The sequence below is a fragment of the Gemmobacter denitrificans genome (genome assembly GCF_036964905.1).
Classification (GTDB): domain Bacteria; phylum Pseudomonadota; class Alphaproteobacteria; order Rhodobacterales; family Rhodobacteraceae; genus Gemmobacter; species Gemmobacter denitrificans.
Genome location: NZ_JBALHR010000003.1, coordinates 229,159 through 286,156, shown reverse-complemented (window position 1 = coordinate 286,156; position 56,998 = coordinate 229,159). Strand labels below are relative to the sequence as shown.

General features: G+C 63.7%; 50 protein-coding genes and 1 tRNA gene (1 of these 51 cut by a window edge). 23 read left to right on the top strand and 28 right to left on the bottom strand.

The genetic code is table 11. From position 1 onward, the window contains the following. Positions 1-208 precede the first annotated feature (208 nt). The 4 genes from V6590_RS07090 (at position 209) to V6590_RS07075 (ending at position 3,539) form a co-directional block, all read left to right on the top strand. Complete coding sequence (locus tag V6590_RS07090; protein ID WP_335421329.1) at positions 209-670, top strand: MarR family winged helix-turn-helix transcriptional regulator; 462 nt, start codon at positions 209-211, stop codon at positions 668-670. Further along, a complete protein-coding gene (locus V6590_RS07085) occupies positions 667-1,287 on the top strand; it encodes a cysteine hydrolase family protein (protein ID WP_335421326.1) in 621 nt (206 codons plus the stop codon). The genes V6590_RS07090 and V6590_RS07085 overlap by 4 nt, the downstream gene beginning before the upstream one ends. Before the next feature lie 316 nt (positions 1,288-1,603). Further along, positions 1,604-2,473: a DUF2167 domain-containing protein gene (locus tag V6590_RS07080; RefSeq protein WP_335421324.1), complete on the top strand. Its 870-nt coding sequence runs from the start codon at positions 1,604-1,606 to the stop codon at positions 2,471-2,473. A gap of 145 nt (positions 2,474-2,618) precedes the next feature. Then, complete coding sequence (locus V6590_RS07075) at positions 2,619-3,539, top strand: DMT family transporter (protein WP_335421322.1); 921 nt, start codon at positions 2,619-2,621, stop codon at positions 3,537-3,539. A gap of 47 nt (positions 3,540-3,586) precedes the next feature. On the opposite strand, the gene V6590_RS07070 is transcribed toward V6590_RS07075, so the two are convergent. The 7 genes from V6590_RS07070 to paaG form a co-directional block, all read right to left on the bottom strand. Further along, on the bottom strand, positions 3,587-4,039 hold the full coding sequence (locus V6590_RS07070) for a YaiI/YqxD family protein (protein ID WP_335421320.1): 453 nt from the start codon (positions 4,037-4,039) through the stop codon (positions 3,587-3,589). Continuing rightward, positions 4,032-4,862 carry an S-formylglutathione hydrolase gene (gene fghA / locus V6590_RS07065; RefSeq protein ID WP_335421319.1) on the bottom strand — a complete coding sequence of 277 codons (831 nt, stop codon included), beginning with the start codon at positions 4,860-4,862 and terminating at the stop codon, positions 4,032-4,034. Before fghA ends, V6590_RS07070 begins: the two co-directional genes overlap by 8 nt. A gap of 13 nt (positions 4,863-4,875) precedes the next feature. Beyond that, a complete protein-coding gene (locus tag V6590_RS07060) occupies positions 4,876-5,802 on the bottom strand; it encodes an AEC family transporter (RefSeq protein ID WP_335421317.1) in 927 nt (308 codons plus the stop codon). Between the two features lie 110 nt (positions 5,803-5,912). Further along, positions 5,913-6,512: a TetR/AcrR family transcriptional regulator gene (locus V6590_RS07055; RefSeq protein WP_335421315.1), complete on the bottom strand. Its 600-nt coding sequence runs from the start codon at positions 6,510-6,512 to the stop codon at positions 5,913-5,915. A 97-nt stretch (positions 6,513-6,609) separates the two neighbouring features. Then, on the bottom strand, positions 6,610-7,920 hold the full coding sequence (gene paaK / locus V6590_RS07050; protein ID WP_335421314.1) for a phenylacetate--CoA ligase PaaK: 1,311 nt from the start codon (positions 7,918-7,920) through the stop codon (positions 6,610-6,612). 33 nt (positions 7,921-7,953) lie between these two features. Beyond that, complete coding sequence (gene paaI, locus V6590_RS07045; RefSeq protein WP_335421719.1) at positions 7,954-8,379, bottom strand: hydroxyphenylacetyl-CoA thioesterase PaaI; 426 nt, start codon at positions 8,377-8,379, stop codon at positions 7,954-7,956. A gap of 14 nt (positions 8,380-8,393) precedes the next feature. After that, positions 8,394-9,188: a 2-(1,2-epoxy-1,2-dihydrophenyl)acetyl-CoA isomerase PaaG gene (paaG, locus tag V6590_RS07040; protein WP_335421312.1), complete on the bottom strand. Its 795-nt coding sequence runs from the start codon at positions 9,186-9,188 to the stop codon at positions 8,394-8,396. A gap of 118 nt (positions 9,189-9,306) precedes the next feature. Between paaG and paaN the strand changes: the two genes are divergently transcribed. The 7 genes from paaN (at position 9,307) to V6590_RS07005 (ending at position 17,448) form a co-directional block, all read left to right on the top strand. Continuing rightward, positions 9,307-10,953: a phenylacetic acid degradation protein PaaN gene (paaN, locus tag V6590_RS07035; RefSeq protein WP_335421310.1), complete on the top strand. Its 1,647-nt coding sequence runs from the start codon at positions 9,307-9,309 to the stop codon at positions 10,951-10,953. Positions 10,954-10,988: 35 nt separating this feature from the next. After that, the gene (locus V6590_RS07030; RefSeq protein WP_335421308.1) at positions 10,989-12,125 is read left to right on the top strand and encodes an ABC transporter substrate-binding protein; all 1,137 of its coding nucleotides are present in this window, start codon (positions 10,989-10,991) and stop codon (positions 12,123-12,125) included. An 87-nt stretch (positions 12,126-12,212) separates the two neighbouring features. Beyond that, the gene (locus V6590_RS07025) at positions 12,213-13,085 is read left to right on the top strand and encodes a branched-chain amino acid ABC transporter permease (protein WP_335421306.1); all 873 of its coding nucleotides are present in this window, start codon (positions 12,213-12,215) and stop codon (positions 13,083-13,085) included. 3 nt (positions 13,086-13,088) lie between these two features. Further along, on the top strand, positions 13,089-14,045 hold the full coding sequence (locus V6590_RS07020; RefSeq protein ID WP_335421304.1) for a branched-chain amino acid ABC transporter permease: 957 nt from the start codon (positions 13,089-13,091) through the stop codon (positions 14,043-14,045). Beyond that, positions 14,042-14,821 (top strand): ABC transporter ATP-binding protein, encoded by a 780-nt coding sequence (locus V6590_RS07015; RefSeq protein ID WP_335421302.1) that lies wholly within the window; start codon positions 14,042-14,044, stop codon positions 14,819-14,821. The genes V6590_RS07020 and V6590_RS07015 overlap by 4 nt, the downstream gene beginning before the upstream one ends. After that, positions 14,808-15,509 (top strand): ABC transporter ATP-binding protein, encoded by a 702-nt coding sequence (locus tag V6590_RS07010; RefSeq protein WP_335421299.1) that lies wholly within the window; start codon positions 14,808-14,810, stop codon positions 15,507-15,509. The genes V6590_RS07015 and V6590_RS07010 overlap by 14 nt, the downstream gene beginning before the upstream one ends. A 1-nt stretch (position 15,510) precedes the next feature. Next, positions 15,511-17,448 carry a 3-hydroxyacyl-CoA dehydrogenase NAD-binding domain-containing protein gene (locus tag V6590_RS07005; protein WP_335421297.1) on the top strand — a complete coding sequence of 646 codons (1,938 nt, stop codon included), beginning with the start codon at positions 15,511-15,513 and terminating at the stop codon, positions 17,446-17,448. A gap of 21 nt (positions 17,449-17,469) precedes the next feature. Here the strand turns inward: V6590_RS07005 and V6590_RS07000 are convergent, their stop codons facing one another. Next, positions 17,470-18,573 (bottom strand): calcium-binding protein, encoded by a 1,104-nt coding sequence (locus tag V6590_RS07000; RefSeq protein WP_335421295.1) that lies wholly within the window; start codon positions 18,571-18,573, stop codon positions 17,470-17,472. 311 nt (positions 18,574-18,884) lie between these two features. Here V6590_RS07000 and rpsO point away from each other — a divergent pair, with 311 nt between their 5' ends. The 3 genes from rpsO (at position 18,885) to pnp (ending at position 22,409) form a co-directional block, all read left to right on the top strand. Beyond that, positions 18,885-19,154, top strand: coding sequence for a 30S ribosomal protein S15 (gene rpsO / locus V6590_RS06995; protein WP_335421293.1), 270 nt, complete (start codon positions 18,885-18,887; stop codon positions 19,152-19,154). Positions 19,155-19,306: 152 nt separating this feature from the next. Continuing rightward, positions 19,307-20,035: a sterol desaturase family protein gene (locus tag V6590_RS06990; protein WP_335421291.1), complete on the top strand. Its 729-nt coding sequence runs from the start codon at positions 19,307-19,309 to the stop codon at positions 20,033-20,035. A gap of 223 nt (positions 20,036-20,258) precedes the next feature. Further along, on the top strand, positions 20,259-22,409 hold the full coding sequence (pnp, locus tag V6590_RS06985; protein WP_335421289.1) for a polyribonucleotide nucleotidyltransferase: 2,151 nt from the start codon (positions 20,259-20,261) through the stop codon (positions 22,407-22,409). A gap of 116 nt (positions 22,410-22,525) precedes the next feature. On the opposite strand, the gene V6590_RS06980 is transcribed toward pnp, so the two are convergent. From V6590_RS06980 to cydD, 9 genes are all read right to left on the bottom strand, one after another. Further along, a complete protein-coding gene (locus tag V6590_RS06980) occupies positions 22,526-22,876 on the bottom strand; it encodes a DUF5368 domain-containing protein (RefSeq protein ID WP_335421287.1) in 351 nt (116 codons plus the stop codon). Positions 22,877-22,886: 10 nt separating this feature from the next. Then, positions 22,887-24,230: an NAD(P)/FAD-dependent oxidoreductase gene (locus tag V6590_RS06975; protein WP_335421286.1), complete on the bottom strand. Its 1,344-nt coding sequence runs from the start codon at positions 24,228-24,230 to the stop codon at positions 22,887-22,889. 167 nt (positions 24,231-24,397) lie between these two features. Then, complete coding sequence (locus tag V6590_RS06970) at positions 24,398-24,835, bottom strand: hypothetical protein (RefSeq protein WP_335421284.1); 438 nt, start codon at positions 24,833-24,835, stop codon at positions 24,398-24,400. A 26-nt stretch (positions 24,836-24,861) separates the two neighbouring features. After that, a complete protein-coding gene (locus V6590_RS06965; RefSeq protein WP_335421282.1) occupies positions 24,862-25,839 on the bottom strand; it encodes an SLAC1 anion channel family protein in 978 nt (325 codons plus the stop codon). Between the two features lie 83 nt (positions 25,840-25,922). Next, entirely contained in the window at positions 25,923-26,063 is a 141-nt protein-coding gene (gene cydX / locus V6590_RS06960; RefSeq protein WP_335421280.1) for a cytochrome bd-I oxidase subunit CydX, read from the bottom strand. Positions 26,064-26,077: 14 nt separating this feature from the next. Continuing rightward, complete coding sequence (gene cydB, locus V6590_RS06955; RefSeq protein WP_335421279.1) at positions 26,078-27,241, bottom strand: cytochrome d ubiquinol oxidase subunit II; 1,164 nt, start codon at positions 27,239-27,241, stop codon at positions 26,078-26,080. A gap of 5 nt (positions 27,242-27,246) precedes the next feature. Continuing rightward, complete coding sequence (locus V6590_RS06950) at positions 27,247-28,857, bottom strand: cytochrome ubiquinol oxidase subunit I (RefSeq protein WP_335421276.1); 1,611 nt, start codon at positions 28,855-28,857, stop codon at positions 27,247-27,249. A gap of 123 nt (positions 28,858-28,980) precedes the next feature. Then, a complete protein-coding gene (locus tag V6590_RS06945) occupies positions 28,981-30,615 on the bottom strand; it encodes an amino acid ABC transporter ATP-binding/permease protein (RefSeq protein ID WP_335421274.1) in 1,635 nt (544 codons plus the stop codon). After that, positions 30,612-32,252 carry a thiol reductant ABC exporter subunit CydD gene (gene cydD / locus V6590_RS06940; RefSeq protein WP_335421273.1) on the bottom strand — a complete coding sequence of 547 codons (1,641 nt, stop codon included), beginning with the start codon at positions 32,250-32,252 and terminating at the stop codon, positions 30,612-30,614. The genes V6590_RS06945 and cydD overlap by 4 nt, the downstream gene beginning before the upstream one ends. Before the next feature lie 128 nt (positions 32,253-32,380). On the opposite strand from cydD, the gene V6590_RS06935 reads away from it, so the two are divergent. Next, complete coding sequence (locus V6590_RS06935; RefSeq protein ID WP_335421271.1) at positions 32,381-32,857, top strand: RrF2 family transcriptional regulator; 477 nt, start codon at positions 32,381-32,383, stop codon at positions 32,855-32,857. An 11-nt stretch (positions 32,858-32,868) separates the two neighbouring features. Here V6590_RS06935 and V6590_RS06930 read toward each other — a convergent pair. The 4 genes from V6590_RS06930 to V6590_RS06915 all read right to left on the bottom strand — a co-directional run bounded on the left by V6590_RS06930 (position 32,869) and on the right by V6590_RS06915 (position 36,913). Further along, positions 32,869-32,945 (bottom strand) — tRNA-Arg (locus V6590_RS06930). Between the two features lie 87 nt (positions 32,946-33,032). Continuing rightward, positions 33,033-34,325, bottom strand: a complete 1,293-nt coding sequence (locus tag V6590_RS06925) for a S8 family serine peptidase (RefSeq protein WP_335421269.1) — start codon at positions 34,323-34,325, stop codon at positions 33,033-33,035. A 17-nt stretch (positions 34,326-34,342) separates the two neighbouring features. Beyond that, positions 34,343-35,326, bottom strand: a complete 984-nt coding sequence (locus V6590_RS06920) for a phosphatase PAP2 family protein (RefSeq protein ID WP_335421267.1) — start codon at positions 35,324-35,326, stop codon at positions 34,343-34,345. Between the two features lie 60 nt (positions 35,327-35,386). After that, positions 35,387-36,913 carry a tetratricopeptide repeat protein gene (locus V6590_RS06915; RefSeq protein WP_335421264.1) on the bottom strand — a complete coding sequence of 509 codons (1,527 nt, stop codon included), beginning with the start codon at positions 36,911-36,913 and terminating at the stop codon, positions 35,387-35,389. A gap of 475 nt (positions 36,914-37,388) precedes the next feature. On the opposite strand from V6590_RS06915, the gene V6590_RS06910 reads away from it, so the two are divergent. Beyond that, on the top strand, positions 37,389-41,012 hold the full coding sequence (locus tag V6590_RS06910; RefSeq protein WP_335421262.1) for a PAS domain S-box protein: 3,624 nt from the start codon (positions 37,389-37,391) through the stop codon (positions 41,010-41,012). A 9-nt stretch (positions 41,013-41,021) separates the two neighbouring features. Here V6590_RS06910 and V6590_RS06905 read toward each other — a convergent pair whose 3' ends face one another. The 3 genes from V6590_RS06905 to V6590_RS06895 form a co-directional block, all read right to left on the bottom strand. Continuing rightward, positions 41,022-42,164: a CaiB/BaiF CoA transferase family protein gene (locus tag V6590_RS06905; protein WP_335421717.1), complete on the bottom strand. Its 1,143-nt coding sequence runs from the start codon at positions 42,162-42,164 to the stop codon at positions 41,022-41,024. A gap of 50 nt (positions 42,165-42,214) precedes the next feature. After that, the gene (gene aspA / locus V6590_RS06900) at positions 42,215-43,621 is read right to left on the bottom strand and encodes an aspartate ammonia-lyase (RefSeq protein ID WP_335421260.1); all 1,407 of its coding nucleotides are present in this window, start codon (positions 43,619-43,621) and stop codon (positions 42,215-42,217) included. A 157-nt stretch (positions 43,622-43,778) separates the two neighbouring features. Continuing rightward, the gene (locus V6590_RS06895; RefSeq protein ID WP_335421258.1) at positions 43,779-44,675 is read right to left on the bottom strand and encodes a LysR family transcriptional regulator; all 897 of its coding nucleotides are present in this window, start codon (positions 44,673-44,675) and stop codon (positions 43,779-43,781) included. Between the two features lie 109 nt (positions 44,676-44,784). Between V6590_RS06895 and V6590_RS06890 the strand changes: the two genes are divergently transcribed. The 3 genes from V6590_RS06890 to V6590_RS06880 are packed head-to-tail and all read left to right on the top strand — an operon-like array spanning position 44,785 to position 48,822. After that, entirely contained in the window at positions 44,785-45,546 is a 762-nt protein-coding gene (locus V6590_RS06890; RefSeq protein ID WP_335421255.1) for a LamB/YcsF family protein, read from the top strand. Between the two features lies 1 nt (position 45,547). Continuing rightward, complete coding sequence (locus V6590_RS06885) at positions 45,548-47,101, top strand: 5-oxoprolinase subunit B/C family protein (protein ID WP_335421253.1); 1,554 nt, start codon at positions 45,548-45,550, stop codon at positions 47,099-47,101. Further along, the gene (locus V6590_RS06880) at positions 47,101-48,822 is read left to right on the top strand and encodes an acetyl/propionyl/methylcrotonyl-CoA carboxylase subunit alpha (protein WP_335421251.1); all 1,722 of its coding nucleotides are present in this window, start codon (positions 47,101-47,103) and stop codon (positions 48,820-48,822) included. Before V6590_RS06885 ends, V6590_RS06880 begins: the two co-directional genes overlap by 1 nt. On the opposite strand, the gene V6590_RS06875 is transcribed toward V6590_RS06880, so the two are convergent. After that, entirely contained in the window at positions 48,823-49,872 is a 1,050-nt protein-coding gene (locus V6590_RS06875; protein ID WP_335421249.1) for a Glu/Leu/Phe/Val dehydrogenase dimerization domain-containing protein, read from the bottom strand. A gap of 155 nt (positions 49,873-50,027) precedes the next feature. Between V6590_RS06875 and V6590_RS06870 the strand changes: the two genes are divergently transcribed. Together V6590_RS06870 and V6590_RS06865 are read left to right on the top strand one after the other, a co-directional pair. Beyond that, positions 50,028-50,480 (top strand): Lrp/AsnC family transcriptional regulator, encoded by a 453-nt coding sequence (locus tag V6590_RS06870; protein WP_335421247.1) that lies wholly within the window; start codon positions 50,028-50,030, stop codon positions 50,478-50,480. A 60-nt stretch (positions 50,481-50,540) separates the two neighbouring features. After that, positions 50,541-51,140 carry a FecR domain-containing protein gene (locus V6590_RS06865; protein WP_335421245.1) on the top strand — a complete coding sequence of 200 codons (600 nt, stop codon included), beginning with the start codon at positions 50,541-50,543 and terminating at the stop codon, positions 51,138-51,140. A gap of 15 nt (positions 51,141-51,155) precedes the next feature. Here the strand turns inward: V6590_RS06865 and V6590_RS06860 are convergent, their stop codons facing one another. Together V6590_RS06860 and V6590_RS06855 are read right to left on the bottom strand one after the other, a co-directional pair. Next, the gene (locus tag V6590_RS06860) at positions 51,156-52,913 is read right to left on the bottom strand and encodes a CHASE2 domain-containing protein (RefSeq protein WP_335421243.1); all 1,758 of its coding nucleotides are present in this window, start codon (positions 52,911-52,913) and stop codon (positions 51,156-51,158) included. After that, positions 52,910-53,611 carry a Crp/Fnr family transcriptional regulator gene (locus V6590_RS06855; RefSeq protein WP_335421242.1) on the bottom strand — a complete coding sequence of 234 codons (702 nt, stop codon included), beginning with the start codon at positions 53,609-53,611 and terminating at the stop codon, positions 52,910-52,912. Before V6590_RS06855 ends, V6590_RS06860 begins: the two co-directional genes overlap by 4 nt. A gap of 152 nt (positions 53,612-53,763) precedes the next feature. Here V6590_RS06855 and V6590_RS06850 point away from each other — a divergent pair, with 152 nt between their 5' ends. Then, on the top strand, positions 53,764-55,656 hold the full coding sequence (locus V6590_RS06850; RefSeq protein WP_335421240.1) for a calcium-binding protein: 1,893 nt from the start codon (positions 53,764-53,766) through the stop codon (positions 55,654-55,656). A 59-nt stretch (positions 55,657-55,715) separates the two neighbouring features. On the opposite strand, the gene V6590_RS06845 is transcribed toward V6590_RS06850, so the two are convergent. Then, positions 55,716-56,702 (bottom strand): AraC family transcriptional regulator, encoded by a 987-nt coding sequence (locus V6590_RS06845; RefSeq protein ID WP_335421238.1) that lies wholly within the window; start codon positions 56,700-56,702, stop codon positions 55,716-55,718. A 181-nt stretch (positions 56,703-56,883) separates the two neighbouring features. Between V6590_RS06845 and V6590_RS06840 the strand changes: the two genes are divergently transcribed. Next, positions 56,884-56,998, top strand: the beginning of a protein-coding gene (locus tag V6590_RS06840) for an SDR family oxidoreductase (protein ID WP_335421237.1). It continues 659 nt past the right edge of the window; the window shows 115 of its 774 coding nt (coding positions 1-115); the start codon lies at positions 56,884-56,886; its stop codon lies off the right edge, out of view.

The window sequence follows — 56,998 nt, the reverse complement described above, 5'->3', positions numbered from 1 at the left end:
ACCACTTTGCCCTTGGCACTCCTCTGGTCGCCTTTGTCTGACAGTTGCGGCCGAGCAGCGCGACCGTCTTGCCTGCTCGCAATAGTAATGCAGCTTCCCCTCAGGGTGTTAACGCGAGCTTCATCCTTGTGTCGTCACACAAGACAAGGGCACCGATGCGGCCACATGACGACACCTCATTTATTGACATTGCAAATGTCATTTTGACATGTACAATGTCATCATGAAAGAACATCATCTTCATAACCTTGTCTGGATGTCACGCCCCTTGATGCAGGCGGCCGAAACCTGCGTTGAGAACGGGCTTAGGGGAACCAGACTTACCGTTCGCATGCGCGCTATCCTGGAAATTCTGCGGCGGCACGGGGACCAAACGGTCCCGGAGATTGCAGCCCGGCTCGAAATCAAACGGCAATACGTGCAGTTGATGGTGAACGAAACACTCGCTGGCGGTTTCGTTGAGCAACGGGCCAATCCACGCCACAAGCGTTCACCGCTTTTCGGGCTCACCGATCTGGGCAGCGAACTGATCGATGACATCATCGGCAGGGAACTGGCGGTTATGCAGATGATCGGCAAGGACTTGAGTGATGAAGACATCGCGGCGGCCTTGAACATCGTGCTCGCCGTGACCGGGAAATTGAAAGACCTTGCGGGGGACGCAGAATGATCTTTGGATATCTGCTCGCCTCCGCTGTAGCTCTGGGCATAATCTGGCTTGCCTTTGGCATCTGGAAAATCGGTGCTGTCAGTCGCGGAAAGCCGATTGGTGAGCGGGGAAAGCAAGCCCTGCTGCTCATCGACCTTCAATCTGTGTTCTGGGATCACGGACCATATTCCGACGCGGCCAAGCACTCTACCAAGGATGCAATCCTGCGGGAGATCGACGCTGCAAAGGCGCAGGGCCATCACATTGTCGCGGTGCGTCAGGAATGGTCGATCCCGTCGACCAAAGCCATCGCGCGCTTGGCCATGAAGGGCCAGGCGATTGAAGGCAGCAAGGGCACCGAACTGGCCGAGCCATTTGCGGGCTTGGCCGACCACGTTCTTGTCAAACGGGTGCAGGACGCTTTCGAAACCGGCGCGCTTGATGCGCTATTGGCCAGTCTTGGCGTTGGACAGCTGCGCATCGCTGGGCTTGACCTGAACTACTGTGTCTTGAAGACCGCGCTGGCCGCCCGAAACCGTGGCTATGATGTCACTGTTGTGGAGGGGGGCACTCTGTCTGCCGCACCAAGTGAACGGGCAGAGCGCCAGATGGCCACGCACGGGGTGGCTCTGCGCTAAGCGGTCTTTCATGCTGATGTGGTGAATGACCCTTCAGGTCGGCACGTCTTTGTCAAGCCAGATCGGTTTTGGTTCACGGCTGGACTGCGGACATGCGCAACAGCCACTCCAGCGGCCACCGTCAACACCACAGTCCGGCTGGATCAGACGCCCCTGATCGCGTCACCCATGGGTGACGCGATCAGCGCCGCGCATGACACTTTTTTTGAGTGGGCTTGTCCGTATATGCAACTGAAAGTAGCATAGAGAGGGGCACATGAGGCCCGTTACTTTGTGGTGCATGATGCGAAATCTGTCTCTTGCTGCCGGCCTTTTGATGGCCATGGCTTTCCCTGCAACCGCCGAAACCCTGTTCGAGGCGTTTCCCGATCTGAAGGATCGTCTTCCCGCCGAGATTGCAACCAGAGCCGGCCAGATTGAATTGCGTCATGGCACTTTGCCGCTGCCCGGTGGCAAAGCCACACTTGCACTGACCCCGGATGTTTATGCGCTGGACGCAGAGGATGCCAAATACGTCATAGAAACGCTCTGGGGCAACCCTCCTTCGCCGCAAACGCTCGGCATGATCTTTCCAGGCAAATCCAGCCCGTTTGACGAAGCATGGGCCGTGGAACTGACTTATGATCCGATGGGCTATGTCTCGGACGAAGAGGCGGCCGAGCTTGATCCCGATGCGTTGCTGGCAACGATGCAAGAGGAAACCCGTAGCGAGAATGAGCTTCGGCAAAGCAACGGGTATCCGACGGTTTCGGTGATCGGCTGGGCCGTGCCACCCGCCTATGATGCCGCACATCACAAACTGCATTGGGCCAAGGAACTGAAATTCAGCGATACCGAAGGCAATACACTGAATTACAACATCCGCATTCTGGGCCGACACGGCGTGCTTGTGGCCAACTTCATTGCCAGCATGGCCCTTTTGCCGGAAGTGCAGAAGGCTGCGCCTTCCATCATGGACATGATCAATTTCGATACCGGTGCGCGCTACTCTGATTTTCAGCCAGGCGTCGATACCGTTGCTGCTGTTGGAATTGGCGGGTTGATCGCCACAAAGGTCGCAGCCAAGACAGGCTTGCTGGTCGTGGCATTGGCCTTGCTGAAGAAGGGGTGGTTCCTTCTGCTGTTGCCGCTGATCTGGGCGAAAAACCTGCTGTTCAAGAAACGCACCGAGGACGGATCAGCCTGAACCGGCACCGGCAGAGTTGCGTCCAATCACGCCCCAAGGCCCGCGTTCCTGCGGGCCTTTTTGCTGCGCGGGTCATTGAGCCTTCTGTCGCTTTCTGCGAAGATGATAGCGCCAACATTGGCCGCTATTCCCACAGGTTTTGATCATGAGCCCGAATGTCCGGGGCGCCCTGCTCGCGCTGCTTGCTTTTGCCATTTATGCCACCCATGACGTGGTGGTGAAATTTCTGGGCGCGGAATATCACGCCATCCAGATCATCTTTTTCGCGGGTCTGCTCAGCTTTCCGCTGGTCACCATCATGCTGATGAATGACCGGACTGACGGACATTTGCGCCCGGTGCATCCGGGTTGGACCGCCTTGCGCGCCCTGGCCACGGTGATCACCGGCGTTTCTGCCTTTTACGCCTTTTCGGTTCTGCCTCTGGCGCAGACCTATGCAATCCTCTTTGCGGCCCCCCTGCTCATCACGCTGCTGGCCATTCCGGTTCTGGGGGAAAAGGTCGGTATCCGGCGCGGGCTGGCGGTGGTAGCCGGGTTGATCGGGGTTCTGATCGTGCTGCGCCCTGGCGCCGGGGCCTTTGGTCTTGGCCATATCGCGGCGCTGACTGCGGCAGTCGCTGCCTCTTTCGCATCGGTCATCGTGCGCAAGATCGGCGCGAAAGAACGATCTGTCGCGCTGTTGCTGTATCCGATGGTGGCAAATTTTGTCGTGCTCGGTGCGGCGCTGCCCTATGTCTATCGCCCGATGCCGATTGCCCATCTTGGCATGTTGGGCATTGTCGCGGCCTTTGGCTTTGTAGCTTCGCTGCTGATCATCGCGGCCTATCGCCGGGCCGAGGCGGTGATCGTCGCGCCCATGCAGTATTCGCAGATGATCTGGGCCACGATCTATGGTGCGTTGATCTTCGACGAAACCCCGGATGGCTGGACGCTGGCCGGGGCCGCGGTCATCATCGCATCGGGGCTGTATATCGTCGGGCGCGAGGCCCGGGCCAATGTGTCGGAAAACCAGCCGGTGCTGGAGTCGCGATCGCGCCCGCAGGCCAGTGGCGGCATGAACAGATAGCCCATGGCGCCATTAGCGACAGGCCGCAGCACCGTTGTACAACCAAACTAGACCGGACGGCGCAGCGCCCGGTCCAGCGCATCCAGAAAGCGCGACCGATCCGCCTTGCTGAAGGGCCGCCCCCCGCCCTGGCGAAACGGATCGGCACTGCGCAGATCCTGCATCAGATCGCGTGTGGCCAGGACGTTGCCGATATTGGCCGGGGTCAGGATCTCGCCATTCGGTTTCAGAACCTGCGCCCCCGCCGCAACACATTTCGCGGCAAGCGGAATATCCCCCGTCACCACCACATCGCCCGGCCCGGCGCGTTCGGCGATCCACTTGTCGGCCTCATCCGGCCCATCGGGCACAAAGATGCTTTCCACCAGCGGATTGGCAGAGGGGCGGATACCGCCATTCGACACCAGCACCATCCGCACCCGCAGCCGGGTTGCCACGGCCTCGGCCTCGGCCTTTACCGGGCAGGCATCGGCGTCGATATAGATGCAGCGATCAGTCATACAGGGCCGCGGCGTGAAAGCCGATGTGATCTTCGATGAAGGTCGAAACAAAGAAATAGCTGTGGTCATAGCCCTTCTGCATGCGGAAGGTGGCACCTTGTCTGCGCACCGCCATCGCCTCGGCCAGGGCTTCGGGTTTCAACAGATCAAGGAACTGGTCGCTCGATCCCTGATCAATCAGGATCGGCCCGTCAAAACCGCGCTTCCGCATCAGCAGGGTTGCATCATGGGCGGCCCATTTCGTTTCGTCCGGGCCCAGATAGGCTGTGAACTGCTTGCGCCCCCAATCGCTCGCCGTCGGATAGGCAATCGGCGCGAAAGCCGAAACCGAGCGGTAGCGGCCCGGAAAGCTCATGGCGATGGTCAGTGCACCATGACCGCCCATGGAATGCCCCATGATCGATTGCCGTTCTTCGGCCACCGGGAAGGCGGAAAACAGGATCGTGGGCAGTTCATCGGTGATGTAATCCCACATGCGGAAATGCGGCGCCCATGGATTTTCGGTCGCGTTCACATAGAATCCTGCGCCCTGCCCCAGATCATAGGCATCATCATTGGCCACGCCTGCACCGCGCGGGCTGGTATCGGGGAAGATCAGTGCCACGCCCGCCTCGGCCGCCCATTTCTGCGCGCCTGCCTTTACCATGGCGTTTTCATGGGTGCAGGTCAGCCCTGACAAGTACCAGATCACCGGAACCGGGCCCCGTTCGGCTTCTTCCGGCAGGAAGAGGCCAAAGGTCATGTCGCAGGCACAGGCTGCGGAGGCGTGGGTATAGACCCCCTGCACGCCGCCAAAGGCGCGGTTTTCGCTGATTGTCTTCATTTGGTCCCCTTCCTCAGCCTGTCACCCAGGCGATCACCGCTGGCACCGTCAGGATGCTGGCGGCGGTTGAAATCAGAATGGCGGTGGACACCCGCTGCGGGGCCACGCCGTAATGCTGGGCTAGAATATACACATTCCCGGCGACCGGAAGGCTGGCTGCGGCCACCATGACCCCTGCGGCGACCGGTTCCACCGGAAACAGCCAGAAGGCAGCCAGCGCCACCAGCGCAGGATGCAGCACCAGCTTGGCCCCTGACAACCAGCCCGCTACCACCAGTCGTTCCGCGCCCCGCCCTGCCAGCGATGCGCCGATGGCAAACAGCGCGCCCGGCGTGGCGGCCGCCCCAAGGATTGCCAGAAACTCGTTCACCGGGCCGGGCACCGGCAAGGCCATGCCGGACCAGATCAGCCCCGGCACGATCGATACCACCATCGGGTTCCTGACCCAGCCCAAAGCCAGCGCCTGCAGGGTCTGCACCCCAAAGGCCCCGCCACGCGCGCCGGTGATGATCAGCGTGATAAGGGACGAGAACACCACCATATCCACCGTCAGCACCATCAGCACCGGACCGGCAGCCTGTTCCCCCAGCAGCACAACCAGCATCGGCACGCCCAGGAAACCGGTATTGCCCGATTGGGCGCATTGCGCCTCCATCGCGGCTTCCTCGATGCTGCGCCCGCGCAGACGGGCCATCGCCATCACAAGGGCATAAAGCAGGACCGACGCCGACAGATAGGCCAGCACAAAGGGCAGATCAAAGATGTCAGACAGGCTCAGATTTGCGGCAAAGCGGAACAACATGGCCGAAAGCGCAAAGAAGAACACGAATTTCGTCAGCCACGCCACCCCTTCGGGCGGGAAGAACCGTGTACGACCAGCCAGATAGCCAAGGCCGATCAGGGCAAAGAACGGCAGGCATTTCAACAGGATGGGTAACATGACCGGGCCTTTCGCATGCCGGGCCAAGGTTTCACGCCCGGCCCGCCGATGCAAGGGCCGACCGACTGGGCCAATGTTGCAATCAAGGCCGGGAAATTACAGCGGGCGGGTTACTTGACCGCCTTGATCCCTTCAAGGATCAGCGTCGTTGCCACATCGGCGTAATCCTCGCGCGAGATGCGCCCGCCTTCCTTGAACCACATGTACATCCAGTTCATCATGCCAAAGAGCGACATGGTGACCGGTGTCAGCAAGGGGCGGTTTTTGTCGTTCAGGCCCGGATTGATTTCATCCAGCACAGCCGCAAAGCGCCGGACGATCCTGCGTTCCAGTTCGGTGATTTCGGCCTTTTGCGCATCCGACAGGGCCGAGGTCGCGTTCAACTGCACCTTGTGCTGATCATCGGCCCCGCGATAGGTTTCCAGTACGGCACCTACCAGACCGCGCAGCCGCTGATGCGGTGGCAGGCTGGCATCATCGGCCTGTTCGACCGCTTCGTCCAGTTCCTCCAGATGGCTGTGGATGATCGCGAAGATCAGCGCATCCTTGCTGGGGTAGTAATGATACAAGAGCGCCTTTGACACTTGCGCCTGTGCCGCCACCTGCGACATGGAGGCTTTTTCCATGCCCTGTTCGGCAAAGACCCGCGCGGCATGTTCCAGAATGCCACGCTGCTTTTCTTCGAAATCCTGCGCCCTTGTCCGCGCCATTCTGCACTTCCCTGCCCTTCGGGGCCGAAATTGGGGGATTTCTCCCCGCTTTAGCGGCAAGGCGGGCGCAAGTCACCCGTCTTGCCGCATTTGGCTGTCATTCCTTCGGGCGGTTGTCCACAACCCGCTTGGCCTTGCCTTCCGACCGCGCAACGCTGCCCGGATCGCGCACCTCGATCCTGGTGCTGACGCCTACGACCGATTTGATGTGATGCGCCAGTTCCTTGGCCGATTGCGCCCTTGCGCCTTCATCCACCCTGTCCGGCGTGCATTCGACATGTACCGTCATTGTATCCATCCGTCCGGCCCGGGTCAGTTCGATCTGGAAATGCGGCGCAAGACCCGCGCATTTCAGGATCTGTTCCTCGATCTGGGTCGGGAAGACATTCACCCCGCGCAGAATGATCATGTCATCGCTGCGCCCGGTGATCTTTTCGATCCGCCGCATGCTGCGCGCCGTGCCGGGCAGCAGCCGGGTCAGATCGCGGGTGCGATAACGCACCATGGGCAGGCCTTCCTTGGTCAGCGTGGTAAAGACCAACTCGCCCATCTGGCCATCGGGTAGCACCTCGCCCGTAACCGGATCGATGATTTCGGGATAGAAGTGATCCTCCCAGATATGCAACCCATCCTTGGTTTCCACACATTCCTGCGCGACACCCGGCCCCATCACCTCGGACAGGCCATAGATATCCACGGCATGCATGTCGAACGCTTCTTCGATTTCCTCGCGCATGGCGTTGGTCCAGGGTTCGGCCCCGAAAATCCCGACTTTGAGCGAGGATTGCCGCGGGTCGAGCCCCTGACGGCGGAATTCATCCAGGATCGACAGCATGTAGCTGGGCGTCACCATGATGATGCTGGGTTTGAAATCGGTGATAAGCGTGACCTGCCGTTCGGTCATCCCGCCCGAGATGGGCACCACCGTACAACCCAGCCGCTCTGCCCCGTAATGCGCGCCCAGACCGCCGGTGAACAGCCCATAGCCATAGGCATTGTGCAAGATGTCGCCGGGCCGCCCGCCCGCCGCGCGGATCGACCGGGCGATCAGATTGGCCCAATGGTCGATATCGCTGGCGGTATAGCCCACCACGGTCGGCTTGCCCGTGGTGCCCGATGATCCGTGGATGCGCACCAGTTTCGATTGCGGCACCGCGAACATGCCAAAGGGATAGGTGTCGCGCAGATCCTGCTTCACCGTGAAGGGGAACCTGGCGATATCCTTCAGCGATTTCAGGTCTTCGGGGTGAACATCATGCTCGATGAACCGGTTGCGGTAGAAGGGCGAGTTTTCATAGGCATGTTTCAGCGACCGCTTCATGCGGTGGAATTGCAGCGCCTCGATTTCATCGCGTGACGCGATTTCGATCGGGTCCAGATCCTTGCGGTTCGGGGTCAGGTCTTCCATGGTTTCTCCTCCCTATGGAAATTCCGGGGCCGGTCATTCCGGCAGATGGGTGCCCTTGACAGTGCGCGAATGGCCACGGAATTCGGCCACATGCGCGCCATCCTGATTGGTGATGCGGATGTCATAGATGCCAGACCGACCCCGCCGGGACACTTCGGTCGCCGTGGCCGTCAATCGGTCGCCAATATGGGCTGGGATCAGATAGGTGACACTGCAATGCTGCGCGACCGCCATCTGGTTATAGCTGTTGCAGGCAAAGGCAAAGGCACTGTCCGCCAGCGTGAAGATGTAACCCCCATGGCAATTGCCATGGCCGTTCGACATATCCTTGGTCACGGTCATCGACAGTCGGGCATGCCCCGGCGCGATGTGATCCAGCACCATGTTCAGCCGCTGGCTTGCACTGTCGTCATTCCACATGGCGGCGGCCGATGCTTCGGCCAGCTCTTGCGGGGTCATATCGGCTACAGGTTTCATTGCCCACGGAACTCCGGCTTGCGTTTTTCCAGAAAGGCCGTCACCCCTTCGGCATAATCGGCGCTGCGGCCTGCAATCTGCTGGCAATCGCGCTCCATATCCAGCTGCGCATCAAGGCTGTTGGTCGCGGCGGCCTGAATCAGCCGCTTGGTCAGCCCCAATCCCAAGGTCGGCCCTGCGGCAAGGCTGCGGGCCAGCGTCTGAGCTTCGGGCATCAGTGCATCATCGTCCAGTGCCTGCCAGATCATGCCCCAATCGGCAGCGCGTTCAGCTGTGATCGGTTCTGCCGTCAGAGCCAGGGCCTTGGCGCGGGGTTCCCCCAGAATGCGCGCAAGGCTCCAGCTGCCGCCTGCATCAGGCACCAGCCCAATCTTCGCAAAGGCCTGAATGAACCTGGCCGATTTTGCCGCCAGCACGATATCACAGGCCAATGCGATATTGGCCCCGGCGCCTGCAGCCACGCCATTCACCGCGCAAACCACCGGTTTTTCCAGATCGCGGATCAGCCGCAGGTTGGGATTGTAGAACGTCTCGAGCGTGCGGCCCAGATCAGGCGCCGGGCCACCCTTGCGCGGATCACGATCGCCCAGATCCTGCCCGGCACAAAAACCCCGCCCCGATCCGGTGATCAGAACTGCCCGCACCGCCGCATCATCGCGCGCGCGCTCAAGCCCGGCGCGAAAGGCAAGGTGCATCTCTTCGTTGAAAGAATTCAGCTTGTCAGGGCGGTTCAGAACCAGCGTCAGCACACCATCGGCCAGCGCCGACAGCACGGTTTCCGGGTTGGACATTTTTCTCTCCCTTGCCGCGCCGGATTTGCGCGGGCCTCGCAGAATCTTGTTGCATAAGCCGACCGGTCGGTCAATGATAAAGCCAAGCCGGGGGGGGAGCCCGGCTGGGAGGCTTAGCATGACAGACCTGTTCAACCGCCACCGCGCGCTGCTGGACCGTGCGCTTACGGCCCTGCAGACCCGTGAATATTGGGCACCTTTCCCCGAGGTTCCCAGTGGCAAGATTTACGGCGAAACTGCCAAGGCCGAGGGCGATGCCGCCTTTTCCGCGCTATTGGGCCAGCCCTTCGCGCTGCCCGGTCATCCCGAATCGGCCCGGCTGGGATCAGAGCAATCCCCCTTCGGACCGGCGATTCGCATAACCTATCCGGCGGCGGAACCTGCGGCGCTGATCGCGGCGGCGCAGACCGCCGCCCCGGCGCTGGCGGCAGCCACGCCCGAAACGCGGGTGGGGATCTGCCTTGAGGCCCTGATACGCCTGAATAGCCACAGCTTTCTGATGGCCAATGCCACAATGCACAGCACCGGACAGGCCTTTGCCATGGCCTTTCAGGCCGGTGGGCCCCATGCGCAGGATCGGGGATTGGAAGCCGTGGCCCTGGCCTATGCCGAGATGACCCGCTTTGCCGCCGTCGCCCGCTGGGAAAAGCCGCAGGGCAAGGCCGCGCCCATTGTGCTGGAAAAGCACTGGGCGCTGGTTCCTGCCGGGATCGCGCTGACCATCGGCTGCAACACCTTCCCGACATGGAACAGCTATCCTGGCCTATTTGCCAGCCTGGCCACCGGCAACCCGGTGATCGTGAAACCCCATCCTGCGGCGATCCTGCCGCTGGCGCTGACCGTGCGGGTACTGCGCGAGGTATTGACGGAAGCCGACCTGCCCGCCGATGCCGTCCTGCTGGCGGTCGATGCCCCCGGGGCCGAGGTGACACAGCAGCTGGCCACTGATCCTGCGGTCAAGCTGGTGGATTATACCGGGTCGTCGGCCTTTGGGGCATGGCTGCGGGGCAAGGCACGCCAGGCGCATCTGTTCACCGAAGAAGCCGGGGTGAATACCGTGACCATTGCGGCGACGGATGATTTCGCTGGCATGTGCGCAAATCTGGCGTTCTCGCTATCCCTCTATTCCGGGCAGATGTGCACCGCGCCCCAAACCATCTTCGTGCCTCAGGGCGGCATCGACACCGATCAGGGGCATCGCAGCTTTGACGAGGTTGCACAGGCGCTGGCCGATGCCATTGATGCGCTGCTGGCCGATCCGGGCCGCGCCGCCGGGATTGCCGGGGCCATTGCCAACCCGGCAACCCTCGCACGGCTTGAGGCGATGGGCAGCAAAGGCCGGGTGATCCGTGCCTCGGCCCCACTTGGCGACGGCCGGACCGCATCGCCAATGCTGCTGGCGGTCGAAGCGGACGATCCGATCTCGGAAGAGGAGTGTTTCGGCCCGATTACCCTTATCGCCGCCTGCGATACCGCCGATGATGCGATCAGCCGCGCCGCCGCACTGGCCCGCGCCAAAGGCGCGATCACGGCAGCCCTTTACGATACTGACGAGAGCCGCATCACCCGTGCCATCGCCGCCTTCACCGCAGCGGGGGTGAACCTGTCGATCAACCTGACCGGCAATATCTACGTCAACCAATCCGCCGCCTTCAGTGACTTTCACGTCACCGGCGTGAACCCGGCGGGCACTGCCTGCCTGACCGACCCCGCCTTCATTGCCCCCCGCTTTCGCCGCGTGATGTGGCGTCGACCGGCGGCATGATCCTGTCCACCTGTCATTCCTTGGAGGAGAAGCGAATGAAACTGACCACGACTGCCCTTGTCACCCTGGCCAGCCTTGGCCTTGCCCTGCCCGCGCTGGCCGAAATCAGGATCGGCGCCACGCTTTCGGCCACCGGTCCGGCCTCTTTCCTGGGCGATCCAGAGGCCAAGACGCTGGAAATGCTGGTGGAGGAAGTCAACACCGCCGGTGGCATCAACGGCGAACAGATCGAACTGGTGATGTATGACGATGGCGGCGACCCGAACAAGGCGCGCACCTTCGCCACCCGCCTGGTCGAGGATGACGAGGTTGTGGCCATCATCGGCGGCACCACCACCGGCACGACCATGTCGATCATCCCGGTGGCCGAGGATAATGAAATCCCGTTCATCTCGCTGGCCGGGGCTGTGGATATCATCGAACCGGTGAAGCCCTTCACCTTCAAGACCCCACATACCGACCGCATGGCCTGCCAGAAGATCTTTGAAGACATGCAGGCCCGCAGCATCACCAAAATCGGCCTGATCGCCGGGACTGACGGTTTTGGCGCGTCGATGCAGGCGCAGTGCAAGGGCGTTGTGGGCAATTACGGGATCGAGATCGTCGCCGAGGAAACCTACGATCCCAAGGATGCCGACATGACCCCGCAGCTGACCAATATCAAGAATACCGATGGGGTGCAGGCGGTGCTGAACACCGGCTTTGGTCAGGGCCCGTCGATCGTGACGCGCAACTATGCCCAGCTGGCCGTGGGCCTGCCGCTGTACCAATCGCATGGCGTTGCCTCGAAAAGCTATATCGAACTGGCCGGGGCCGAGGCTGCCGAAGGCGTGCGCCTGCCCGCCGCCGCCCTGCTGGTGGCCGATCTGCTGCCTGACAGCGACCCGCAAAAACCGGTGGTGATCGGCTATCGCGACAGTTTCCAGGCAAAGACCGGTGCGCCGGTGTCCACCTTTGGCGGCCATGCCTATGATGCCTTCATGATCCTGAAAGCCGCTCTGGAAAAGGCCGGGGCTGAACCGGTGGCGATCCGCGATGCGATCCGCGAAACCAAGGGCTATGTCGGCACTGGCGGCATCGTGAACCTGAGCGCTGAGGATCACCTCGGCCTTGATCTGTCTGCCTTCAAGATGCTGGAAATCAAGGGCGGCGACTGGACCATCGTTCAGTAACCCCTGTCGGGGCCGCGCGCATCGCGGCCCCGTTCTGACCAGAGGCACGGCGCCCCCGTGCCCCCCACTCTGACGGAGCGCGCCCGCATGTCGGAACTCATGCAATTCCTCTTTTCGGGGGTGACGGTCGGTGCAGTTTACGCATTGGTCGCCCTCGGCTTCACCATCATCTACAACGCATCCGACGTGGTGAATTTCGCGCAAGGCGAATTTGTCATGCTGGGCGGGATGATCACCGTCTTTGCATTTGCCGCCGGCTTGCCACTGCCTTTGGCCGCGCTGATCGCCATTCTGGTGACGGCAGCGCTTGGCGTGGCACTGAACAAGCTGGCAATCGAACCCGCCCGCGGGGCACCGGTCGTGTCGCTCATCATCATCACGATCGGGGCGTCGATCTTCATTCGCGGCGGGGCGCAGCTTGTGTTCGACAAGCAGATCCATCGCTTTCCGGCCTTTACCGGCGACGATCCGCTGCATCTGCTGGGCGCGACGATCCTGCCGCAAAGCCTGTGGGTGATCGGCGGTGCGCTGGTCGTGTTTGCGGGCCTGTTCGTGTTCTTCACCAAGACCTTGCTGGGCAAGGCCGTGCTGGCCACGTCGAACAACCGGTTGGCGGCGCAGCTTGTGGGTATCAATACCGATTTCGTGATGACGCTGTCCTTTGCGCTTTCGGCCGCCATCGGCGCGCTGGCCGGGGTGCTGGTCACACCGATCACGCTTACATCCTACGATGTCGGCATCGCGCTCGCGCTCAAGGGCTTTGCCGGGGCCATGCTGGGCGGCATGGGCAATCCCAAGGGCGCACTGGTCGGCGGGATTCTTCTGGGCCTGATCGAGGCGCTGACCGCTGGATACATCAGCAGCCAATACAAGGACGCCGCCGCCTTCATCATCATTCTGGCCGTGCTGTTCGTGATGCCTCAAGGCCTGTTTGACCGCAAATCGACGGATCGGGTGTAAGCCATGAAACTGACCGCCAAATCCGCCACATTGCTGACCCTTGCAATCCTGATCGCCCTGTCGCCGCTGTTCTTCCCTTCGGGCTATTACTACCGCGTCGGGGCGCTGATCTTCGTCAATGCCATCGCGGTGACCGGACTGGTCATCCTGATCGGTTATGCCGGGCAGGTCAGTCTGGGCCATGCCGGTTTCGCCGGGATCGGGGCCTATGCCTGCGCGCTGGCGCCGATGCATCTGGGCCTGCACCCGGCCCTGGCAGCCATCGCGGGCGCCGCCATTTCGGGCGCTCTGGCCTGGCTGGTGGGCCGACCGATCCTGCGGCTGAAAGGGCATTACCTGGCCGTGGCCAGCCTAGGTTTCGGGGTTCTGATTTCCATGGTTCTGAACAATGAACGCGACCTGACCGGCGGCCCCGATGGTATGGAAGTGCCCGATCTGGGTCTGCGTGGCCTGCTGAAGGACTGGGGGCTGCCGCTGTCCAACGGCGAGTTCTGGTACGCGTTCTGTGGCATCGCCCTGCTGATCGGGGCCTGGCTGGCGCTGAACCTGCACAACAGCCCCACAGGGCGCACGTTGCGCGCGGTGCACGGGTCCGAAATCGCGGCCAAGGTGGTTGGCGTCGATGTGCCGCGGGCCAAGTTGTCGGCCTTTGTGATCTCGGCTGTCTATGCCTCGGTTTCCGGGTCGCTGCTGGCGCTGCAGAACAAGTTCGTGACCCCCGATATTGCGGGCTTCATGCATTCGGTCGAACTGGTCACCATGGCGGTGCTGGGCGGAGTGGGGTCAGTTCTGGGCGCGATCTTCGGCGCAGGTATCCTGACGCTTCTGCCGCAGGCGCTGACTGTCTTTGCCGAATATGAACAACTGGTGCTGGGCCTTGTCATGGTTCTGGTGATGATCTTCCTGCGCGAAGGGCTGCTGCCGTCGATCCTGCGCAAACTCCGGGGGGCGGGCGAATGACCGAACTTCTGTCCATCGAAGGGCTGGGGATCAGCTTTGGCGGGCTGAAAGCCGTGAACGATGTCAGCTTTGCCGTAAAGCCGGGCGAGATCACGTCGGTGATCGGGCCGAATGGCGCGGGCAAGACCACGCTGTTCAACATGATTTCCGGGGTTTACATGCCCGGAAGCGGCACCGTGCGGCTTTTGGGCGACGATGTGACCGGGCTTTCCCCGCATCTTCTGGCCCGTCGCGGCATGAGCCGGACCTTCCAGAACCTGCAGATTTTCCAGACGATGACCGTGCTGGAAAACGCCATCGCAGGGTTCCATCTGCAAGAGCGCGGCCCGGTGCTGGCCGATCTTCTGGGCCTGCCATCGTCAAGGGCGCGCGCGCGCAAGGCCGAGGTCGGTGCGCGTGCCCTGTTGGCCCGGGTCGGACTGGAGCGCGCGGCCGAACGCGAGGCGGGCAGCCTGTCCTATGGCAGTCTCAAACGGCTGGAGATTGCCAGGGCGCTGGCGCTGAACCCCAGGGTTCTGCTGCTGGATGAACCCGCCGCCGGCTGCAATGCCGTCGAAACCGAAGAAATCGATCATCTGATTGCCGAAGTTGCCGCTTCTGGCGTGGCGATCCTGCTGGTCGAACATGACATGAAGATGGTCATGCGAATTTCCAATCATATCGTCGTGCTGGACCATGGCGAAAAGATCGCCGAAGGCGATCCCGCCACTGTCAGCCGCAACCCCGCCGTCATCGCGGCCTATCTGGGAACGGAGGCAGATCATGCTCAGCATTGAGGGGCTGCGGTCCCGCTATGGCCGGATCGAGGTGCTGCATGGCATCGACCTGCATGTCGATAGCGGCGAGATTGTCACCGTCGTCGGCGCAAACGGCGCGGGCAAGACCACGCTGCTGCGCTGCCTGTCAGGGGTGCAGCCAGTATCGGGCGGCAGCATCACCTTCCGGGGCGAAATGCTGACACAGGTGCCCGCTTACAAGCGGGTAAAGCGCGGGTTGGCACAATCGCCAGAAGGGCGGCAGATCTTCACCAATCTGACAGTCGAGGAAAACCTGCGCCTTGGCGCCTTTCTGTTCAGCGATGACCGGGTGGATCGTGACATGGAAGATGCCTTCCAGATGTTCCCGATCCTGAAGGAAAAGCGCAATCTGGCGGCAGGCGGCCTTTCGGGCGGGCAACAGCAGATGCTGGCGATGGCCCGCGCGCTGATGGGGCGGCCGTCCTGTCTTTTGCTCGACGAACCCTCCATGGGATTGGCCCCCATCATCGTTTCGCAGATTTTCGAGGTGGTGAAGGGCCTTAAGGCGCTGAATGTCACCGTCCTTCTTGTGGAACAGAACGCCTTTGGCGCGTTGAAGATTGCGGATCGTGGCTATGTGATGGAAACCGGTCGCATCAGCATGTCTGGCGCGGCGGAAGATCTGATCGCCGATCCGCGCATCCGCGAAGCCTATCTGGGGATCTGAAATGACCGTCACCACCCTGTCGCGCCAAGGCGCCATCGCCATTGTCACCGTGAACAATCCGCCGGTGAACGCGCTGTCGCAAGCCCTGCGCCAAGGGCTGTGGGATGCAGTCGCCACCTGCGATGCCGACCCGGATATCCGCGCGGTCGTCTTGATCTGTGCCGGGCGAACCTTCATCGCCGGGGCCGATGTCAGCGAATTCGGCAAACCGCCGATGGAGCCGCACCTACCTGATCTGGTCAACCGGATCGAGGCGGCGGCCAAGCCCTGGGTGGCGGCCATCCATGGCTCGGCGCTTGGCGGCGGGTTCGAAGTGGCTATGGGTTGCCGCTTCCGCGCGGCGTTGGATACGGCGTCGGTCGGTCTGCCCGAGGTGGGGCTGGGTATCGTTCCGGGGGCCTCGGGCACGGTGCGCACCCCGCGCCTTGCGGGCGTTGCCGCAGCGGTCGAACTGGTGACCACGGGCAAACCGCTGGGCGCAGCCAAGGCACAGTCAATGGGCCTTCTGGATGCCGTGGTGACCGGCGATTTGCTGCAAGGTGCGCTGGATTTTACGCTGACCGCGCTGGAGCAGCCTTTGCCACTGCCCATATCCGAACGCCCGGTTGCGGCCCCTGCCCCGGAATTCTGGGCGGAACAGCAAACAGCAATCGCCCGCCGCGCCAAGGGCGAAGCCGCGCCATTGCGCGCGCTGGACTGTTTGCGCAAGGCAACCGAGGCACCCTTTGCCGAAGCCTTGGCTTTTGAACGCGCCACATTCCTTGATCTGCGCGGATCGGAACAGGCGGCGGCGCTGCGCCATGTCTTCTTTGCCGAACGCGCCGCCCCGCGCCCGGCCCATCTGGCCGGGGTGCCTCCCCTGCCACTGCGCCATACGGGCGTGATCGGTGGCGGCACGATGGGCGCGGGCATTGCTGCTGCGCTGCGCGATGCGGACCTGCCGGTCGTGCTGATCGAACGCGATGCCGAGGCACTTGCCCGTGGGGTTGCCAATCTGCGCAGCATTTTCGACGCGGCCGTAAAACGCGGACGGCTGACCGCCGATCAGGCCGAGGCCCGCATGGCAGGCATCACCCCCAGCACCGATTATGCCGCCCTGTCAGACACCGATCTGGTGATCGAAGCGGTGTTCGAAGACCTGTCGGTCAAACACGCCGTGTTCGATGCGCTTGGCCGCTTCTGCCGAAGCGATGCAGTGCTGGCCACAAATACCAGCTATCTGGACCCCCGCCGGATTGCCGAAGGCCTGCCCAATCCCGCGCGGTTCATCGGGCTGCATTTCTTCAGCCCGGCCAATGTGATGAAGCTTCTGGAAATCGTGCCGGTTCCCGAGACTGCGCCCGAAGTTCTGGCCACAGGGTTTGCCTTGGGCCGCGCGCTTGGCAAGATCCCGGTTCAGGCCGGTATTTGCGAAGGCTTCATCGGGAATCGCATCCTGAAGCGCTATCGGATGGCGGCTGAGTCCCTGCTGCGGAAGGGCGTGACCATTGCCAAAATCGATGCCGCCATGCGCAGCTATGGCTTTGCCATGGGACCGTTCGAGGCGCAGGATCTGGGCGGGCTTGATATCGCCTTCCTCCAGCGCGAGGCTGCAAGGGCGTCTGGGCAAGATGTGCCGGAAACGCTGGGTGATCTGCTGGTGCGCGCGGGGCGCAAGGGGCAGAAAACCGGTGCTGGCTGGTATGATTATGCGCCGGGCGACCGCACTCCGCGACCGTCAGATGCAGTGGCAAAGCTGCTGGCAGATCGGATCATGCCGACTGCCGCTCCTACGGACATAGCGGCGTATCTCGTGGCCGAGATGGCTGCCGAGGGTCAGGCGATTCTGGCCGACGGTATTGCCCGAAATGCCGCCGATATCGATCTGGTGAAAATTCACGGTTACGGCTTTCCGCGCTGGCGCGGAGGTCCGATGTTTGCCAGCGGAACCCGGGGCTGATCGCCCCGGGAATGCGCTGCCTCAAGCGGCGACCAGCCTGATATCCTCGACCGACAGATCGGCGGCGTCCTGCACCATCGCCAGCGGCATGCCATCCAGCAGCAGTTCCACGTCATTGCTGCCTTCAATCCGGTTCACTGTCAGAACCGGATCAGGATGGTTTTCCGGGTCATAGACAACCTCGATCCGGTCCTGATCGGGGTTGTAATCCATGATCCGGGCGGCATCGCCTTCTTCAAGCCAGTCGCCCAATTGGAACAGATCGGAACCTTCGCCACCGTCAACAAAATCACGGGCACCGACCACTATGGTATCGTTGCCATTCCCACCGTTGAGGAAGTCGACATCATCATCGTCTTCGCCGTCAACATGGCCGAGCAGAAGGTCCCTGCCGTCATTGCCGAACAGGTTATCGGTGCCGTCCCCACCCCTCATGGTGTCATTGCCCGTGCCACCGTCGATTTCGTCGTCTCCACTCCCCCCGAACAGGCGATCACGGAACTGGCCACCCAGCAAAGTATCGTTCCCAGCCGCCCCAAACAGGCTGTCATTGCCGCCTTGCCCCGCCAAGAGATCATGACCTCCGTCGCCATACAGCGAATCACGACCGTCTTCGCCCTGCAGGTCATCGTCAGAGCTACCGCCATGCAAAGCGTCCGCCCCCTCACCGCCATAGATATAGTCAACACCGCGCCCGCCATAGGCTGTGTCATTGCCATCACGGCCAAAAATTTGGTCCAGGCCACCAAGCCCATAGAACAAATCGTTGCCATTTCCGCCCTGCAACACGTCACGTCCGTTTGTTCCCCGGATCGGATCAGGTGCCGGCTCTGCCTCAGACGTGGCCGGGCGCGCTGTTGAAGCGCCACCCTGGTCCGCAGAAGCCCCGCCCTTTTGCGGCGCTATCGTAGCGGCAGGCTCGGGTTCGGCGGTTCCATCATCCTGCGCAGCGTCATCCGGATCATCCAGCAAATCGCCGGTCGGTGCCTGTTCGGTGTCTTCTTCCGCCTCCGGGGCGTCATCCTCGCCTTCCGAAGTCTCGCCATCGCGCGACGATCCTGACATCATAGCGTCCAGCATCAAACCTGCGCTCAGCGCACCCAGCAATCCGATCAGTCCCAGCATCGCAACACTCCACCATCATCTTCCCCACCGAGGGCCGCGTTAACCATTTTTCCGCCAACCTCATGGAACAGAAGACGTTTTTCCCTGCGGATCATGGCACAAAAACGGCAGCAGCACCATGGCATCGCGAAGATTGAATGGCATTTGAACCAATCTCCGCGCAAGGTGGCAAGCATATTCCTTCTTCCATTCGTCGTGAAGCTGCCGTATACGCCGCCATCCCTGCACCGACTCGTGGGCAGGATATCAAGGGCCCTGCTGGACGACATCCCGGCTTGCGCCGTCACGCCAACCCTGAAAAGGAGATCCCGATGTCGATCACCGTGGAAGAAAAAGCCCGTCTGATCAAGGAATATGCAACCAAGGAAGGCGACACCGGTTCGCCCGAAGTTCAGGTTGCCATCCTGTCGTCGCGCATCGCGACGCTGACCGAACATTTCAAGACCCACAAGAAAGACAACCACTCGCGTCGCGGTCTGCTGATGCTGGTGGCTCAGCGCCGCAAGCTGCTGGACTATCTGAAGGCCAAGGACGAGGGGCGCTATGCGACCCTGATTTCGCGCCTGAGCCTGCGCCGCTGATCCGGCACGACGCCGAATTCCTGCAACGCCCGCAGCCCAGCTGCGGGCGTTTTGCTTTGGCCTGCTGCGGGCCTTGATGAAGCTGACGCCACGTTTCACTTGCGGGATGGCTGCACCCGTCCATTCTGGATGGACATGTGCGGAGACACCCGATGATCCCGACCCTGCGCGTTCTGATGAATATGGGCAGCCTGCAGAGGCTGTTCCCCTTGTGGCTTGCGGCTTTGGTGGCCATGGTTGTCTGGTGGACGCCGTGGTTCCTGCTGGCGCTGGCCTATGGCATCGTGCTGCAGTTGTTTGTCGAATATGTCATGCACCGCTTCCTGCTGCATCGCAAACCACCGACCGAACAGGGATTGTTCAACGACTTGTATCGCAGCCACATCGGCCATCACGAATTTCCGGCTGACCCGGAATTCTTTACCGGCGGTGACAACTGGTATGCTCTGCGCTTTGGTCTGATCTCGGTCGCGCTGCACACGCTGCTGCTCTGGCCGGTGCTGGGGCTGGGCGCTGCGGCCCTTGGGTCATTTGTGGCGCTGTTCCTTGGTTCGGTTTCGGCCTTTGCCTTTTACGAATACTGCCACACTCTGGCACATCTGAATGTCAGCAAAGGCTGGTTCGGGCAGAAAATCACCCGCGACCATCTGGCCCATCATTATCAGGATCACCATACGACCTTTCACGTCAGCGCTGGCGCGGGCTGGATCGACTGGCTGTTTGGCACGGCCCCCGACGCCGAAGCGGCCCGTGCCCGCTATGACCGCCGCACGATCCTCAGCCTTGGCATGGACCCCGATGATCTGCGTCTGGTGACGGCCCGCAAGGCCTGGGGTCTGCCGCCACGGCCCGGAATGAAACGGGTTCAGCCGGGCGAATGAAACGCTCGCCCTTTACGCGACAAGCTGGAATCTGCTGTGTCATCGGGATGGTGTGCTGTCCGTCCCCCTTCCCAAACCCGCTGTTTTCCTGTATGGCCCCGCCATCTGAGACGTGAGGCCAGCCCCCGGCCGCATGCACAAGGATGGGGGGCGGGCGGCAATGGGGCCGCCATTTAACGGGAGACACGGGATGGGCCCGTGCAGGCTCCCATGAGGATGATAGATGTTCCATATCACGAAAAAGTCGATCCAGTGGGGCGGTGAAACGCTGACTCTGGAAACCGGCAAGGTTGCGCGTCAGGCGGATGGCTCGGTTATTGCCACGCTGGGCGAAACCAGCGTCATGGCCAACGTGACCTTCGCCAAGCAGGCGAAGCCGGGTCAGGACTTCTTCCCGCTGACCGTGCATTACCAGGAAAAATACTATGCCGCCGGAAAGATTCCGGGCGGTTTCTTCAAGCGCGAGGCGCGTCCGTCGGAAAAGGAAACACTGGTTTCCCGCCTGATCGACCGTCCCTGCCGCCCGCTGTTCGTGGAAGGCTTCAAGAACGAAGTGCTGGTCATGGCCACCGTTCTGTCCTGCGATCTGGTGAATGACCCCGATATCGTTGCGATGATCGCCGCCTCGGCCGCGCTGACCATTTCGGGCGTGCCGTTCATGGGCCCGATCGGTGCGGCGCGTGTCGGCTTTGCCGATGGCAACTATGTGCTGAACCCGGCCATGGATGACATGACCCAGCTGCGTTCGAAACCCGAACAGCGTCTGGATCTGGTCGTCGCCGGCACCAAGACCGCCGTGATGATGGTGGAATCCGAAGCCTATGAACTGACCGAAGCCGAAATGCTGGGCGCGGTGAAGTTCGGCCATGACGCCATGCAGCCGGTGATCGACCTGATCATCGACTTTGCGGAACTGTCGGCCAAGGAACCCTTCGACTTCTCGCCGCCCGATATCTCGGACCTCTATGGCCGGGTGAAGGCTGCGGGCGAAGCGCAGATGCGCGCCGCCTTCGCGATCCGCGACAAGCAGGATCGCACCAACGCGATTTCCGCCGCCGTTTCGGCGATCAAGGATGCGCTGTCGGACGAAGACAAGGCTGACATCAACCTGGGTTCGGCCATCAAGAAGCTGGAATCGTCGATCCTGCGCGGCGACGTGGTGACCAACGGCGTCCGTATCGACGGCCGCGACACCAAGACCGTGCGCCCGATCGTCTGCGAAACCGGCATCCTGCCGCGCGCCCATGGTTCGGCCCTGTTCACCCGTGGCGAAACCCAGGGTCTGGTTGTGACCACGCTGGGCACGGGCGAAGATGAACAGATCATCGACGCGCTGAATGGCAATACCCGTTCGAACTTCCTGCTGCATTACAACTTCCCCCCCTATTCGGTGGGCGAAGTGGGCCGCGTGGGTTCGCCCGGTCGCCGCGAAATCGGCCATGGCAAGCTGGCATGGCGTGCGCTGCAGGCCGTGCTGCCGGCTCCGACCGATTTCCCCTATACGATCCGCGTCGTGTCCGAGATCACCGAATCGAACGGGTCGTCTTCGATGGCTTCCGTCTGCGGTGGCTCGCTGTCGATGATGGATGCGGGCGTGCCGCTGAAGGCGCCGGTCGCCGGTGTGGCCATGGGCCTGATCCTGGAAGATGACGGCAAATGGGCCGTGCTGACCGACATTCTGGGCGACGAGGATCACCTCGGCGACATGGACTTCAAGGTCGCGGGCACCGAGAACGGCATCACCTCGCTGCAGATGGACATCAAGGTCGCGGGCATCACACCCGAGATCATGGAACAGGCGCTGGCGCAGGCAAAGGATGGCCGCATGCACATCCTGTCCGAGATGAACAAGGCGCTGTCGGCCCCGCAGGGCTTCAGCGAATACGCGCCCAAGATCGAAACGCTGAGCATCCCGACCGACAAGATCCGCGAAGTGATCGGTTCAGGCGGCAAGGTGATCCGCGAGATCGTGGAAGTTTCGGGCGCCAAGGTCGATATCAATGATGACGGCGTGATCAAGATCGCGTCGAACTCGGCCGAGGCGATCAAGAAGGCCTATGACATGATCTGGTCGATCGTGGCAGAGCCGGAAGAAGGCCAGATCTACACCGGCAAGGTGGTGAAGCTGGTCGATTTCGGGGCTTTCGTGAACTTCTTCGGCAAGCGCGATGGTCTGGTGCATGTGTCGCAGATCGCCAACAAGCGGCTGAACCACCCGAACGAACTGCTGAAAGAAGGGCAGGAAGTGAAGGTGAAACTTCTGGGCTTTGATGATCGCGGCAAGGTGCGCCTGGGCATGAAGATGGTCGATCAGGAAACCGGCGAGGAAATCGCGCCCGAAAAGAAAGAGCGCGAAGAAGCCGCCGAAGGCTGAGCCGCCCTATTCCGCCAATGACAAAGGCCCCGGTGGAAACACCGGGGCCTTTCTGGTTCATGTGGCACAGATGGGATCGGGCAACCGTCAGGCATGACCGAAGCCTGTCGGCGCAATCAGGCCTTCCGGAGGCGGAACAGCGATTGGGCCGTATAGACAAGGATCGCCGCGCCAATGGCCCCCATCACGGCAACCCCCAGCAGAACGATCACATCAATCGGCCCGCCAATGTCACGCAAATGCGAATGGGTCATGGCCTGCACGAACAGAACCGCCGCAACCGCGCCAAAGGGCATGGACAGCTGCGCCATCAGAAACTTGCGCATCGACATCGACCGGTCGCGGATCAGCACATAGACATAGGCCGCTGTCACGATCAGGGCGGCCACGACCATGGTCCAGAACAGACCGCGCCCGAAGATTTCCTCGAAGACCGCGATCAGGGTTTCCAGTGTCAGTTCCTTCATCGCATCCTCCTCAGGCTTTGCCGCGCAGCATTGCGTTATAGGTGGCTTTCAGCGCCACTTCCTTCATCAGCCAGCTGATCCACAGCTCTTCCAGTGGCGCGATCATGCCCGGGAACGACGGAACAAGATTGTTGTTATAGTCGAATTCCACCAGCATCGCGCGGCCAACCCGGGTGATCAGCGGGCAGGATGTGTAGCCGTCATAGGTTTCGGTCCCTTCGCGGCCCTGAATGGCGGCGATCAGGTGATCCTCGACCACCGGCACCATCCATTTGACCGAGGCCGCCGTCTTGCCCTTGGGCACGCCCGCCACATCGCCAAGCGCAAAGATTTCCGGGTAACGCAGGTGGCGCAGGGTTTTCTGATCGACTTCAACCCAGCCTTGATCCGTCCATTTGTCAGCCCAGGACAGGCCAGATTGGCGGATCACCTCGGGCGCGCGCTGCGGCGGAATGACATGCAGGTAATCATAGGCCAGCTCGACCGTCGATTTCACCTTGGCCTTGGTGGTGGCGTCGATTTCTGTCTTTTCAAAGGTCGCGCGTTTCTGGCCCGGTTCGATGGACAGCAGCTTGTGCTGCATATGTGTCGTAAATCCCCGCTCGCCGAACAGCATCCGCACCTTCTCGGCCACGATGGGCACAGAAAACAGCGCGGGCTGGGGTGCAGCATAGTGGATTTCATATTTGCCCGCAGCGCCCCCGCGGCTGGCGATATCGTCAATCAGGAAGGTGTGCTTCAACGGCGCACCGGCACATTTCATTTCGGTTGCAGGGCGGGTGAACAGGCCGACGCCACCTTCTTCGGTGAATTTCCGGGCGGCGTCCCATGTCTTTGCGGCATAGGCAGGCCCGGCATACAGCGCACCGATCCCGTTCTGCCCCACCATATCGAGCGAGAAGCCGGGGATCGCATCATGATCCAGCACAAGGCCGGGGGCCACGATCAGAAAATCGTATGGCAGGCTTTTGCCGCCCGAGGTGGCCACCGTCTTTGCCACCGGATCAATGGCAGCAGCATATTCGGCCACCAGCGTGATGCCCGAGGGCAGCCAGTCGGTCGTTTGCGACACGGTATAGGAGGCAGGCTTCAACCCGGCCGCCACCAGCGACAGGCCGGGCTGATACAGATGTTCGGCACGGGCATCGACGATGGTGATCTGCGCGCCGTCCAGCCGCTGAACCAGCCGGTTGACCAGCGCAGTTCCGGCGGCACCCGCGCCAATGATGACAATCCGCGCCTTGGTGGCGATGGCATCGGCCCGAACGGGCAAGCCCAGGCTGGCCGCTGCCAGACCCGCTGCACCAAGGCCCAGAAAGGCGCGACGCGATGCCGCAAGACCGGTCAGGCTCATGTGTTCCTCCCTCTGGAATATCTGGTATCTCTGCCATGTCTTTCGGTCTGGCAGTTTGATCTGGATCAAACAAATTCCATTATTCGAATTTGTTTGTGGAATTTGCGGCTGACTTCTTGGGGTGGCCTTCGCCAAACGACCCGCTCGACAAAGGCCGCGCTACGCGATCAGAAGCTGAGCAGGCTGGTGCCCGGTGCGACGATTGCGGCCCCCATGGCATCGGGTGCGGCGGCGGTCACCCCTTCCAGCAGGATCGACGGATCGGCCTTCTTGCCCGGCAGGTAGATGGCACAGACCTGCACCTTCAGACCGTTCTTTTGCATCATCATCTTCATCAGACCCTGCGGGCTTGCATCCTTGGGCGGCTGGCCGGTGGTTGCACTGGCCGGGGCCTCCTTCAACGCGATGTCACCCGCCGGACCGCAGAGCAACATCTCGGCTTTGGCACCTGCAGCCATGGCGTTCATGGTCAGAACCATCGCCATCAACTGGGTCTGCGGTTCGGGTGCCGTCAGGATGGTGACAAGCTTGTTGGGCCCCTCAGCCTGGGCTGCAGTGCCAAGGCACAGGCCAAAGGCGAGGGCAGACAGAATTTTCTCACGCATGGTGGTCTCCGATGTTCAGGTTGGGATCATTCAGGCAGGCAGATCGCGCCTGCCCGTATTGCCAGTGCCGTGCGCAGGATCAGCCCCGCCACGACAGCCACCAGCAGGGCAAGAAGGCCCGCACCGATCAGGCGATGTGCCGCCGATCCCGCCGCCCCGGCATAGCCGAAGCTGGCGATGGTCAGGGCGGCCAGGGGAAATGACAGCGCCCACCACGACAGGGCAAAAGGGATGCGGCGGAACCGGTTCACCTGCGTGGCCACGATCAGCGCGAAGACATAGGCGACCGACAGCAGGAAATGGCCAAAGGCACCGACCTCACCGCTCAGCCGCAACCATGCCGTAAAGGCGACGGCGGGCGGCGCCACAAGGATCATCAGCGTGGGCACCATCTTGCCGGGCAGCGGATCGTGAAACATCAGCCGGTTCATCACCAGGGTCAGCAGCACGACCCATAAAATCAGCCCACCGGACAGGAACAGCCAGGACAATTCACCATAACCCAGCCGCGCACCGGCAAGCGGCACCACCACGTTTCCGACAGCTGGGATGAACCATGCGGGTGTCAGTTGACCGGCCTGAAAGGCGCGATGGCCGATCCACGCGCTGATGACCGACAGCGCAAGCACGCCTTGCAACACGGTGCCGAACAGCCAGATCAGATGCGCGACCCGTGGCAAAGGTTCCAGCAGTGCCGTCGCAAGCAGCAGCAGGGAAATGGATATCGCCGGGAAAAAGGCTATGCGCACCGGGTGGTTCCATTCGGCGCGGATTTCGGCGGGATGCCACAGCGCCTTGGCCGCATACCCGATGGCAACGGCCAGCAGCATCCCCGCAGACAGGATCAGGGCAGCGGTCGAGGCCCGATCGCTCAGGGTGAAAGCATGTTCCGCTGCCCGGAGGGCAAGCGTCAGCCCCATCATCCCCATGCCGATGGCGAAGAACGTGACAGGGTAATGGGCCAGCCGCGACAGGGCTGCCGGTCGGGTTTCGGCGACAGTCATTTTTCAGGTCCGATCTGGATCAGCGGGAAGGGATCGGCAAGGCGGCGAAACGCAGCCACCTTGCCGACAGGGACGCAGGACTATCAGCCCCGCGCGGGACGCGCCGGTGTGGGGCCGTCGCGGTTCAGAAGCTTTTCGTCTTCCTTCAGTTCCAGCCACATCGCGTTCATCACGGCGAAGATGGCAGCCAGCGGAAGGCCAAGAATCCAGGCGAAATACCACATGATTTTCAGTTCCTTCAGTAAACGGAATGGGAGTTTTCGGTGACATCGGCCTCGGTCACCTTGCCCCACAGCACGCGATACACCCATGCCGTATAGGCCAGGATCAGCGGCATGAAGATCACCGTGACCACCAGCATGATGAACAAGGTCAGATGCGAGGAGGAACTGTTCCAGACGGTCAGCGAAGATTGCGGATCGCTGGACGAAGGCATGATGAACGGGAACATCGTCAACCCGACCGAAGAGATCACCCCAAGGATCGCCATCTTGGAAAACAGCAGCGTGGAAACTTCGCGCCCCGCCCGCAGCCCCAGAAAGGTCAGCACCCCGCCAAGAATACCCATCATCGGTGCCAGCGCGATCCACGGACGATCTGCATAGGCCGTCAGCCAGGTTGCCGTGCGCTCCACCTCGAAATGCAGCGGGTTCGACGGGCCTCCGGTGACATAATCGCCGACGATCCGATACCCTTCGATCCCGAATGCCATCCAGACCCCGGCCAGAGCATAGGCCAGAACCGCCACCAGCGCCGCGACGGATCCGATGGCGCGGGCGCGGGTTTGCACCGGGCCTTCGGTCTTCAGCGACAGCCACGCCCCGCCGTGCATCACCAGCATGGAAAGGGACACCACTCCTGCCAGGATCGAGAAGGGGTCAAGCAGACCGATGAACTTGGTGTACCACGCGCCTTCGTAGATCGTGTGCAGATCGTCGGTGAAGTGGAAGGGCACGCCCTGGATCACGTTTCCAACTGCTACGCCGAAGAGCAGGGCAGGCACGGCACCGCTGCCAAACAGCGCCCAATCCCAGGCATTGCGCCAGCGCGGGTCATCCCGCTTCGACCGATACTTGAATGCCACCGGTCGCACGATGAAGGCGGCAAGCACGACGAACATCGCCAGATAGAAGCCAGAGAAGCTGACCGCATATAGCGGCGGCCATGCAGCAAAGATCGCCCCCCCGCCCAGAATGAACCAGACCTGGTTGCCTTCCCAGACCGGGCCGACGGTGTTGATCGCGATGCGCCGTTCGGTATCGGTCTTGCCGACAAAGGGGATCAGCGCGCCAACACCCATGTCAAACCCGTCGGTCAGAGCAAAACCGATCAGAAGCACCCCAAGCAGCAGCCACCAGACGATACGGAGGAATTCATAGCTGAGAAGTTCATGCAGGATCATGATTGTTACTCCGCCGGCATGGCGATGGCGTCGGCATTGCGCCGCCCGGCCAGCCGGTCATTGTGACGTTGCACCCAGGCCTCGGTTTCGGCGACGTCCTGGAAGGGGCCTTTGCGGATGTATTTCAGCATCAGGCCCATCTCGCTGATGAACAGGATGGTGTAGAAGGTGATGAACCCGGCCAAAGTCAGCGCCACTTCGGTAATTGACAGGGCGCTGACCGACATGGCGGTCGGCAGCACACCATCCACCGTCCAGGGCTGGCGGCCGAATTCGGCCACGAACCAACCCATTTCAGCCGCGATCCACGGTGCGGGGATCATCCAGACCGCCAGATGCAGCGCCCAGCGGGGATAGCGCATCTGCCGGAACGAAGCTCGCCAGAAGAAATAGGCCATGGTCGCGATGAAGCCGAACCCCAACCCGACCATGATGCGGAAGGCCCAGAACAGTGGCGCCACCTGCGGCACGGTATCATTCGATGCGGCAACGATCTGCGCTTCGGTCGCCTGCCGCGGATCATCCACATACTTCTTCAGCAGGAAGGCAAAGCCCAGGTCGGCGGAATGTGCTTCGAACGCGGCGGAGATTGCCGGATCGGCAGCTTCGCGCATCTCGCGGATATGCATCAGCGCGTCATAGGCGATGAGGCCCGAACGGATCCGGCTTTCTGCCTGCGCGACCAGATCGTTGATCCCCGGGATTTCTGTAGTCAGCGACCGGGTGCCGATCAGACCCATCGCCCAGGGGATTTCGATGGCATAATGCGTCTCGCGCGCCTCTTGGTCCGGAAAGCCGATCAGATTGAACGGCGCGGGGGCGGGATGGGTTTCCCACATCGCCTCGATCGCGGCGAGCTTCATCTTCTGGCTATGGGTGGCCGAATAGCCGGATTCGTCCCCCAGCAGCACGACCGAAAACGCCGAAGCAAGGCCGAATGCCGCAGCCACCGTGATCGACCGGCGGGCCAGTTCGACATGGCGATCCTTCAGCAGATACCAAGCCGATACCCCGATGACGAAAACCGCCGCCGTCACATAGCCGGCAGAGACGGTATGCACGAATTTAGCCTGCGCGACCTCGTTGAACAGAACGGCAAAGAAATCCGTCATCTCCATCCGCATGGTCATCGGGTTGAATTCTGCGCCGACCGGATTTTGCATCCAGCCATTCGCAATCAGAATCCACAGCGCCGAAAAGTTCGACCCGATGGCCACGAGCCAGGCCACGCTCAGATGCGCTACCTTTGACAGCTTGTCCCAACCGAAGAAGAACAGGCCGACAAACGTGGCCTCCAGGAAGAAGGCCATCAGCCCCTCGATGGCCAGCGGTGCGCCGAAGATGTCGCCGACATAATGGCTGTAGTAGCTCCAGTTCATCCCGAACTGGAACTCCATCGTGATGCCGGTCGCCACGCCCAGAACAAAGTTGATCCCGAACAGCGTGCCCCAGAATTTCGTCATCTGCCGCCAGATGGGGCGGTTGGTCATGACATAGACAGTCTCCATGATCGCGACGAGGATCGACAGACCCAGCGTCAACGGCACGAAGAGGAAGTGGTACATGGCTGTCATGGCGAATTGCAGCCGCGACAGCTCGACGATCCCGAATTCCATGGTTTCTTGCTCCAGTTATCGGTCGGCGCCCCGGGCCGGCACGAATTCCAATAATCGAATACTTCGGGGTAAAGCAGCGTCGTGACCTTGATCCAGATCAAGAAGTCGCATCTGTGACACAAGTTATTTCAGGGCAATGACCCGATCCGCAAAATCGATTTCTGCCGGGCGATGGGCGGCGATCAGGAATGCGGCGTCAGGCAGAAACGCCCGGATGCCAGTCAGAACGGCGCGGGCGGTTGGATCATCCAGACCTTCGGTCGGTTCATCCAGCAGCAGGACCTGCGGGCGGCGCAGCAGCGCGCGGGCCAGCGACAGCCGACGCGCCTCGCCCCCGGACAGTCCCGTCCCACGCGGGCCCAGCCGCGTGGCAAGCCCGCCTTTCGCAGCGATCACCCGGTCCAGATGAACGGCGCGCAAAGCCGCCCACATTTCGCTTTCCGGCGCGGGTGCGGCAAGGGCAAGTGTTTCAGCCACCGAACCAGCCATGAGGGCACTTCGCTGGGGCAGCAAGGTCACCGCGCGACGCAACGCAGGTTCGGACCACGCTTGCAGATCGACATTCCCCAGAAGAACCCGGCCTGCTGCCGGTTGGCGCAGCCCAGCCAAGGCATGAAGCAGGGTGGATTTGCCCGCCCCGCTGGGGCCCGTCAGCGCCACTGTCTCAGCCGGAGCCAGGGTCAGCGAAACATACTCCGCCAACACCCTCCCACCCGGACGGATCAGCGTCAGGTTCCGCGCGACAAGCGAACCGGCGGCACCCGGGTGGGAACCGGTCAGCGATGTGTCGCGATCAAGGCTAGGTCCGATCCGTCGCGCCGCATCGACCATGCGCCCGAAATCCGATAGAGCGCGGCGCAGCGGGGCCAGCACTTCGGCCAAAGCGAGTGCGACAAAGAAGGCCATCGCACCCATGGCCGGGCTGAGGGTTCCGGCCTGCGCAGCCCCCAACCCAAGCGCCAGCGCCCCTGATGCAATCAGCGTCGCAACCAAAGACAGGGCCAGACCGGCCCGCCGCTCGGCCCGGTGCAGCGCCGCGCGCAGCGTGAAACGCCGATCTTCCGCCGATTGAACCGCCTGCATCTGCTGGTCCAGCCGACCATACACCGCCAGATCACCCCGTGCGCGGATCAGATCAATCAGCCGCACCCGAAAGGCCTGCGCCGCCATCTCGGCCCGGCGCGACAGGGGCGGCATCTGCCCCCCCCAATGCTGCAGGACCCACAAGGCCCCAAGGCCATATCCGCCGACAATCCAGACCGCCAGCACAGGCCCGGCCAGCAACCACAAGACCGCCAGCGCCAAACCCAGCACCCCAACCCCGGCAAGCAAGGGCAAAGCCACGCGCAGGGGCAGACCATCCAGCGCATCGATATCGGCGGTCAACCGGTTCAGCGCCTGCGCCCCCCGAATACGCAGCATCCTGTCGATCGGCGCGGCAAGATGGGCCGCAAGCACCCGTAAACGCAAACCCTCAAGCGCACGAAGGGTGGCGTCATGGGTCAAAAGCCGTTCCCCATAGCGTGCCGCCGCCCGGCCAAGGGCAAGAAAGCGCACCAGAGCCGAGGGGCGAAAGACATCAAATGTGGCCCCCATACCGGCCAATCCGGCGGCAGCCGATGCCGTGATGAACCAGCCCGACAGGCCCAGCAAAGCCGCACCCATGGCCAGCACAACGCCCATAAGCGCGGCCCCCCGCATCAGCGCACTGCGTTCGCCGCGCCAGATGATCTTCAGTATTGGCCAAAGATGTTTCATCCGGCGGCTCCCAGATCGATCACGCGGTCCATGCGGGCGACCAGCGCCGGATCATGCGTTGCAATCACCAGCGTCGCCCCCCGTGCGGCTTCGGCCAAAAGACCTTCGGTCACCAGCGCGGCGGTGACCGGATCAAGATCGGCCGTCGGCTCATCCGCAAGAATCAGATCGGGCGCGGCAAGGATGGCGCGGGCAAGGGTCATCCGGCGGGCCTCTCCCCCTGAAAGCCCATCACCAACCTCGCCCAACCGGGTGTTCAGTCCGCGTGGCAGGGCTTGTGCCACGTCGATTGCGGCAGCGACCGTCAAGGCGCGCTCCAGATCGCCCGAACGCCCGAGGGTCAGGTTCGCCCGCAGGCTGCCTGACAGGAAATGCGGGGTTTGCGGCATCCACCCCAGGCGCGCGCGCCAGGCATCCGCATTCGCCGCCCCCAGCACCTGACCTGCAACCTGCACCGTACCCGGTTCGGCCCGGATCAACCCTGCAATCAGGCGCAGCACAGTGGTCTTGCCCGTACCACTGGCCCCCGTGATGGCCAAGCTTTCGCCGGGCTGGATTGTGATGTCCGGCAAGGCCTTGCCCGAGGGCGTGTGACAGCCGCTCAGTACGACCGCAGGTCTGCCCGGCACAGGCTGCGCCGGAGCGCCACGGCCAAGCAAAGGGGTTCCAGCATCGGCCACATGGGCCGCCACTTCATCCAGCACGGCATCGGCGGCGGCCTTGTCATGCCAGGCCGCCGCCAGATCGCGCAATGGCTGAAAGAACTCAGGCGCGAGCAGCAACAGGAAAATCCCTGCCTCGGGAGACAGCGGCCCACCCCATGCGCCGAATTCCAATGCCCCCAGAAGTGAAAAGCCGACATAGACCGCGACCATCGCCACACCGATCGCCGCAAACAGTTCCAGCACGGTCGAAGACAGGAAAGCCACGCGCAGCACCGCCATGGTGCGGGATCGCAGATCGCCTGCCTGTGTGGCAAAACCTGCCATCACCGCCGCATCCGCCCCCAGAAGCCGGATGTCCACCAATGCCGACAGACGTTCCACGAGAAAGTCGTTCAGCGTCCCGATCTCGGCCATCTGTTTGGCGCTGGCTTCTTTCGCGGCCAATCCAATCAGCGCCATGAAAATCGGGATCAGCGGCCCCGCAACCAGCAAGACCGCCCCAACCGCCCAGGATTGCCAGAACGCCAGTATCAGGATCACCGGCGGCACCAGCATGACGCGTGCCCGGGCAAGCCCGAACCTGGTCAGGAACGGCCCCAGCATCTCCAGTTTTTCTCCGGCAAGCGCCGCAATCGCCCCCGCCCCGCCAAAGGGATTGTCATCGGTCCGACGCGCCTCGGCCCGAACGATCCGGTCCCGCGCGCTGCGGATGACAGTATCGGCGGCGTCTTGGGCCAATGCCTCTGACCAATTGCCCAGGACCGCACGCGCAATCCCGATGGCCGCAAACACGGAAGCCGACCAGAGCGGGGAGACCGCCCCGTGGTCCAGCTGTGCGCCCAGAGCCTGCGCCACCACGGCGGCTTGCGCGATCCACAACAGGCTCGACAGAACCGAAAGCCCTGCGGCCAGCTTGCTGCCCGCTTGGCCTAAGGTCGGCAGGTCAGTGGTCGCTGCTTTGGCACGCGCCATGAGGCACCTTTAACTTGATTCCCAAATCAGACTTATCTTGCCCCGCGAAAGACGCATGTGATCTGGATCAAGTTTTCTTCGGCGGTGATGGCGTATTGTCGAAAAGTTGCACAGCATTCGGGACTTCAATGCGCCTTACCACAAAGACCAATCTGGCCGCGCGCGTGCTGATGGCCTGCGCCCTGAACCGAGGCAAGACCTTGCGCACCGCCGAGATTGCCGAAGTCAGCAATGCGTCCCTGAACCATCTGCTCCAGGTGGTGAACGGCCTGCAGGCGCATGGGTTTGTTGAAACCCTGCGGGGGCGGCATGGCGGCCTGCGGCTGGCGCGACCGCCCGAACAGGTTTCGATGGGGGCGGTGTTTCGGGTGTTCGAGGCGGGCCACCCCTTTGCCGAATGTTTCGATAGCGCGAGCAACACTTGCCCACTGTCGATGGAGTGCCGGCTGCGCGGCTACATCGCCCGCGCAGTGGAGGCCTTTTACCACGAGCTTGATATGGTCACCCTTGCGGATCTGACACAGGGAAACTGCGGCCTTGAGGCATTGCTGAAAGTGCCGGACGCATTGTCCGAGGTCTGCAATCCCCCCATGTCACCAGTCTGAGGCAGAGATGCTGGCGACCCCGGGACGACTCGAACGCCCAACATCCTGATTAGAAGTCAGGTGCTCTATCCAGTTGAGCTACGGGGCCGCAGCCAGTTCGGTTTAAACGACCGGCAGGCTTCGGGCAAGGCATCTGGCGATGCAAACCATCGCCCGAAAGCCTGCCCGAAAGGATTTACAGGCTAGCCAGCAGCCCCCGCATGCCATCCAGCGTGATCGGAGCCGCCCCCGCCACGGGGGTGGGCGTCGGCCCGGTGCTGGCCATGGCCAGAGCTGCCAGCCCCGCCGCCAGCGCCGTGGCCGCCGATGTGCCACTGAAGCGCGCATAGAGCGACCCGATCTCGTGATGCCAATCGCCCATTCCACCCGCCAAGGCTGCGCCCGGCACATGCGGAAAGGGCGACGGGTTATAGCCAAACGGTCCGGGCACATCGGTGGTGACAAGATCCTCCAGCTGCATCGGGCGCGGCACCGTCTGATCCGGCAGCAACACGGCACCGGCCGGATCGGGCCGGGCGTGGGGGTCATAGATCACCACGGCCGCATCCAGCGACAGAGAGTCGCCGCTCAGCGCATGGAAACTGGCCCCTCCGGGCGCATAGGGGGCCGCAACGCCATCCCGCGTGGTGGCGGCGACAGCCAGAATCCGATCCTGCCCGCGCAGCGACGCCGGATAGGCCAGACCGGTTGGATCATTCCCTGCCGCAGCCAGGATCACCCGCCGCGCCCCCACAGCACGGATTGTGGTATCAGCGGCCTGCCAACCCGGATCGGAGGCGTCGAAATCCAGCATCGATGCACAGGCCACCACATCGGCACCGATCAGATCAGCATAGGCAAAAGCCGCGCGCCACATGCCCGGATCGGGCGCGCCAGTGGTGACGATGGGCACGATCCGGCACAGCGGATGCACCCCGGCATAGGGCAGGGCGACGGGATCATCGGCCCCGGCAATCACGCTGCCATCGGGCAGATGCCGGTCAGGGCGACGCAGCAGCGCACCCGCCACGGGCCGACCGCCGATCAGACCTGCCATGGCCGTGCCATGCGCCCCAAAGACCGGATCCGCCGCCACCAATGCCGGATCATGTTGCCCGGCTGTCGCGCGCATCGCATCCAGCAGGGTATCAGCCCCCGGCACGCCGGGCTGCATCGCCGCCAGCACGGCCTGACGCCGGGCCAGATCATCGGCAGACAGGGCTGTATCGGCCAGCACGAAGGCCCCTTCATCCACGACCGAGAAATCGCGCATCAGGGCCTGATCGATCGCACCGCGCAGATTGGGGTGATCCCAGGCGACGGCCGTGTCGATCAGCGCAACCACCCGGGGGGTAGCCGCCTGTGCGGCTTCGTCCCATGCGGGGCTGGCAAAGCTGGTCAGATCGCTGACCACCCCGGATTGGACCAGATGCCAAAGCGCCGGATATTCAGGGTAGATGCCGGTTCCGGTCGGTATCGTATGGGTCATGACGCGTCCCTCCCCTGTCAAATCCACTCGGCGCGGGCGTCGAGCATCCGCTCTTTCAGCACGCGCTCCACCACCGGCAATATCCGCCGCGCCAGAAAGCGGCCCGCCGCGCTGTCGCTTGGGTAATGCACCCCGGCCCATTCGCGGTTTTCCCCGATGCGGCGGCAGGACCGGAACAGGGCCGGAATGCCCGGATGTTCAGGAACGACCCGCGCCATGACATGCGCGATCAGCCAGCTTTGGAACGCATGGTTCGACGGATAGGCCGCATGACCCGGCACCGGTAGAAAGGGCTGCAGGAACGGGTCCACCTGATGCGGGCGGGGACGATCGAAGCGGGCCTTGTAGACCAGGCCGATTTCTTCGCCAAGCCGCGCGACAATCGCCATCAGCTCCTCGGTCGCGGGCACATCGCTGCCCGAGGTCACCCCAAGCGGCACCAGATAGCCGGAAAGTTCCAGCTCCATTTCCTTGACCATTTCGACGCGGCGATTGGCCTCGGCAGCGCCTTGCAACAGGGTCAGACGTTGGCGCAGTAATGCAATCTCGGCTGCGGTTTCCGCCGGTCCGGGCGGCAGCGGCAACGGGATCGCTGTCCAGATCGCCCGTTCGGCCGGGCTGTGCAGTAATTCGCTTTCCTTCCAGGGGGCCAGCAATGCCGGCGCATCAAAGATGATGGCGTCGCCCTCCATCCCGCGATTGCCACGATTGCCCCTGTTTCCACGGTTCCCGCGATTGCCCCTGTTCCCGCGGTTGCCGCGATTTCCACGGTTGCCCCTGTTCCCCCGATTGCCCCGGTTCAGCCGCCCGCCCGCCACTGTACCGCCAGAACCCGCCGCGGGGGCCGCTGTCATGGCAAGGGCCATCGTGCGCATTTCCGGTGCCGGCTCCGCCTTGGCAACCGGGCCCGGCACCGCTTCGCCCAGCCGGATTTCTTCATCTCTCACCCAAAGGGCATTGCCCTGCAGGATTGCCCTGCCTGAATAGCCGTCACCCAACATTCCGAAACCTCCTGCTAAAATGAACCGTCAGAAATCGTAAAACTGCACTGAAAGAAAAACTCAGGAATAACCCGCGCGACGCAACCCTTCGTCCAGCCGTTCATCCAGCCCGGCAGGCCGCAGCTTGGGCGCATGGGGATCAACGGGCGGGATGTGGCGCGGAGCAATGCTGCGCAATTGCCGCACCAGCGCCCGCGCCTCTTGCAACAGACCCAGATGCCCCATGGCAGATGCCGTATAGCGCAGGGCAGGGCTGAAGCGCGGCATGCGCACCAAAGCACGGTTGCCATGCCGGATCGCAGCCTGATAATCGCCCTGCGCCAAGGCGATCATGCAGGCCGTGGTGTCATAGGTGTAGCGCAAGGGGCTTGCCCCCCCAAGCGCCAACGCCCGGTCCGAGGCCCGTTGCGCCCCGGACAATTGCCCGGTCGCAAAACGGAACAGCGCCAGATGGTCCCAGCAAAAGGCCTGACTGGGGCTGATCTGCACGGCGCGGGTCAGCAATTCCCCCGCCAGATTGCGTTCGCCCGCGTGAAACAGCAGCGCATAACCATTGGCGGCCAACCCGATCGCGCCGAACCCGCCCTCGGCCTCGTTGCGCCGCACGGCCTCGCCCAGTTGCTCCTGCATGTCGCGCGACACCCGCCCGATATGTTCCGCTGCGCGGATCGTGCTGAGATAATTCAGCAGGGACAGATGCACCGCTTCCTGCCGGTCGCGCCACGCCTCTTTCAGCCGCCCCTCCACCGCGTCCAGCGCTGACGGGTCCAGCCGGAACATGGACACAAGCGCCTGATAGGGCAGCGTCATCTGCAGGTCTTCGCGGTCCATCCGTTCGGTGCAGGCCGGGATCAGACGTTCGACCATCCGGCCCACGAAATCCATTTCCTCCTGAAGGATGCCGTCATCTCGGGCGGGCGGGGGCAGCCGCACCGGTTCTGCCGTCCACAACAACCGGCTGCTGCCACATTCCAGCAAGCGCAGACCAAACCCCGCGCCACCCGGAGAAATTACCATCTGCAGCATCAGGCAGGGACCGCCCGACGAAAAGACCGGCGGCGCAGAGGTGACAGGGCGATCACGCCAGTCGAACAATTCGGCCTGCACCAGATCGACCAGAACTGCAGCGATCCGGTCCAGCAGCAGATTGGCGCGGAGGTCCGCGTCGGGCGCATTGCGTGGGACTCGGCAGGCCAGAAGCCCCAGCCCGATCCGCGCCCGCCTGTTGCCGCCCGATTGCCCCATGGGCGCAGAGCTGGCGGGAACCGCAAAACAGGTTTCAGGCGCAGGCCGCGCCGCGCGGGCGGCACGCAGCCATTCCTCAAAGCTTTCCGCCCCGCCCAGTCGCAGGTCCAGCCCCTCGAGCAGTTGCGCCCCACCATCGGGGCCCCAATCCACCCGGATCGCCCCGGGGGCAAGCCAGACCCTGTTGCTGTCGGCCAGAAGCACGCCTTCGCCCAGCGGGGCCAGCTCTTGCCGCAGATGGGTCAGAGCGGTGCGCAGGCTGCCTGCGGCGCGATCCCGGTCGGTATTGCCCCAGAACATCTCTTGCAACGCGGCGCGGGCGCGTGTCTGCCCTTCGGACATGAGAAGGACGGCGAGCAACGCCTTGCGGAGTTGCCCTTTTGGCGTGACCTCTGCCCCATCCGCAGCAAACAAACGCAACGGACCGGATAGCAGCGCCACCGCCGCCCCCTTATCCTGCTCAGCGATCTGCACCCCGTGTCCTGGCTCGCAAGAACTTTCCCCGCTGCCAGAATGACCCATAAAGGGGCCATCCGGCAAAGGTTTTTTCTCCTTTTGCGCGATCAAGACCAATCCGGGATCGGCCAGACAGTCCACAGCGGGTACAAGCTGATACATCCTGACCTCCACTCGCCATGCACGCGTCCTGCGCCGGGGCGCAAGGGCAGGACGCGGCGTTTCACGCAGCCTTGCGTGGCACCGTCAACGAATCGTTAACCTCTGGAGAAGAGTCTGAGTGGCACAACCCTGACGGGCTTTACGCCTGTTTAAGCTGCACCTGTTTTTGTAGGCCAGTACCCCTTTTGGTGACGTGGTGATGAATCTGCCCCTTCCGCCCTCGCATGAACTGGCGCGCGCTTCTGCACCGGCAAGCGCCTTGCTGGCCAAGGTGACGGTTGCGATTCTGCAAGAGCTGGCCAGCGCGCCGCCCGAGCGCGCCGACATGGCAGTTGAACGGGCCTTGCGGGTGGTCGGCCAGATCGGGCGGTTCAGCCATGGCGATGTGCTTTTGCTGACACCCGATGGCGGATCCTTCGATCTGTCACATGAATGGTGTGCCCATCAGATCGCACCGGTTGGCCCGTATCTGCAGGCACTGCCTGCCGACCTGATGGCAGGGGCTGCCGAAGGCAATATACCTTCGGGGTTGGACAGGCTGTTGCGGGCACATGGCCTGACAAGGGTCGTACTCTTCCCGTTGCGGCAGGAAGGTCGACTGTTCGGCTGGATGGGATTTGATCTGGCCGCAGCAGATGTCGCCCCACCGGGCGAGGAGACGCAGTTCTTTCTGCGGGCCGTCGCACATGGGATCGGGGCGCTTTTGTGGCGGCGCTTGGCCGCGCGTGAACGGGATCAGGGTCGGTCACAACTGCGTGCCGCACTTGCGGCGATGCCCGACCGCGTGCTGGAACTGGACACCGAGGGCCGCATCCTGCAGGTCATGGCGGCAGGGCGTGGCCTGTATCCTTTCGAGGCTGATACTGCGGCAGGGCGACATCTGTCCGACCTTGTCCCCGCTTCGCTGGCGCCACAGATTGCCGGGGCGGTGCAGGCGGCACTGGAACGCGGATTGTCGCCCGAGATCGGCTTTGCCCATGGCGACCCGGATGCACCGGCCCATGTCACGCTGATCTTTTCGCGGCACGAAGCAGGCGGGCGGGCCGGGCTTTTGTGCATCCTGCGCGACGTGACCGAAGGGCTTCGGCGCGAAAGACATATGCGTCGCCTGATGAATGTGGCCGAACGTACCGGCAATATCGTGGTGATCACCGATGCCCGCCAACGCATCGAATGGGTGAATGCCGCCTATGAACGACTGACCGGCTACCGGCTTGAGGAAGTGCGCGGCCATAACCCGGGCGGTTTCGTGCAATATGATGGCACCGATCCAGCCACATTGCGCATGATCCGCGAACACCTGCGCAAGCACCGCCCCGTGCGCGCCGAGATCCGCAACCGCAATCGGGCCGGTCGGGAATACTGGCTCGATCTCGATATCCAGCCGCTGATTGATGCCGATGGCACCTGTTCCGGCTATGTCGCCGTGCAGACCGACATCACCGAACGCAAGGACCAGGAGGTGCGGCTGCGCGCCATGGCACAGGCCGCGCAGGATGCGCAGATGCGCCTGCAATCCGCCATTGATGCGCTGCCCGATGCCTTTGTCTGCTATGATGCCAATCAGCGCCTCGTGCTGTTCAACCAGCGCTACGACGATCTGCACCGCATCGAAGGCCGCGGCCTGACCCCTGGCATGACATTCGAGGATGTGCTGCGCCGTCGCATCGACCGGGGCGACTATCCCGAAGCACGAGCCCGCGGCGAAGAGTGGCTACAGCGCCTGCTGGCGCAATCGGAACGTCCGGTCTTTGATCGGGAAAGCCAGCTTGCCGATGGAAGCTGGCAGCGCATCATCTCGCGCCGCACCCCGGATGGCGGTCGGGTGGCGTTGCTGATCGACATCACCGCAATCCGCCGCACGGAACAACGCCTGCGCGATGTGATCGAAGGTGCACAGGCGGGCACCTGGGAATTCAACCTTGAAGATGGCACCGAGGAAACCAACGCCATCTGGACGCGCAATCTGGGATATGAACCCGGAGAGCTTGGCACGATTGATGCCGACACCTGGGAACGGCTGATCCATCCTGACGACTGGCCCGAATTCGATGCCCGTCTGCGCGATTGCGCCGATGGCCTTGTCGAACAGGTCGAGGCCGAGTTCCGCATGCGGCACAAACAGGGACACTGGATCTGGCTGAGATCCCGTGGCCGGGTCACGGCGCGCGGGCCGGATGGCCGGGCGCTGATCCTGTCAGGGCTGGACATGGACATCACGGCCGAAAAGGCCCGCGCCGCCGCGCTGGAAGCCACCACCGCCGAATTGCGGCAGGCCCTGGCAGATCGCAGCCGCGCGCAATCCATGTTCTCCGACGTGGCACAGGTCAGCCGGTCGTGGGTCTGGGAACAGGATGCCGAACTGCGATATACCTTCCTGTCGGACAGCTATCGCAGCCTTACCGGAATCGATCCGGCCAAAGTGCTGGGACGTAGCAGGGCCGAAATCACGGCATCGTCACCAGATGTGGCAGCCAGCGCAGACTGGTCCGCCTTGGAGCGGATCATCGTTGCGCGCGAGCCCTTTTCCGGCTTTGTCTGCAAGATACGCAACCCCGAGAGCCCATCAGTCGATAGATGGGTGCAGATCAGCGGGCAGCCGATCTTCGATGCCGAGGGCAGCTTTCTGGGCTATCGCGGTGTGGGCACCGATGTCACCGCGATGCGGCAGGCACAGGAACAGGCCGAGGCATCGAACCGGGCCAAGTCAAGCTTCCTTGCCACCATGAGCCACGAGATCCGCACGCCGCTGAACGGCATCCTCGGCATGGCAGAACTGCTGGGCGATGTGCTGACAGACAGCCACAGCCGCGACATGCTGGGCGTGATCCGCGAATCCGGTGAATTGCTGCTGTCGATCCTGAACGACCTGCTGGATCTGGCAAAGATCGAGGCGGGCAAGCTGACACTGGAAAGCATTGCCTTTTCGCCCGCCGAACTGGCGGCAAGGCTGGAACCGGTCTATTGCCTGCGGGCGCAGGGCAAGGGCATTTCCTTTGCCGTTCAGGCCGATCTTGGCTGCGCAGTGCCCCGTTTGGGCGATCCGACACGATTGATGCAGGTGCTGCACAATCTGCTAGGCAATGCGATCAAGTTCACCCCGCAGGGCGAGGTGCGGCTGGTACTGACAGGCGCTGCCGATGGTCCGATCCGGATCGAGGTTCAGGACAGTGGCATCGGCATGACCGAGGAACAGGCCGCACGGGTTTTTGCCCCGTTCGAGCAGGCCGAAACCGGCACGACCCGCAAATTCGGGGGCACCGGGCTGGGCCTGTCCATCACCCGCGATCTGGTGACGCTCATGGGCGGCACGCTGACCCTGCACAGCACCCCCTGCACAGGCACTACAGTTGCGATCGACCTGCCGCTGCCGCTGGCGCAACCCGAACCGGATGCCGCAGCCCCGATCACATTGGCCGGGGAAAACCGCTCCCTCAGGGGCCTTACGGCATTGGTGGCCGATGACAATGCCACCAACCGCCTGATTATCAAATCGCTGCTGGCCGCCCTCGGGGTGCATTATGAACTGGCCCGCGATGGGCAGGAAGCGGTCGATCTGTGGCGTCGGGGCCATCACGATGTATTGTTGCTGGATATTTCCATGCCGGTGAAGGACGGGCTGGCGGCACTGGATGAAATTCGCGCCCTGGCCGAGGCCCAGGGCCTGCCGCGCCCGCCCGCCGCCGCCGTCACCGCCAATGTGATGCAGCATCAGATCGACAGTTACCGCGCCGCCGGGTTCGACACCCATCTGCCCAAACCGATGAAGCGCGCCATGCTGGAAAACGTGCTGAAAGACCTGCTGGCGCTCCGGGCGGGCTGACCCTTCGGATCAGATCGCCCCGCTTGCCACTGCCGCCGCGATCTGGTCCGGCGTGATGCCCCAATCGTGCAGAACTGCGGCACCATCTGCCCCGGCAGGACAGGCCGGGATCGGTTCTGCGGCGGGCGTCGCGGCAAAGCGTGGCGCAGGGGCAGGCTGCGTGACCCCCGCCACGGGGATAAGCGTGCCGCGCGCCGCCAGATGCGGATGGGCCGGTGCCTCGGCCCAATCCAGAATCGGGGTGATACAGGCATCCGTTCCATCGAACAGCGCCACCCAATGATCGCGCGGCTGGCTGGCAAATATCCCTGCCAACCGCGCCTTCAGCACCGGCCAGCGCGCCGGATCATCCATATGGGTGAAATCGGTGCGAGACAGGCCAAGCCGGTCCAGCATCAGGGCATGGAATTTCGCCTCGATGCAGGCCACCGCCAGAAAGCGGCCATCACCACAGACATAGGTGGTGTAGAAATAGGCGCCGCCATCCAGAAGATTGGTCTCGCGCCCGTCCCCCCAAGCCCCACCGGCACGAAAGCCCCACAGCATCGCCGCCATCAGCGCCGCGCCATCCACCATGGCCGCGTCGATCACCTGCCCCGGCTGACCCATCCGCGCGCCCAAAATGGCGGCCAGCATGCCAAAGGCCAGCATCATGCCACCGCCCCCGAAATCGGCCACATAGTTCATCGGCACGGTGGGCGGGCCGCTTGCCGGCCCCATGGCATGCAGGCCGCCCGTCAGGCCCAGATAATTCATGTCATGCCCCGCCATCGCGGCCATCGGCCCGTCTTGGCCCCAACCTGTCATCCGGCCATAGGCGAGGCGCGGGTTGCGGGCCAGACAGATGTCGGGGCCAAGGCCCAAGCGTTCCATCACGCCGAGCCGGAACCCTTCGATCAGGCCATCCGCACGACCGATCAGATCAAGCGCCAGATCGACCCCACCCGGCGCCTTCAGATCAAAGGCAACCGACCGCCGCCCGCGGCCAAGCACATCAAAGGGTGTGTTCATCAACGGGATTTCCGGCCGCGCGCCCTTGGCGTGCAGCCGGATCACCTCGGCCCCGTGATCGGCCAGCATCATCGCGGCAAAGGGCGCGGGCCCGATGCCCACAAACTCGACCACCCGCAGCCCCTGCAGCACCCCGGCCATATCTGCCCCCCAGTTGATCGGGCACAGGATGGCGGCGATGCTGCCTGCGCTCAAGCCACGATCTTTTGCGGCCGGGTCAGTTCTTCGGGCCGCAGGATCGCGTCCAGCCGCGCCTTGGGCAGCAGCCCGCGCTCCAGCACGATGTCATAGACGCCGCGCCCGGTTTCATGCGCCTCCAGCGCGACCGAGGTTGCCGCCGCATAGCCGATATAGGGGTTCAGCGCGGTCACCAGCCCGATGGAGTTTTCAACCCCGGCCCGCAGCACCTCGCGGTTGGCGGTGATGCCTTCGACACAGTTCACCTGCAGCGTCTTGCAGGCGGCTGTCAGATGGCTGGTGGACCGGAACAGGCTATAGGCAATGATCGGTTCAAAGGCGTTCAGCTGCAACTGCCCCCCTTCTGCCGCCATGGTGATCGTCATGTCATTCCCGATCACCTCAAACGCCACCTGATTGACCACTTCGGGGATCACCGGGTTCACCTTGCCCGGCATGATCGACGATCCGGCCTGTTTGGCGGGAAGGTTGATCTCGTTGAACCCGGCGCGCGGCCCCGAGGACAGCAGACGCAGATCATTGCAGGTCTTCGACAGCTTCACCGCGACGCGCTTCAACACGCCAGACACCTGCACGAACGCCCCGCAATCCTGTGTCGCCTCGACCAGATCGACCGCAGTGACAACCGGGATACCGGTGATCTCGGCCAGCCGGGCCCGGACCCGTTCGGCATAATCCGGGTGGGCGGTGATGCCGGTGCCGATGGCCGTGGCTCCCAGATTGATTTCGCGGATCAGCTGGGCGGCTTCCGACAGGCGTGCCTCGTCTTCGCCCAGCATGATGGCATAGGTGTTGAATTCCTGCCCCAGCGTCATCGGCACCGCCTCTTGCAACTGCGTGCGGCCCATCTTCAGCACATCAGAGAATTCCACCGCCTTCGCGGCAAAGGCCCCGCGCAAATCCGCCATCGCCGCGATCAGCCTGTGCATCCCCGCCCAGGCCGCAAGGCGCAGCGCGGTGGGATAGACGTCATTGGTCGATTGGCTCAGGTTCACATGCTCGTTCGGGTGAAGATGGCGGTATTCGCCCTTGCCATAGCCCATGATCTCCAGCGCGCGATTGGCGATCACTTCATTGGCGTTCATGTTGGTCGAAGTGCCCGCCCCACCCTGAATCTGATCGACGATGAACTGATCATGCAGCTTGCCTGCCCGGATTTCCTCGCAGGCGGCGACGATGGCATCGCGGCGGGCCGATTTCAGCAGACCCAGATCGGCATTGGCCATGGCTGCGGCCTGCTTGATCGCAGCCAGCGCGCAGATCAGATCGGGCACCTGCCCGATTGTCTGGCCGGAGATTGCAAAATTCTCCACCGCACGCAGCGTATGCACCCCCCAATAGGCATGGGCCGGCACCTTGCGGTCGCCCAGAAGGTCGTGTTCGCTGCGGGTCTTGGTCATGATCTACCTCATGCGGCAAGGCCGGCCGCCCGCGTCATGCGGCGGCGTCGGGGCCATGCAGGATTGGAATGGAAGCACCTGTGATACGCCGGTCATCCCGGTCGAGCGGGGATTTACGCCTGAATTTCAGGCATTTCCAATGCCAATGCGCGCTAGGTTATGCGGTTTGCGCATAACCTTCGGCCAAGCCTGCCGCCGCCGCCCAAACCCGGCTGGTCAGACCCCGGCCCCGGGCAGCATTGCGATACAGCCGTATCTGCATGGGCAGTTCCGGTGCCACGACCTCCAGCCGCCCCGCCGCGATATCGCCCGCGATCAGGCTGCGGGGAAGCCAGACCACACCATGCCCTTCAACCGCCATGGATTTCATCGCCTCGGCCATCGAGGCCTCGTTGGTATGGGCGACATAAACGCGCGGCGCCCCGTCCTGCGCCTGCGCGATCCGGGCCAGCGCCCCAAGGAATGACCCGCGCGAATACTGCAGCAGCGGCATCCCGTCGCGCGCCCAATGGTCGGGCCAGCCGGGGCGAGCCACGGCAGCCAGGCTGTCAGCCCCGATCACCAGATGCGGAAAGCTGTCGGGTTCCAGCGGGATTCGCACGCGCGGATGGTGATAGGTCAGAAAGAAATCATACCCCCCTTCGGTCAGCTCGGCGATGCAGCGGTCAAAATTCTCGGGCTTGACCCGGCTGGCAATCGGCCCTACCGCGCCTTGCAGCCGCATCAGCCAGCCGGGCAGAAAGGTCACCGTCAGGCTGTGCAGTGCGGTCAGGGAAATTTCCGGCCCGCCCCCGCGCGCCCGGTCGCGGAATTCGGCGCGACGGGTCTGGATCATCCGCACCGCTTCTTCGGCGGTTTCACGAAACAGCTTGCCTTCCTCGGTCAGGGTTACCGGATAACTGTCGCGATTCAGAAGTTCGGCGCCCAGCCAATCTTCCAGCGCACGAATGCGGCGGGAAAAGGCGCTTTGCGTCACGCCGCGCAGTTCGGCCGAACGCGAAAAGCTGTGGGTGTCGGCCAGACTGAGGAAATCTTCCAACCATTTGAAATCCATGTCACCCCCGGCCTTGCGGCGCAGCCTGCCGCCGGGGCATCATCGCGCGCACCGCCCTCTCTGGCAAGACAGGGTTCGGGGGGACAACAGCGCAGCAGCCGGGGGAAACATGGCAAGCATCGACCTGAACAGCGATCTGGGCGAAAGCTTCGGCGCATGGCGCATGGGGGATGACGCCGCCATGCTGGGGGTCGTCAGTTCTGCCAATATCGCCTGCGGGTTTCATGCTGGCGATCCTACCGGGCTCCTTTCCACCCTGCGGGCTGCGGCTGCGGCAGGGGTCGCCGTTGGTGCCCATGTCAGCTATCCTGATCGGGTGGGTTTCGGGCGCCGGGCGATGGATGTGGCCCCCGATGACCTGATGGCCGATGTGATCTATCAGATCGGCGCGCTGCAGGCGCTGGCACAGGTGGCAGGCACGCGGGTCAGCTATGTCAAACCGCATGGGGCGCTATACAACAGCATCGCAGCCGGGGGGGCGCAGGCAGCGGCCCTGATCACGGCGATCCGGGCGATTGATCCGGGGCTGGCTTTGGTAGGTCTGGCGGGCAGTGCCATTCTGGGCCAGGCCCGCGCGGCAGGATTGCGCGTTGTGGCCGAAGCATTTGCCGATCGCGCCTATCAGCCCACCGGGGCGCTGGTGTCGCGGCGCGAACGCGGCGCGGTGCTGCATGATCCCGATCTGATCGCCGAACGCATGGTGCATCTGATCCAGACCGGGCAGATCACCGCCCATGATGGCAGCGTGGTCGAACTGCATGCCGACAGCATCTGCGTGCATGGCGACAGCCCGGGCGCGGTGGCCATAGCCACCCGCCTGCGCGAAAGGTTGCGAGAGGAAGGCATCATCATTGCCCCATTCACCCACTGAGATGCGGTTCTTGCCCATCGGTCCCCGCAGTCTTCTGGTCGAATTGCCCGATCTGGCGGCAGCGCTTGCGCTGTTCGATGCCCTGACCCTGGCCGCGCTGCCCGAAGTTGCGGAACTGATCCCGGCGGCGCAAACGCTGCTGGTGCGCTGCCATCCCGGCACCCATGCCGATGCCGCATTGGCCGCGCGCATCCGCGCCCTGCCCCCCGCGCCACCGCGCAGAGAGAGGTCTGCGCCTGCCGTTGAGATCCCGGTCACCTATGATGGCGCGGATCTGGCCGAAGTGGCGGGGCTGATGGGGTTGGATGTGGCGGGCGTCATCGCCGCCCATCAGGCGGCGCGCTGGACGGTGGCCTTTTGCGGCTTTGCCCCGGGTTTCGCCTATCTGACCTGTGATGATCCGCGCTTTGACCTGCCGCGACGTGCCAGCCCGCGCCCGCGCATCCCGGCGGGATCGGTGGCGCTGGCCGGGCAGTTTGGCGGGGTCTATCCGCAGGCCAGCCCAGGCGGTTGGCAGTTGATCGGCACCACCACCCTGCCGATGTGGGACCCGGACCGCGATCCGCCCGCCTTGCTGGCCCCCGGGCAAGAGGTGCGCTTTGTGGCCCGCGCCCACATGACCACCGCTGGCACATCGCCCCGACCGGCACCGCAGGCCGCGCAGAAGGGGCTGCATGTCCTGTCTGCCGCTTTCCCTTTGCTGGTGCAGGATGCCGGGCGCAGCGGGCAGGCCCATCTGGGGGTGGCACGGTCGGGCGCGCTTGATCTGCCCGCACTGCGCGCTGCCAATGCGCGGCTGGGGAATGCGCCCGATTTGCCCGCGCTGGAAATCACCCTTGGCCCCACAAGGCTGACGGTCGATGAACCCGCCACACTTGCATTGGCCGGGGCGGCTGACGCGGTCTGGATCGAAACCGCCACGCAGCGCCTGACCGTTGATCACGCCCGCCCCTTTGCGCTCGACCCCGGCGAGGTCTTGGCCATCGCCGCCCCCGCTGCCGGGATGCGCAGCTATCTGGCGCTGCGGGGCGGGTTTGACGTGCCACGGGTGCTGGGATCCGCCGCGACCGATACGCTTGCAGGCTTTGGCCCGCCTGCCCTGACGGCTGGATCAGTGCTGCCCTTTGCCCATACACCCGCCCGGGCCGTTGACCCCTTTTCCGCGCAGAACACCACGCTGCCGCGCCCCGGCGAACTGATCACGCTGCCCGTCACACTCGGCCCGCGCACCGACTGGTTCCCCGCCGATCAGGTTGCCAGCTTTCTGGCGCAGGATTGGCTGGTCACCGATCAGATGTCACGCAGCGGATTGCGGCTGCAGGGCACGGCGCTGACCCGCGCGCCCCGCGAATTGCCGTCAGAGGGAACCGACCCCGGGGCCATCCAGATCCCGCATTCCGGCCAACCGGTGCTTTTTCTGGCCGACCATCCGCTGACCGGGGGCTATCCGGTGATCGCGACCCTGCTGCCCGATGCCCTGGCGCTGGCCGGGCAAATCCCGCCCGGCGCCCGCATCCGCTTTGCTGCCGCCCGCCCCTTTGAGGTGATCGCCTGATGACCCTGTTCCATGACACCCCGCTGCGCCCGATCCGCCGCCTGTTGATCGCCAATCGTGGCGAAATCGCGCTGCGCATCCTGCGCGCCTGCCGGGATGAGGGCATCAGCCCGATTGCCGTCTATGCCGACCCGGATCGGGATGCCCTGTTCGTGCGGGCGGCTGATGAAGCCCATGCCTTGCAGGGGTCCAGCCCGGCTGAAACCTATCTGAATATCGACAAGCTGATCGCCATTGCGCGCAGCAACGGGGCCGATGCGGTGCATCCGGGCTATGGGTTCCTGTCGGAAAACGCAGCCTTTGCCCGCGCCGTGCAAGAGGCCGGTTTGATCTGGATCGGCCCCGACCCTTCGGTGATCGACAGGCTGGGCGACAAGCTGGCCGCGCGGGCGCTGGCCCAATCGGTCGGCGCGCCCTTGGCTGCGGGCAGCCCCGGCCCGGTCACAGCCATCGAGGCCCGCGCCTTTGCTGAAACCCATGGCCTGCCGGTGATCCTGAAGGCCGCGCATGGCGGCGGCGGGCGCGGCATGAAGGTCGTCTGGCGGCTGGAAGAGCTGGATGATCTGCATGCCTCGGCCACGCGCGAGGCGCAGTTGGCCTTTGGCCGATCCGAGGTATTTGTCGAACAGTTCCTGACCCGCCCCCGCCATATCGAGGCGCAGGTGCTGGCCGACCAACACGGCACCGTGAAGGTGCTGGGCACCCGCGATTGCAGTCTGCAGCGTCGCAATCAGAAGCTGGTGGAAGAGGCCCCGGCCCCATTTCTGCCGCCCGAGATGCGCGCCCGCATCCATCGCGCGGCGCAGGCGATCTGTGCCAAGGCTGGCTATAGTGGCGCTGGCACGGTGGAATTCCTGCTATCGGCCAACGGCACCCTGTCCTTTCTGGAGGTGAATACCCGCCTGCAGGTCGAACATCCGGTGACCGAGGAAACCACCGGAATCGACCTGGTCCGCGCCATGATCCGGGTGGCCCAAGGCGCGCGGCTGATGGATGACCACACGCCCGAACCGCGCGGCCACAGCATCGAATTTCGGATCAATGCCGAAGATCCGGGCCGCGGCTTTCTGCCCACGCCCGGCCTGATCACCCGCCTTGATCCGCCTTCTGGCCCCGGCATCAGGCTGGACAGCGGGGTGGCCACCGGCTGCATCGTGCCGGGGGATTACGATTCCCTGATGGCCAAGCTGATCGTGACCGGAGCCACCCGGACCGAGGCCCTGCAGCGCGCGGCGCGGGCCTTGGCCGAATTTCGCATCGAAGGCGTCGCATCGACCCTGCCCTTTCACCGCGCGGCCATCACTCACCCGGATTTCGCGGGTGAGTTCAAGGTGCATACCGGCTGGATCGAAACCGAAGGGCCGCTGATCGCCCCTGCACCACGCGTGACACCGGCCAGTGCCGCACCCTTGATCCGGCTGGCCATCGAACTGGATGGCAAGCGGCACGAACTGGGCCTGCCCCCCGGCCTGCTGACCGCAGCCCCGGTATCTGCACCGCCAGAGCCCGAGCCCGATGGCGTCACCGCGCCGGTTTCAGGGCGGCTGACACTCTGGCTGGTGGATGACGGTGCGGCAGTCCAGCCCGGCGATGCCATCGCGGTGATGGAGGCCATGAAGATGGAAACCCGGATCGAGGCCCCGGCCGCAGGCCGCATCACCCGGCTGGCCGAGGCAGGCACAGTGCTGGCACAGGGCGCAGCACTGGCCCGGATCGGCTGATCATTCGGCCGCCAGCCGCATCGCCCCGCCGGACAGGATTTCCTGCGCCAGCCGGTCGGCGGCGGTATGGGTTGGGATGTCCCGCTCCACCGCAAGATCCAGCACATCGCGGGTGGTGCGCTGGATCACGGTCGCCCGCGCCATCCGCTCGGCCATGGTCAGCCTTTCACCCGGCAACGGGATGCCCAGCACACCCCCGGCATTGACGACGTAATCCGGGCAATACAGCACGCCGCGCGCCTGCAGCCGGTCGCCATCCTGTGGGGTTTCAAGCTGGTTGTTGGCCGCCCCGGCCACCATGCGCGCGCCCAGTTCCGGGATCGTGCGGGCGTTCAGCCCGGCGCCCAAGGCACAGGGCGCATAGACATCGGCCTGCACGCGATGCGCTGTACCCGGCGCGACTGCCTCGGCCCCGAAGCGGGCCACAGCTTCGGCCACCGCCTGCGCATTCACATCGGTCACCACCAGCCGCGCCCCTGCAGCATGCAGACGCGCCGCCAGATCCATGCCGACCTTGCCCAGCCCCTCGACCACCACCTTTGCCCCGTCCATCGGCAGGCCCAGAACCTCCAGCCCGACCTCGATGCCATAGAAAGTGCCCAGCGCCGTGACGGGCGAGGGGTTGTCGTCCGGCCCGAAGCCCATGTTGCGCACATGGGCCGTTCGGCGGGCAATGATCTCCATATCCGCGGGGCTGGTATTGCTGTCCTCGGCAGTGATGTAGCGGCCATTCAGACCTTCGACAAAGGCCCCGAAGGCCTCCAGCAGCGCGGGGGTCTTGTCTTGGCGCGGATCGCCGATGATCACCGATTTGCCCCCCCCCAGCGGCAGCCCCGCCAGCGCATTCTTGTAGGACATGCCGCGCGACAGGCGCAGAACGTCGGTCAGGGCCTCGGCCTCGGACGTATAGGGCAGCATCCGGCAGCCGCCCAGGGCCGGGCCAAGCCTGGTGTCGTGAATGGCAATGATGGCGCGCAGACCGCTGGCCTTGTCATGGCAGAAGGCCACCGTTTCATGGCCGTCAAATTCGCTGTGGGTGAATACCTGCATCCCGTCCTCCCTTGGGTTGGATCAGGCTAGGGGGCACTGCGGGAAACAGGGTTGCGCATTTGGGCATGGGTGGCGCGACCTGCGCTTATTCCATCCTTGTCGATGCGACCAAAGTGAAACAAGATAGTCGCCATCAAGAAACATGGGTTCCCTTTATGGATGATTTTGATCGCCGCATCCTTCGGGTGATCCAGACAGAGCCCGATCTGACGATCCGCGATATCGCGGATCGTATCGGGCTAAGCCATTCGCCCTGCTGGAAGCGGATTCAGGCTCTTCAGGCGCGCGGCATCCTGCGCGGCAAGCGGTGGCAACTGGACCGCGAAGCCCTTGGTCTGGATGTCAGGGCCTGGTGTATTGTAAAGCTGAAAACCCATTCACAGCAGGGGCTTGAACAGTTCGAACGTGCCGCCCGCGCCCTGCCCGAGGTGATGACACTGGCCATCCTTGCAGGGAATGACGATTACCTTCTGGAAATCGTCGCCCCCAATCTGCGCAGCTTTGAAAGCCTGATCAAGGACAGCATCCTGCGCTTGCCTGGGGTCGATCAGGTATCGTCGCGCATCGCGTTGCGTGAACTGAAATCTGATGCCCCGTTCCCTCTGTAACAGCGAATCGTGCAGACAGGCGCATCCTGTGCCAAGCTGCGCCGAACCTGTGGAGGCCCCATGCACCCGACCCGTCGCCTGATCCTTGCTGCTCCTGCCCTGTTGCTGGCCACCCGCGCCTTGGCCGAAGTGGCCGTCGGCACCACGCGGGGCCTGACCGGCAGTGCCACGTTGACGCGTGGCGCAGCGCCCAAGGCGCTGATGCCTGCCGATCCCCTGATGGTTGGCGATACCGTGGCGACAGGGGCTGCCAGCACCGCGGCGCTGGAACTGTTCACCAGCACGCAGATCCAGCTTGGCCCCGAGGCGCAGTTCCTGATCGATCAATTCAGCGCCGATCTGGGCGGGGTCATCACCGTGGGCGGCCCCATGGTGTTTGACCGGCCCGACGATCTGCCAAAGCTCGATCTGACCGTGCAATCGGCCTTTGCCCAGATCGGCGTGCGCGGAACCCGGTTCTTCGCCGGGCCACTGAACGGCACCTTCAGCGTCTTTGTCCAGCGCGGGCGCGTCAGCGTGCAGGCCGCAGGCGAAAGCCGGGAACTGGGTGCCGGTGACGGGCTTGATATTGCGGCAGCCGGGGCCGCGCCCGGACCGGTGGGACAGTGGAAGGCTCCGCGCATCGCGGCGGCCTTTGCCCTTGTGGGGCTGACGCCCTGAACCCGCACGACGCAGTCAGCCGCCAAAGACCGTCAGCCTGCCAAAGCTGCGCACCTCGATTTCGCCCAAGGGAACAAGACCCAGTCTGCGACCCAATTCCGGGCCTGCGCAAATCTGGGTGCCAAACTGCTTGTTCACCTCTTGCAGCCGCGCGGCAAGGTTCACGGCAGCACCATGAGCGGTATAGTCGATCTTGCCGCCAAACCCGACATCACCCAGCACCGCCTGCCCGACCTCCAGCCCGATCCGCGTGCGACCAAACCCGCCATGCGCGGCCCGAAACGCCTCGGTCGCGGACAGGATTTCGCGGGCGCAGGCCAGGGCTGCGGCCTCATGCCCCGGTTGATCCAGCGGTGCGTTGAACAGGGCATGGATGGAATCGCCCACCAGCTTGTCAATCATCCCGCCGTGGCGCAGCACGATGGCGCAGGTCAGGGTAAAATAGGCATCCAGCCGCGCCACCATTTCGCGCGGGCCCATTTCGGCAGTTGCGATCGAAAACCCTTCGATATCGGTGAACAGGGCGGTGATTTCCCGCGCCTCCCCCTCCAGCCGCAACAGGCCCGGATTGGCGGCCACCCGCGCCACCAGCGCCGCGGGCATCACCTGCCCCATCCGTGCCCGCAGGGCGCGCTCCGCCCGGGCGGCCAACGTGGCGCGGGCCACCAGCGCGGCCAGCAGCACCAGCAGCAGCGCGAGCCCCGGCGTAACCGGATCGACGAGCCAGCCCCCGGCATGCCACAGGGTCAGCGCGCCCGCGGCCCAAAGCCCCGCTGCCGCCAGACAGCCCGCTGCCGCCAGAGCCGGGCGCAGCCGCGCCATCATCGCAAACCCGGCAAGCCCGGCCAGCAGCACAAAGCCGGCCTCCAGCCATGCGGCCCAACCGGCGCGCGCGGGCAGGTGGCCACTGACCAGACCTTCAACCGCATCGGCCATGATCTGCACCGAAGGCGCAACCGGGCTGGCGGCGGTCGGGCGCAGCCCACCACGCTGCGGCAGGCTTGATCCCACCAGCACCATGGCCCCGTGCGGCAGATCGGCCCGCCCGGCCAGCAGTTCGGCCGCATCGACCCGCCGCGCCGCCCAGATGGCAGGGGGTGATGGCTGGATGCGCAAACTGCCCCCCTCTGCCACAAACCCCTGCGTAGCGATGCGCAGCCAGCCCGGCCCGGCCAGCACCTGACCGCCCCCCACAGCCGCCGCCAGCGCCACCGGCAGCGAGGCCTGTGCCACCCCATCCACCGCCACCCCGACCGGCACCCGGCGCACAAGCGCATCGGCATCACCCATCAGCACCATCGCAGCCCTTTGCCCCGGCAAGCTGTCGCAGGGCAGATCGGACCCTTCCGCCTGCCACAGCTCCGCCCCCCCTGCGACAGCCAGATGCGGATCGGGCAGCGGCGGGCCACGCCGATCAGTCAGCAGAAATCCCAGCACTGCCGGAAGTGCCTGCAGACCGCGCGCAAGTGCGGCGGTTTCGGGCCTGTCGCAACTGCCCGCAAACAGCAGATCAAACCCCACGACGCGCGGCTGCGACGCGGCAATCCGGGCGGACAGCCGGGCGGTCGAAATGCGATCCCAGACCCGGCCCAGATCATCCTGCGCGCCGATATCGACCACCACCGCCCGCCGGTCAGGCAACAGGGGCAGCGCCAGCAGCACCCGGTCGAACACCCGTTCCTGCCATAGCCGCAGGCCCTCGGGCGGGCGGGCAAAGATCAGCGCCAAAGCCAGCACTGCCCCCAGAACCGCCAGCGCCCAGCCGCGTTTCATGCCGCAGGGTCCGCCGCCTGCAGCAGCGCGGCCACCGCGACCTGCCAATCTTCCCCCTGTCGGGTGATGGCCCCCGCCTCTTGCAGCGATTGCAGCGCCCGGTTCACCTTGGGGCGGCTGGCCCCCAGCACGGCGGCCAGTTCACCCTGACTGATTTCAAACCGCAATACAGCATGGTCGGGCAGATCATCGCCATTGATCTGGCGCAGGGTGAACAGCAGGAAGCGCGCCAGCCGCGCCTCAAGCTGATACAACGCGATACCTTCCAGCTGTTCGGTGGTTTCGCGCAGGCGCCGACAGAAATAGCGCGCAGCCGCCATGCCCAGTTCGGGATGGGCCGCGGCCAGGGCGGCAAAGCGCGCGCGATCCAGCACCCAGCCGGTTGTCGCCGCCACGGCCATGGCATCGGCGGAACGCGGATCACCATCGACAAGGGCAAATTCGCCCAGGGTATCGCCCGGTTCGGCATGGCGCAGGATCAGTTCGCGCCCCTGGGGCGTCAGCAATGTCAGCTTCACCCGACCGGATGCCAGTGCCACCATCCAATCCCCGGGATCGCCACGCTGGAACAGCAGCTCGCCCGCATGCCAACTGCGCCGCTGCGCCATCCCGGCCAAAGCCGCCAGCGCCTCATCGCCCAGACCTGAGAACAGATCGAAGGACCGCCAGAAGGATGGCTTTGGTGATGTGGGCTCCATTCCCCGCTCCCTTGCTCGGCTCGGGCCATGCTGCGCGAGAAAACCCCACCGCCGCAAGCCTGTTCCACCGGGAACAGCGCAGGGCCGCCACATCCGGCACAACAGACCCATGAAGACGACCAAACCCCAACCCTGACAGAAGGATCAAGATCATGGCTGACATCATCGGCTCCAACAGCACCACCATCGGTGACATCCTGGATGACCGCTTCACCTTCGGTGTGCCCGGCTTCCGCAATGACAAGATTTCACTGCTGGCTGGCAATGACCGTGCGCTCATCACCGATGGCAATGACACAGTGTTCGCAGGCACCGGCAATGACATCATAGAGGATGGCGCGATGCCGCTGATCGGATCGGGCGATGACTCGATCCTTGGTGAAGGCGGCAATGACACGATCATCGCTGGCGAAGGCCGCGACACGATCGATGGCGGCACCGAAACCGATCTGGTGGATTACAGCCGCTCCACCGCCGGCGTGAATGTGGATCTGACGCGCACCGGCGCGCAAAGTGGCGGCTTTGCCCAGGGCGATGTGCTGCGCCAGATCGAAAACATCACCGGCAGCGGCTTCAACGACACCATTGCTGGCAATAGCGAAAACAACCAGATCACCGGCGGAGCCGGGCGTGACAATCTGTCGGGTCGCGGCGGCATCGACCGCATCTTTGGCGGCAGCGGCAACGACACCATCTCGGGCGGATCGGAAAATGACCGTCTGGAAGGCGAGGCCGGCAATGACAGCATCTCGGGCGACAGCGGCCGCGACAACCTGTTCGGCGGAGATGGCCATGACACCCTGAAAGGCGGCACCGAGGGCGATTTCATCAGCGGCGGGGCCAATAATGACCGGCTGGAAGGTGAAGATGGCAATGACACCCTGAATGGCGGCAGCAATGACGACCTGATCTTCGGCGGCATCGGCGACGATTCGATCACCGGCGATGTCGGGAATGACACTGTCGATGGTGGCGCGGGTGCCGACCGGATCGATCTGGGTCAGGGCAATGATCTGATGCGCCTGACCAGCGCCCGTGAAGCCGATTTCATCAATGGCGGCTTTGCCGGCTCTGACACCATCGACTTCACCGCCCTGACCCAGCGGTTTGTGCTTGTGGGGCAGGTGAATACCATCGGCGTGAACGGCCGGTTCGGCGCGGTGCAATACACAGGGTTTGAAAATGTGATCGGAACCGGCAATGCCGATGCGATCACCGGGGACACGGCGGCGAATATGCTCGATGGCGCAAATGGCAATGACAGGCTGCTGGGCCTGGGTGGGGCCGACACGCTGAAGGGCGGCGAAGGGCTTGATACGCTTGAAGGTGGCGATGGCGTGGACAGCCTGCTGGGCGGCAATCACAATGACCAGATTTTCGGTGGCAACGAAGGCGACCGCCTGCTGGGCGAGGCGGGTGCAGACCGGCTGAATGGCGATGCAGGCAACGACACGCTGTCCGGCGGCACCGAGAATGACACGATGAGCGGTGGCAATGATGCCGATCTGATGTCGGGCGGCACCGGAAATGACGTGATGGCGGGTGATGCGGGCATCGACACGATGAACGGGGATGCCGGCAATGACACCATGACCGGCGGCACCGGCAACGATACGATGAATGGCGGGACCGAAAACGACCGGATCGACGGCGGCGCAGACAACGACCTGCTGCGCGGCGATGGTGGCAATGACACGATCATCGGCGGGACGGGCAGCGACACGATGGATGGCGGCACTGGTGCGGATACCTTCGTGTTCCTCACGACCGCCGACTCGGTCAACTCGCTTTCGGCAACCGACCGCATCACCCGGTTCGAGATCGGTCAGGACAAGATCGACCTGTCGGCCATCGGGCTGGACGGCGATGCCGAGTTCCACATGCCTCTGGTGGCGGATGGGGCCGGGGCGATCCTGACCACACTGATCGGCGGCGCGACGGTGGTCAGCGTCTTCACCAACAACGATGCCGCCCCCGATCTTGTGTTCCAGATCGACGCGCTGACCGGTGGAACGGCGCTGACCGAGGCTGACTTCCTGTTCTGATCCCCTCTGACAGGCAGTCGCAGCCCCCGGCCCCGCAAAGGGCCGGGGGTTTTTCATGGTCAGTCCTGATAGCCCGCGCCAAGCGCCGCGCGCAGCGTGTCGCGCGGGTTCAGGCCAAAGCGCGCCTTGTAGCTTTCGGCAAAGCGGCCGAAATGCTGAAACCCCCATCGCAGGGCCACGCCCGTCACTGTGCAGCCAGGCCCCGCGGCCATCAGATCGGCATGGGCACGCAGCAACCGCTGATCGCGCCAAAAGCCGAGCGGTGTCATGTCGCGATGCTGGCGGAAGGCCAGTTGCAGCCCGCGTGCCGAAGTGCCTGCCGCCTGCGCGATCTGGTCCAGCGTCAACGGCTGATCAAGATGCGCCTCGATGAAGTTCTCTGCCAGACGCAGATGGCGCGGGCGCGGTGCGGCGCGGCGACGGCCCAGATGCGCGGCATGGTCATGGCGGTGGCTGTCCAGAAGGCCTGACAGGATCGTCGCCTCCAGCTGTCGCCCCATCAACCCCTGCAGGGGGGCGGCCCCGGCATCGGCTTCGGCGACCAGCCACAGCACCAGCCGACGCAGCGCCGCACCGGCACCCTGTGTCAGATCCAGCGCACCGTGAAAGGTCAGCGGATGATCGGGCATCGCGCTAAGCTGCGTCGCCAGATGCGCCTGCATCGCGGCCCGGTCGATCCGCAACAGCACCTGACGCGTGCCCTCTTCCCAGATCATCGTCGTGGGCTGATGTGGATTGAGCACCGCTGCCCGGCGCGGATCGCTGACATAACGCTCTGCCCCGTGCGAAATGGCTGCCGCCCCAGACAGCGGGATCTGCACCAGATAAAACCCGCCCAGCTCGCCCGGGGAAATCACGGTCTTGGCCCCATATTCGATATAGTTCAGCGACAGCCGCGCCCCGGGCAGATGATGCTGCCGGGCCGCGAACTGGCCGTGCAGCACATCCAGACGGTGATCGCAGAACACCCGCGCCACACGGTCCCGCGCCTCATCCAGATCGCGGCTTTCAAACAGAAGATGCGCTGCCAATGGCCTTGGGTCCATGTCCGTCCCCGTGGTCCGATCCTTAGTCCTGCGGCAGTCAGCCTATCACAGGCGCATGACAGCGGGCGGCCCGCGCATCGATTTTTTCGTTTTGCGGATAGTGCCCGCCTTTACCGGATAGCGCCCGCACCCGGCAGGCCGGACCATCCTTGAAATTCAAAACAAAACAGGGAGCGGCGCGATGCGCGGATTGCAAGGCAAGGTGGCGATCATTCCGGGGGGGCTGACCAAGATCGGTCAGGCGGTGGTGGATCGGCTGCGGGCAGAGGGGTGCCGGGTGATGGTGGCCGATCTGG

Excerpts from the sequence above, each read along its gene's own strand:
- V6590_RS06850 (WP_335421240.1), top strand. The coding sequence starts at position 53,764 with ATGGCTGACATCATCGGCTCCAACAGCACCACCATCGGTGACATCCTG.
- pnp (WP_335421289.1), top strand. The coding sequence starts at position 20,259 with ATGTTCCATATCACGAAAAAGTCGATCCAGTGGGGCGGTGAAACGCTG.
- paaI (WP_335421719.1), bottom strand. The coding sequence starts at position 8,379 with ATGACCCCGCAAGAGCTGGCCGAAGCATCGGCCGCCGCCATGTGGAAT.
- fghA (WP_335421319.1), bottom strand. The coding sequence starts at position 4,862 with ATGAAGACAATCAGCGAAAACCGCGCCTTTGGCGGCGTGCAGGGGGTC.
- V6590_RS06965 (WP_335421282.1), bottom strand. The coding sequence starts at position 25,839 with ATGACTGTCGCCGAAACCCGACCGGCAGCCCTGTCGCGGCTGGCCCAT.
- V6590_RS07080 (WP_335421324.1), top strand. The coding sequence starts at position 1,604 with ATGGCCATGGCTTTCCCTGCAACCGCCGAAACCCTGTTCGAGGCGTTT.
- rpsO (WP_335421293.1), top strand. The coding sequence starts at position 18,885 with ATGTCGATCACCGTGGAAGAAAAAGCCCGTCTGATCAAGGAATATGCA.
- V6590_RS07030 (WP_335421308.1), top strand. The coding sequence starts at position 10,989 with ATGAAACTGACCACGACTGCCCTTGTCACCCTGGCCAGCCTTGGCCTT.
- V6590_RS06875 (WP_335421249.1), bottom strand. The coding sequence starts at position 49,872 with ATGCAGGTATTCACCCACAGCGAATTTGACGGCCATGAAACGGTGGCC.
- V6590_RS06920 (WP_335421267.1), bottom strand. The coding sequence starts at position 35,326 with ATGTTGGGTGACGGCTATTCAGGCAGGGCAATCCTGCAGGGCAATGCC.
- V6590_RS06945 (WP_335421274.1), bottom strand. The coding sequence starts at position 30,615 with ATGAAACATCTTTGGCCAATACTGAAGATCATCTGGCGCGGCGAACGC.
- V6590_RS07015 (WP_335421302.1), top strand. The coding sequence starts at position 14,042 with ATGACCGAACTTCTGTCCATCGAAGGGCTGGGGATCAGCTTTGGCGGG.
- V6590_RS06935 (WP_335421271.1), top strand. The coding sequence starts at position 32,381 with ATGCGCCTTACCACAAAGACCAATCTGGCCGCGCGCGTGCTGATGGCC.
- V6590_RS07075 (WP_335421322.1), top strand. The coding sequence starts at position 2,619 with ATGAGCCCGAATGTCCGGGGCGCCCTGCTCGCGCTGCTTGCTTTTGCC.
- V6590_RS07070 (WP_335421320.1), bottom strand. The coding sequence starts at position 4,039 with ATGACTGATCGCTGCATCTATATCGACGCCGATGCCTGCCCGGTAAAG.
- V6590_RS06855 (WP_335421242.1), bottom strand. The coding sequence starts at position 53,611 with ATGGAGCCCACATCACCAAAGCCATCCTTCTGGCGGTCCTTCGATCTG.
- V6590_RS07020 (WP_335421304.1), top strand. The coding sequence starts at position 13,089 with ATGAAACTGACCGCCAAATCCGCCACATTGCTGACCCTTGCAATCCTG.
- cydX (WP_335421280.1), bottom strand. The coding sequence starts at position 26,063 with ATGTGGTATTTCGCCTGGATTCTTGGCCTTCCGCTGGCTGCCATCTTC.
- V6590_RS06860 (WP_335421243.1), bottom strand. The coding sequence starts at position 52,913 with ATGAAACGCGGCTGGGCGCTGGCGGTTCTGGGGGCAGTGCTGGCTTTG.
- V6590_RS07005 (WP_335421297.1), top strand. The coding sequence starts at position 15,511 with ATGACCGTCACCACCCTGTCGCGCCAAGGCGCCATCGCCATTGTCACC.
- V6590_RS06970 (WP_335421284.1), bottom strand. The coding sequence starts at position 24,835 with ATGCGTGAGAAAATTCTGTCTGCCCTCGCCTTTGGCCTGTGCCTTGGC.
- V6590_RS06895 (WP_335421258.1), bottom strand. The coding sequence starts at position 44,675 with ATGGATTTCAAATGGTTGGAAGATTTCCTCAGTCTGGCCGACACCCAC.
- paaG (WP_335421312.1), bottom strand. The coding sequence starts at position 9,188 with ATGTCCAACCCGGAAACCGTGCTGTCGGCGCTGGCCGATGGTGTGCTG.
- paaK (WP_335421314.1), bottom strand. The coding sequence starts at position 7,920 with ATGGAAGACCTGACCCCGAACCGCAAGGATCTGGACCCGATCGAAATC.
- V6590_RS07085 (WP_335421326.1), top strand. The coding sequence starts at position 667 with ATGATCTTTGGATATCTGCTCGCCTCCGCTGTAGCTCTGGGCATAATC.
- V6590_RS06880 (WP_335421251.1), top strand. The coding sequence starts at position 47,101 with ATGACCCTGTTCCATGACACCCCGCTGCGCCCGATCCGCCGCCTGTTG.
- V6590_RS07010 (WP_335421299.1), top strand. The coding sequence starts at position 14,808 with ATGCTCAGCATTGAGGGGCTGCGGTCCCGCTATGGCCGGATCGAGGTG.
- V6590_RS06950 (WP_335421276.1), bottom strand. The coding sequence starts at position 28,857 with ATGGAATTCGGGATCGTCGAGCTGTCGCGGCTGCAATTCGCCATGACA.
- V6590_RS06990 (WP_335421291.1), top strand. The coding sequence starts at position 19,307 with ATGATCCCGACCCTGCGCGTTCTGATGAATATGGGCAGCCTGCAGAGG.
- V6590_RS06980 (WP_335421287.1), bottom strand. The coding sequence starts at position 22,876 with ATGAAGGAACTGACACTGGAAACCCTGATCGCGGTCTTCGAGGAAATC.
- V6590_RS06925 (WP_335421269.1), bottom strand. The coding sequence starts at position 34,325 with ATGACCCATACGATACCGACCGGAACCGGCATCTACCCTGAATATCCG.
- V6590_RS06885 (WP_335421253.1), top strand. The coding sequence starts at position 45,548 with ATGCGGTTCTTGCCCATCGGTCCCCGCAGTCTTCTGGTCGAATTGCCC.
- V6590_RS06870 (WP_335421247.1), top strand. The coding sequence starts at position 50,028 with ATGGATGATTTTGATCGCCGCATCCTTCGGGTGATCCAGACAGAGCCC.
- V6590_RS07025 (WP_335421306.1), top strand. The coding sequence starts at position 12,213 with ATGTCGGAACTCATGCAATTCCTCTTTTCGGGGGTGACGGTCGGTGCA.
- V6590_RS06865 (WP_335421245.1), top strand. The coding sequence starts at position 50,541 with ATGCACCCGACCCGTCGCCTGATCCTTGCTGCTCCTGCCCTGTTGCTG.
- V6590_RS06915 (WP_335421264.1), bottom strand. The coding sequence starts at position 36,913 with ATGTCCGAAGGGCAGACACGCGCCCGCGCCGCGTTGCAAGAGATGTTC.
- cydD (WP_335421273.1), bottom strand. The coding sequence starts at position 32,252 with ATGGCGCGTGCCAAAGCAGCGACCACTGACCTGCCGACCTTAGGCCAA.
- V6590_RS06905 (WP_335421717.1), bottom strand. The coding sequence starts at position 42,164 with ATGGCCGGGGTGCTGCAGGGGCTGCGGGTGGTCGAGTTTGTGGGCATC.
- V6590_RS07000 (WP_335421295.1), bottom strand. The coding sequence starts at position 18,573 with ATGCTGGGACTGATCGGATTGCTGGGTGCGCTGAGCGCAGGTTTGATG.
- V6590_RS07090 (WP_335421329.1), top strand. The coding sequence starts at position 209 with ATGTACAATGTCATCATGAAAGAACATCATCTTCATAACCTTGTCTGG.
- cydB (WP_335421279.1), bottom strand. The coding sequence starts at position 27,241 with ATGATCCTGCATGAACTTCTCAGCTATGAATTCCTCCGTATCGTCTGG.
- aspA (WP_335421260.1), bottom strand. The coding sequence starts at position 43,621 with ATGACCAAGACCCGCAGCGAACACGACCTTCTGGGCGACCGCAAGGTG.
- V6590_RS07060 (WP_335421317.1), bottom strand. The coding sequence starts at position 5,802 with ATGTTACCCATCCTGTTGAAATGCCTGCCGTTCTTTGCCCTGATCGGC.
- V6590_RS06845 (WP_335421238.1), bottom strand. The coding sequence starts at position 56,702 with ATGGACCCAAGGCCATTGGCAGCGCATCTTCTGTTTGAAAGCCGCGAT.
- V6590_RS07055 (WP_335421315.1), bottom strand. The coding sequence starts at position 6,512 with ATGGCGCGGACAAGGGCGCAGGATTTCGAAGAAAAGCAGCGTGGCATT.
- V6590_RS06975 (WP_335421286.1), bottom strand. The coding sequence starts at position 24,230 with ATGAGCCTGACCGGTCTTGCGGCATCGCGTCGCGCCTTTCTGGGCCTT.
- V6590_RS06890 (WP_335421255.1), top strand. The coding sequence starts at position 44,785 with ATGGCAAGCATCGACCTGAACAGCGATCTGGGCGAAAGCTTCGGCGCA.
- paaN (WP_335421310.1), top strand. The coding sequence starts at position 9,307 with ATGACAGACCTGTTCAACCGCCACCGCGCGCTGCTGGACCGTGCGCTT.
- V6590_RS06910 (WP_335421262.1), top strand. The coding sequence starts at position 37,389 with ATGAATCTGCCCCTTCCGCCCTCGCATGAACTGGCGCGCGCTTCTGCA.